Genomic DNA, 57,671 nt, shown 5'->3' with positions numbered 1-57,671 from the left:
CGACCCTCGGCCCAGGCCTGTTTGGCCTTCAGCTGCGACGCCAGGCCCAGCGCATCCACATCGGCGCGGGTGATGCCGCGGCGCTTGGCGATCCGCTCGGCGGCCTCGAACTGGTTGGGCAGGTCGATGTCCCAGGACGCGGCGCGGGCGCCGCCGCCGTTGGCGCCGAGCCCGACCCGGCTCATCGCCTCGATGCCACAGGCGATGCCGATGTCGATGGCGCCGGTGGCGATCAGGCCGGCGACCAGATGGTTGGCCTGCTGGGCGCTGCCGCACTGGCAGTCGACGGTGGTGGCGCCGACGTGCTCGGGCAGCCCGGCGACCAGCCAGGACTGCCGGGTGACATTGTTGCCCTGCTCGCCGAACTGCGTGACGCAGCCACCGATGAGCTGCTCGACGCTGCCGGGGTCGATTCCGGCCTTCTCGATGAGGGCCTTCTGGACGGCTCCGAGAAGCTCGGTGGCGTGCAGGCCGGACAACCAGCCGTTGCGCTTGCCGATGGGGCTGCGGGTGGCTTCGACGATGACAGGGTTACCCATGAAGTCAGGCTAGAACACGTTTCATTACTCTGACAAGCGCGGATGTATCACTGCCTTTGATCTGCGGTCAAGCCGTGTTTCAATGGTCACAATTGGTACTAGACCACGTTGTTTCAAGCATCGCTGGCTACCCGCACGGCTTGCTGCAGACACTAGGAGTTAGACACATGGGCTGCCCCAACATCCCCAAGGAATTCGACTTCCTCGATTCCGAGCTGAACCTCAAGGGCCTGCCGGTCGAGGAACTCGCCGAGCTCCGTAAGGCCGAGCCGGTCCGCTGGGTCGACGTCCCGGGCGGCACCGGTGGCTTCGGAGACAAGGGCTACTGGTTGGTCACCCGGCACGAGGACGTCAAGGACGTCTCGCTGCGCAGCGACGTGTTCTCCAGCTCGATGAACGGCGCGATCCCGGTCTGGCCGCAGGAGATGACCCGCGAAGCGGTCGACCTCCAGCGCGCCGTCCTGCTCAACATGGACGCACCGCACCACACCCGTCTGCGCAAGATCATCTCCCGTGGCTTCACCCCGCGTGCGCTCTCGCGGCTCGAGGACGAGCTGAACAACCGCGCGCAGCAGATCGCCAAGAACGCCGCCGCGTCCAACACCGGCGATTTCGTCGAGCAGGTCTCCTGCGAGTTGCCGCTGCAGGCCATCGCCGAACTGCTCGGTGTCCCGCAGGACGACCGCGACAAGCTGTTCCGCTGGTCCAACGAGATGACCGCCGGCGACGATCCCGAGTACGCCGACGTCGATCCGGCCATGTCCTCCTTCGAGCTCATCTCCTACGCCATGAAGATGGCCGAGGAGCGCGGCAAGAACCCCACCGACGACATCGTCACCAAGCTGATCGAAGCCGACATCGACGGCGAGAAGCTCAGCGACGACGAGTTCGGCTTCTTCGTCATCATGCTTGCGGTCGCGGGCAACGAGACCAGCCGTAACTCCATCACGCACGGCATGATCGCGTTCTCGCAGAATCCCGATCAGTGGGAGCTTTTCAAGCGGGAGCGGCCGAAGACCGCCGTCGACGAGATCATCCGTTGGGCCACGCCGGTTTCGGCCTTCCAGCGCACCGCCAGCGAGGACACCGAGATCGCCGGTGTCAAGATCAAGGCCGGTGAGCGCGTGGTGATGTCCTACCGTTCGGCGAACTTCGACGACGCGGTGTTCGAGGACCCGTTCACGTTCAACATCCTTCGCGATCCCAACCCGCACGTCGGCTTCGGCGGCACCGGGGCGCACTACTGCATCGGCGCCAACCTGGCCCGCCTGACGATCAACCTGATCTTCAACGCCGTCGCCGATCACATGCCCGACCTCCAGCCGACCGGCGATCCCGAGCGGCTAAAGTCCGGATGGCTCAACGGCATCAAGCACTGGCCGGTCGATTACACCGGGCAGTGCCCGGTCGCGCACTGAGCTACTGACCGCCTAACGGATCAAGGAGGATTCGGGTGGATTTCACACCGAACCCAGAGCAGCAGGCTGTTGCCGATGTGGTGACCTCTGTTCTGGAACGCGACAACACCTGGGATGCACTGGTTTCCGGTGGTGTCGCGGCGCTGGGAGTACCGGAACGACTCGGCGGTGACGGTCTGGGTCTGCCCGAGCTGTCGACCGCGTTGACCGAGATCGGTCGGCACGGCACCATCGGCCCGGCGCTGGCCACCGTGGGCCTCGGTCTGGTGTCGTTGCTCGACCTCGCCTCCGACGCGCAGCAGGACCGGTACCTCGTCGATGTCGCGACGGGTGCGGTGCTCTCGGCGGCGCTCAACGAGCCCGGACAGTCGTTGCCGGAGCGTCCCGCGACAAACTTCGCCGAAGGCAAGCTCAACGGCACCAAAGTCGGTGTGCCCTATGCCGAGACGGCCAAGTGGCTGGTGGTGACCGCCGATAACGCGGTGGTGGTGGTCTCGCCTTCGGCCGAGGGTGTGACAGTCGCCAAGAGCCCGACCTCCAACGGTTCCGACGAATACGCGGTCACGTTCGCCGACGTCGCGGTCGACGCGGCTGACGTGCTCGACGGCGCGAGTGCGCACCGGGTCAACCAGTTGGCGCTCGCCGCCACCGGGGCGTTCGCCGCCGGACTGGTCGCCGGCGCGCTGCGGTTGACCGCCGACTACGTGGCGACCCGTGAGCAGTTCGGCCGTCCGCTCTCGACCTTCCAGACGGTGGCCGCACAGCTGTCCGAGGTCTACATCGCCTCGCGGACCATCTCGCTGTTGTCCACGTCGGCGCTGTGGCGGCTGTCCGAGGACATTGACGCTGACGAGGATCTGAACATCCTGGGCTACTGGCTCACCTCGCAGGCCGCTCCGGCCATGCGGCTCTGTCATCACCTGCACGGCGGTATGGGTATGGACATCACCTACCCGATGGACCGCTACTACTCCTCGATCAAGGACCTGACCCGCCTGTTGGGTGGTCCGTCGCATCGCCTCGATTTGGTGGGAGCGTAATGTTCATCGACCTGACGCCCGAGCAGCGCGCGCTGCAAGCCGAGCTGCGAGAATACTTCTCGACTCTCATCACGCCCGAAGAGGCCGCGGCGATGGAGTCCGACCGGCACAACGAGGCCTACCGTGCGGTGATCAAGCGCATGGGCAGCGACGGCAAGCTCGGCGTCGGTTGGCCCAAGGAGTACGGCGGCCTGGGCTTCGGCCCGGTCGAGCAGCAGATCTTCATCAACGAGGCCAACCGGGCCGACATCCCGCTGCCGATGGTCACGTTGCAGACGGTGGGCCCCACCCTGCAGGCGCTCGGCACCGAGGAGCAGAAGAAGAAGTTCCTGCCCGGAATTCTCGCCGGTGAAGTGCATTTCGCCATCGGGTACTCCGAGCCCGACGCCGGAACCGACCTGGCGTCCCTGCGTACCACCGCGGTCCGTCACGGTGACGAATACATCGTCAACGGACAGAAGATGTGGACCACCGGCGCGCACGACGCCGACTACATCTGGCTGGCCTGCCGTACGGACCCCACCGCGGCCAAGCACAAGGGCATCTCGATCCTGATCGTCGACACCAAGGATCCCGGCTATTCCTGGACCCCGATCATCCTTTCGGACGGGGCGCACCACACCAACGCCACGTACTACAACGATGTGCACGTGCCCGCCGACATGCTCGTCGGTGAGGAGAACGGCGGCTGGAAGCTCATCACCACCCAGCTCAACCACGAGCGGGTCGGCCTCGGGCCCGCCGGCCGTATCGCCGGCATCTACGACCAGGTGCACACCTGGGCATCGAAGCCCGGTTCGGACGGTGTCCCACCGATCGAGCAGAACGAGGTGAAACACCTTCTGGGGCAGATCAAGTCGATCTGGCGGATCAACGAACTGCTCAACTGGCAGGTCGCGGCCTCCGGCGAGACCATCGCCGTGGCCGATGCCGCCGCGACCAAGGTGTTCTCCACCGAACGGCTGCAAGAGGTTGGCCGGTTGGCCGAAGAGATTGTCGGCGGTTACGGCAACCCGGCGGACTCGGAGACCGCCGAACTATTGGTCTGGCTGGACAAGATGACCAAGCGCAACCTGGTCATCACCTTCGGCGGTGGCGTCAACGAGGTCATGCGCGAGATGATCGCGGCGTCGGGCCTGCGGGTGCCGAGGGTGACCCGGTAACAGCGAGGGATTGAGATGAGCGTGAATCTGCAGGCCGGTATCGACCAGATCATCGCGTCCGGGACGAGCAAACCGACGGTGGCTCGGGACCCGGTGAATCAGCCCATGATTCACCACTGGGTCGACGCGATCGGTGACAAGAACCCGATCTACGTCGACGCGGAAGCCGCTAGAGCTGCGGGTCATCCCGGCATCGTGGCGCCGCCGGCGATGATCCAGGTCTGGACCATGATGGGGCTGGGACGCTCCCGGTCCGACGATGATCCGCTGGGTAGGGCGATGAAGTTGTTCGACGATGCCGGGTATGTCGGTGTCGTCGCCACCAACTGCGACCAGACCTACCACCGCTACATCCAGCCTGGCGAACAGGTGGTGATGAGCGCCGAGATCGTCGGCATCGTCGGTCCCAAGCAGACCGCACTGGGCGAGGGCTACTTCATCAATCAGAAGATCCGCTGGCATGTCGGTGACGAGGAAGTCGCCGACATGGACTGGCGCATCATGAAGTTCCTCCCCGCCGGTAAGCAGGCAGCCGCGGAAGACTCTGAAACCAACGAGATCCCAGAAGATCTCGACCCGGACAAGCTGATGCGGCCGTCCTCGTCGCGGGATACCAAGTTCTTCTGGGACGGTATCAATGCCCACGAGCTGCGGATCCAACGCCGCCCCGATGGCACCTTGCAGCACCCGCCGGTGCCCGCGGTGTGGGCCGACAAAGATGCCCCCGTCGATTACGTGGTGGCCTCCGGCAAGGGCACGGTGTTCAGCTACGTCGTGCACCATGCGCCCAAGGTGCCCGGACGCAGTCTGCCGTTCGTGATCGCCCTCGTTGAACTTGAGGAGGGGGTCCGGATGCTCGGCGAGCTGCGCGGGATCGCTGCCGACCAGGTGAAGATCGGAATGCCGGTCACCGCAACCTATATCGACTTCCCGGACAGTGAGATCAGCCCGGCCTGGACGTTGTACGCATGGGAGCCACAAGCATGAGCCTGACTGTCTCCGACGTTCGGGTCGGCACCAAGTTGCCCGAACTCAAGATCTACGGCGACCCGACGTTCATCGTCTCCACCGCCATCGCGACGCGCGACTACCAGGATGTGCACCACGACCGGGACTTGGCGCAGGCCAAGGGGTCCAAGGACATCTTCGTCAACATCCTCACCGACACCGGGCTGGTCGGTCGGTACGTGACCGACTGGGCCGGTCCGAACGCGTTCGTCAAGTCGATCAAGCTGCGCCTCGGGGTGCCCTGGTACGCCTACGACACCATCACCTTCACCGGGGAGGTCACGGAGATCGAGGGCGACCTGGTGACACTGAAAGTGGTGGGCAGCAACAGCCTTGGCAACCACGTCATCGCCACGTCCACACTTACTTTGGGGGACAACTGATGCTCTCCGGCAAGGCAGCCATCGCCGGTATCGGCGCCACCGACTTCTCCAAGAACTCCGGTCGCAGTGAACTGCGTCTGGCCGCCGAGGCGGTGCTCGACGCACTCGACGACGCCGGCCTCAAGCCGTCCGACGTAGACGGTCTGGTGACGTTCACGATGGACTCCAATCTGGAGACCGCCGTGGCCCGCTCCACCGGGATCGGAGATCTCAAGTTCTTCAGCCAGATCGGTTACGGCGGCGGTGCCGCGGCCGCGACCGTCCAGCAGGCGGCTCTGGCCGTCGCGACCGGTGTGGCGGAAGTCGTTGTGGCCTACCGGGCGTTCAACGAGCGCTCCGAGTTCCGGTTCGGCCAGGTGATGACCGGCCTGACCGTCAACGCCGATTCGCGCGGCGTGGAGTACAGCTGGTCCTACCCGCACGGGCTGAGCACCCCGGCCGCCTCGGTGGCGATGATCGCGCAGCGTTACATGCATGAATACGGCGCCACGAGTGCGGATTTCGGCGCGGTGTCGGTGGCAGACCGCAAGCATGCCGCGACCAACCCGAAGGCGTTCTTCTACGGCAAGCCGATCACCATCGAGGATCACCAGAACTCGCGGTGGATCGCCGAACCGCTGCGGCTGCTGGACTGCTGCCAGGAGAGCGACGGCGGCGTGGCCATCGTCGTCACCACCCCCGAGCGGGCCAAGGACCTCAAGCACCGGCCGGCGATCATCGAGGCCGCTGCCCAAGGTGCCGGCACCGACCAGTTCACCATGTACTCGTACTACCGCGACGAGCTCGGGCTTCCCGAGATGGGTCTGGTCGGCCGTCAGCTCTGGCAGCAGAGTGGCCTGTCGCCCGACGACATCCAGACCGCGATCCTCTACGACCACTTCACCCCGTACACGTTGATCCAGCTCGAGGAGCTCGGTTTCTGCGGTAAGGGTGAGGCCAAGGACTTCATTGCCGGGGGCGCCATCGAGCTCGGCGGACGGCTGCCGATCAACACCCACGGCGGTCAGCTCGGCGAGGCCTACATCCACGGCATGAACGGCATTGCCGAGGGCGTGCGCCAGTTGCGGGGGACCTCGGTCAACCAGGTCGAGGGCGTCGAGCATGTACTGGTCACCGCCGGAACCGGTGTGCCGACATCCGGATTGATCCTCGGATAAAAGGTGCATCGCCACCCCTGATTGGCACGGTAATGTTTGCTCCGGATGTGCATCATCACGGGTAGATAGGGGGGCCGCGGCATGGCGATAGAGCGCGACAGTAGCCCGTACGGGTCGCAGACCTTGCTCGGGCCGGGTTGGCCGAGTGTCGACGAGGAACAGCTGACCGCGGCGGCGGCGTCGTATCAGAAGATCGCCGCCAAGATCAGTGGCACAGTCGTCCCGCAACAGACCAGCCAGCTCTCGAAGCTGCAGGGTTCGTGGGAAGGCGGCGCGGCGTTGGCCGCCTCGGGTGAGGCGACCACGATGATCGGCGGACACGAGGCCAATGGTCTACAGGCGCAGGCCATCTCCACCGCGTTGATGAAAATGGCAGCGACCGTGGCGGAGACCAAGACGATCGTGAATGCGGCCGCGGAAGAGGTCCAGCAGGAGGTCATGGGCATTTTGGCCCTGGGGCCGCTTGCCGGCCCCAATGCGCAGGCGCTGATCGAGAGCCGGGTCAAGGCAGGTTTGGCGCAGAACACCGCGACCGTCTCGGCCGCCTCCGCGGAAATGGCGGACAGCCTCAGCACGGTGGCCAACCTCCCGCAGGTCGGCACCCCGCCGACGGCGCAAGCTCAGCAGGCGGCCCAGAAGGGCGCCGATTCGATGATGCAGCTGATCAGCCAGCTGCCGCAGATTCTGGGCCAGCTGCCGCAGATGGCCGGCCAGATTCCGCAGCAGCTCTCCCAACCGCTGCAGCAGTTGTCGCAGCCCCTGCAGCAGCTGACGTCGATGTTGGGTTCGGGTGGCAAGGGCACCGGCGGTGGGCCCAGCCCCTTCTCGGCGTTCTCTAACCATCCGGCGGCCGGCGGCTCCGGTCCCAGCAGTGGTGCGGGCATGGTCAAGGCCGCGGGTCTGCCCGGGGGCTCCGGTGGCGGCAGCCCGCAGACGCCCTTGCTGGCGAAGATGGTGGGCGGTGGCAGCACCGCACCGGTCTCGGTCGACCCCGGTGCCAGCGCCGCTGTGGTCGGCGGTGTCGCCCCGGTGGCAGCGGCCAATGCGACGGGCGGCGGCATGGGCGGCGGCATGGGCATGATGGGCGGCGGCCAGCGTGCCGGTGGCGGTGGGGGCACCGCGACCGGACTGGCGGTCCCGGCTCCTTTGGAACACGACACGGGGGATGGTGGCGATGACTATGACGATTGGTGATCGGTCTCGACGGGAAGGGGACAACCGTGAGTAGCCCGGGAAGCCCGATGTCAATGAAAGGTCCGCTCAGCTGGGACGCCGCGTCGTTGAACCTGCCTGACATGCCGCCGATTCAGCCCGGTGAGGATGCGATGAGCATGACCATCGCCGGCATCGTGCCGACCCTGGCGGCCTCGCTGACCACGAATGTGACGGCGTTGTCGGCCAAGGAAAACATGTTCAACGCCAAGCTGTCGGATGCCCAGGGGGCCTACGAGAAGGCCGACGACTCCGGCGGTCAGGGCGTGGGTCAGCTCAGCCAGATGATGGGGCAGCTGGGACAGATGGGCCAGATGGCCAGTGCGCCGTCGCAAGCTATGGGCCAGATGGGCGGGCAGTTCGGCTCATTGATGGAGCCGCTGATGAAGGCCATGGAAGGCGCCAAGGGCGGCGGCTCGGAGAACGGCGGCGCACCGGGTGCCGGCCAGCCCGGCGGCCCGGGTGGTCAAGGTGGCCCGAATCCGCAACAGCAGCAGGAAGAGCGCGAAGCCAAGCTCAACGATCGGGACAAGCAGCAGGACGATCGCGAGACGGCGCAGAACGACCGCGACGTTGCGCAGGACCGACGCGAAGCCGGCCTGGATGCGCGGGAGACGCAGATGAACGCCCCGTCCGGTGGGGCGGCGTCGGCGGCTCCGCACTCGGCGCCCCCGGTCACGCATTCGGCTCCACCCGCTGCGTCGGCACCGCCTGCCGCCGCGCCCAGCCCGAGCCAGCCGGCTCCCGGCCCGGTTCCGGTGGCACCCGAGGCCCCCCGTCATTCCGGCGGGGACGATCTCTGGAAGCGGATGTAGGCGGCTCCCCGCACCGCGCCTTGATGTGTCAGCAAATTTTGGTTTGTTGACTCGGCATATTCAAGATCATTGCCAGTTTTGCATCTCGCGGAGATTCTTCAACAGTCGTGATGTGCTGAACGGTGTCCTGTGAAGCGCGTTCGCAGCGTATTCCCAGACTGGCGGCGTTCGTGGCTGGGTCGGAAAACCTACTTTGGGTACGAAAATACGGGTTCAATTCGACTGAACGTTTGCTGAACTCGCGCTAGCAGGGTCGATGCCTTCAGGGGTTTCCCATGACCTGCTATGCCTACCCAATGTGCTCTTTTGATCGCAAAATTTGCCGGCGATCGGCGCCTGGGACGGTTGACCCTAGATTGGCAAAGTGAATAGCATCGGCCAAACTCTGGGAAACGGTGCTGGATGTGACCGTCTCGGGGAGGGAGGACCGTGGACTATGCGATCGATTGAGCGTGTGACGGGAGCTGCCGCGGCACCCCTTGGGGTGGTCGGCACTTCCTTCCCGGGCGGTTGAACGGATCACCGTCATGGATGAGATTTCAGTTCGTCAATCAATTTCGTCATCTCAGAGCGCGGTGGCGTTGACGGATGATGGAGAGCCGATGGTGACGGTCGTCGCCGACCGGGGCAACTCCGTCTACGGCCCCGGGAAGGGCAACGGCAACGGTCACCACCCGGGAAGAACGCCGATATCTCCGATGCAGCTCGACGAATTGCGTGAGTGGGAACGTTCGTTTGCCGTTGGCGGACGACTCGACCCATATAGCGCGATGGTCGATGGACGCGGTTTGCTCCGGGACGCGGAAGTTCTCATCGTCGATGACTGCACGTTGTACCGCGACTATCTCGTCGCAGTCCTGCTGTCGCATGGCGCGGTGTCGCCCGGGGTTGCCTGGGATGTTCCCTCCCTGATCGCAGCGTTCGAGGCGAGGCTGCCTCGAGTTCTAGTGCTGAACATGGGGACTCGCGACAGCGCGATTCTGCTACGGCACGCGTTGAGCTTGGGGCCGCAGGTCCGAGTGGTGGTTCTGGGCGTCTCCGAGGACGACGAATCCGAGATTGTTGCGTGTGCTGAGGCCGGAGTGGCCGGATACCATCTGCGCACCGAAACGCTTCAGGATCTGATCACATTGCTGCACAGGGTCGCTGCGGGGGAATCGCTGTGTTCGCCGCGGGTTTCGGCGATCCTGTTGAGACGACTATCGGCGCTCGCGTCCCAGCGCCCTTCGGCCGCAAGGGAATTGGTCCTCACGGCCCGGGAGGCGCAGGTCCTCAGGATGCTGGAACTGGGGCTTGCGAACAGGGATATCGCCGACGAGCTGTGCATCGCGGTCCATACCGTCAAGAATCACGTGCACAGCCTGCTGACCAAGCTCGGTGTCGGCACTCGCGCACAGGCAGCAGCGGTGGCCCGGACCATCTTGGCCGCTGAAGATAGGCCAGGGGCCTAGTCCGGGATTCTGGGCCATCGTTGGTCGCGAATCGGGCTATTGCTCCGACCGAGGTCGGATGTTGAGAATCTCGGAGGTGTCCGCTCCCGCGACCACGGCGCGAGCCAGGTCGGCCAGTCGCTGATTGGTCTTCCTGGCGTACGTGCGCAGGAGGTTGAATGACTCGTCCATCTCCATCCCCCCGCGCTCTGCAAGCACACCTTTGGCCTGCTCGATGATCGTCCTGGTGTTGAGGGCGCCCTGTAGCTGCTGATTGATGATCTCGGCACGGGTAATGATGCGCTGGTGAAGTATCCCCACGGCAGCTACATCGGACAGCCCTTGTCCCACTGCGATATCGCTCTCCGACATATGACCGGGTTCAGTTCGCAGTAGATTCACTGCGCCGACCCGTTCGTCCCGCAGCCGAAGTGGCAGCGCGAACGCCGAAGTGAACCCGTACTCGGTGGCGCGTTGGGCGAACGCGGGCCAGCGCTCCTGCTCCCGCCGGATATCGGGTACCCGCACGGTCTCCCGGTTGAGGTAGGCATCACGACACGGCCCGGAGTTGGCTTCGATCTGGAGCAGTTCGAGTAGCTGGGTGTGCTCGCTGCTGGATGCGAATACGTGCAGGCGTCCGTGCGCGTCTCCGAGCATGATTCCGGCAGCGGAGACCGGCAGCAATGTCGTCAGGTCGCCAACGAGGCGTTGTGCGAACTCAACGACGTCGTAGTCGGCGACGAGCGTGTCCGCCAGCCCGACGAATGCATTCGCGAGTTGTTCATAGCGGTTCATCACGTCCCCCCTTGCATAATGAAGTCTTCCCTCGATGTTTGCGTTGGTCAACGTCCGCTCACGACGTCACCGAGGAGTCCGGGCTCGCGCCCTCGCCGGGATCTGCGTTGGGTTCCGGTGCGATGCCGATGCCCTCCACGTTCACGGAGATACCTGCGCGTGTCACCGGGAGAACCGATACGCATGCCTTGCACGAGCGTGCTGCGTCATCCGGGGCAGCGGGGGTCTTGCGGACTACCTCGAGAAACCTGGTCCGCGCACTCAACGGATCAGACTCATACACCGGACGCTCCACTCTGTGCACCGAGTCGGGGTTGTGCACAATCACTGTTAAGCGTTGCCCAGGCAGATGTTGTTCGCGGTCTCGTCGATCGGTGGATTGTGCCAGTGGACAGGAGAATGCCGCGAGCATGGCGCGACCGCGGTCGCGCGCGCGTGATTGACGCGTGCGAAATATACTTCCTGAGCAAGGATTATGTTTGCCAAGACTGCTGCCAGATACGAATATTTCAGCGTGGTCAATAGGTGTCACGGCATGCGCCAGGGTGTCTGACGGCAAACATGTCACGGCGCGTGAGGCGTGCAATCGGCGGGGTGTCCCCTGATCGGATATCGCGGCTCTCGCCTGCTTACTGCGGAAACTGTGGCTGCAATGGATGTATCGCCCCTGGGCCGCTAGCTATTTGCGGAGGGGAGGGGTTTGCTCAATCTTAGTGTGACCTTTGCTTCGGGGGTGGTCGCTCCGTGGATGTTCCTGAATTTTACGCGCGCGATGGCAAAGTCCAATAAGTGTGCTAGTTTCGCGTCCACGGCCCTTCGTGACCTATGGCAGCTGAGAAGGGGATGTTCGTCGCCAGGACCCCGCGACAGGTGAAGTGCGGCGGTTTGAGCGAGCGGAGTCGGGGGCATGGTCGTGGTAGCTGATTTGCTCAGGTGGACGTGTTGACCGCCGACCCGGCCGTTTCCTCCGACGGCGTGATTGAGCCGGATCTGTCAGTCGATGCGGATGCCGATCTGGCTGCCGTGGATCGCCGCCATACGGTCGGGTCCGGACGTCGCTTGTCGAACTCCCGGTCATTTTCGGCGCTACCGGGCGGACTGGCTGACTGGCGCACGCCGTCGACGAGCGCCGGTGATTCGGGACTGCTCCGGGATACGCGGATCCTGATTGTCGATGACAGCACGCTCTGTCGCGAGTTCCTGGCGGGGGTGGTCGCCGCCCACGGCGTGCTGGCACCGGGCCTCGCCTGGGATGTGCCTTCGCTGACCGCGGCCCTCGAGAGCACGTTGCCGCGTGTTGTCCTGCTGAATATGGCGACTCGCAACAAGGCGGTGTTACTGCGTCATGCGCTGGAATTCAGTCCGTCGGCGCGGGTAGTCGTTCTGGGCGTATCCGAGACCGACGAATCCGAGATTGTCGCGTGCGCGGAGGCCGGTGTGGCCGGCTACCACCTGCGTAACGAATCGCTCGATGACCTACTCATGTTGATACACAACGTTGCTGCGGGGGAGTCGCTTTGTTCGCCGAGAATTTCCGCAATCCTGCTGCGCCGATTGTCGGCGCTGGCTTCCCAGCGGCAACCGGCGGTAAGGGAACTAGTCCTTACGTCCCGTGAGGCCCAGATCCTCAGGATGCTGGAATCAGGCCTTTCGAACCGGGACATTGCAGCAGAACTGTGTATCGCTGTTCACACCGTCAAGAACCACGTGCACAGTCTGTTGAACAAACTCGGTGTCAGCTCGCGTGCGCAGGCTGCCGCACTCGCCCGCACCATCCTGCACGTCGATAGCGCTCCCGGGGACCAGTCGGGGATCTAGTCCGCGATCCAGACCGCGGTCTAATCCAAAAATCGATCTATCGGTCCATGTACCAACGGCTTTCGGCCATCGATAGTGATTGCATGTTTACGGGGGTTAGCTCAAGGCCAGGCGAAGGCATCGCTGGCGATCGAGTTTGCGGGTCCGGTTCGACGGTAATCGCTGTCGCTGCTTCGGGAATGGTCTGATGTGCGGCATCATCGCCTGTCGGACAGATCGCCCCGCAGTCGACTACCTGCGAGTGGGACTACGCCGGCTCGAGTACCGCGGGTACGACTCGGTCGGGGTCGCCCTGCAGACCACAACCGGCCCCGTCGTCCGCCTGCGGACGACGGGGCGTGTGGCGGCCCTCGAAGGGCTGCTGGACCAGTGGCCCGGCCCGCAGTTCAACGGGGTGGGAATCGGCCACACACGCTGGGCGACCCGCGGTTCGGTGACCGAGGGCAACGCCCACCCGCACATCGACTGTCGAGGGCAGATCAGCCTGGTGCACAACGGAACGATCGAGAATGAGGCCGGGCTGCGGACGGAGCTGGCCAGTACCGGGCACGAGTTCGCGACGACGGTCGACAGCGAGGTGTTGTGCCACCTGATCGAGGATGAGCGGTATCGCTGCGGGGATCTGGTTCTGGCTGTGCGGAATGCCCTCGCCAGGGTGGAGGGATGCTGGGCTCTTGCCGCGCTGGAGCAGGGCACGGGCCGAATCGTCGTCGCTGCCAAGGGGTCCCCACTGCTCGTTGCACACACCGCACACGGCGATTTTGCGGCAAGTGACATCGCGGCGATCGCCGACTGGGTCGACGAGTTCCGGATACTCGACGACGGCGACGTCGTCGAGCTGACGAATGCCGGCCGGTGGCGCGGCCGCGAGGTGGAACTGAATGGCTACACCGACGACATGGCCAAGGAGATCGACGAACAGCCGCAAGCGGCCGCTCGGATCTTCGATGACCTGGTGGACGGAATCGCGACCGGGAGGGTCTGGAACCAACTCGGGCTGCCTCCGTTCGAACGTCTGAAGGTGATCGGCTGCGGAACATCGCTGAACGCAGGCAAGGCGATCGGCAACCTGGCGCGAGAACTCGGCGGAATACCGACAACTGCCATCGCCGGGAGCGAAGCTGCTGCCGAGGTCCCTGATGAGTGCCAGCTGTGCATCGCCGTCAGCCGGTCAGGTGAGACCACCGATGTGCTGCGCGCGGTCGAGGGTCCCGCCATGGGTGACTCGCCATTGCTCGCACTCACCAGCAACTCGCATTCCACACTGGCCCGGCTGGCAGATGCCGTCATCGGCTTTTCGGCCGGGTCTGAGACCGGTGCCGCAGCCACCAAGACATTCGTGTGTGAGGTGGTTGCCGGTGTGGCTCTGATGATCTCGGCGCTTGTAGCTATGAAGCGCCTGCCCACCGCTGCGGCAACTGGACTCGTCGACGATCTTCGCCGACTGCCGGATCAGTTGGCCGCGGCCGGTGTGGTCGCCAAGTGCGTCATACCGCCGATCGCAGACGAATTCGTATCCAGGGGCGGGTTCATCTTCATCGCACGCGGATCGGGGCTACCGTACGCCGCCGAAGGTGCCCGCGTGGTAACGGAACTCACCCATCTGTGGGCCGGGCATTACCCGGCCGGCGAGTTGAAGCATGGACCACTCGCGTTGGTGCGCGACGGAACCCCGGTCGTGGTCGTCGGCCATGGAGACCATGAGCTCGTCAGGGATGTCGGGGACGTGCGGGCCCGCGGCGGTCGGGTCATCTCGATCGGGCCGGCGGGTAGCGATGTGCCGGTAATCGGCAACCTGAATGCGCCGTGGGGCCCGATCGAGGCAATTGCCCCGATGCAGATTCTGGCCCGCACCCTGGCCCAGGAGCTGGCACGCGATGTCGACAAGCCAGAACATGACCTGAAGGCGGTGATGGTCGAGTAAACCCGGGGGACTCGTCGCCCACGCAAAACAGATCAAGGACCCAACCGGTCCTGCTCACCACATAGGAAATTATGGCTCAGACTGCTTTTCCCAACGCCGATATCTGGCCGCGTGAGGCCGATATCGACCCCGGCGGTGACGTGGTTGCGGACTTCGCCGCGGTCGTCCGAGCTTGGCCACACCGCGCAGCCATCATGCACAACGGGACCGTCATCACCTATCGTGACCTCGCCGACCGGGTCCGTCGTACTGCATTGCACTACAGGGCAACTCGATTCGGTGACGATGAAGACTCCCGTCTGATCGGTGCGGTGGTTGCACACGTACCCGCTGTGGTTGATCTTCTGCTCGGAAGTCTGCAGGCTCGGGCGGCCTATTGCCCGATCGACGCTGCGCTTCCGGCGGCCCGCAAGCAGGCGCTCGCTGCGGCACTCGGCGTGAATCGACTGTTTGCGGTGGCCCGGGACCCGGACGACTCGACGGACCTTCGGATCGAGACGCTCGACGAGGACCCGGTTCTCGTGGACACGGATCTGCAGGAGCCGAGATGTCGCCCCAGTGATCCGGCGTATGTGCTGTGCACCTCGGGTTCCACGGGGAAGCCGAAGCCGGTGGTGGTTTCGCGACGTGCCCTCGCAGCCACGGTGAGGGCACTACGTCACCTTTTCGGGATCACGCCCGACGACCGAGTGCTTCAATTTGCGTCGCTCGGCTGGGATACCTGTTTGGAGGAGATCCTCCCTGCGCTAACAGCCGGCGCGACATTGGTTTTCGACGATGCCGCCCATTCTGTTGCGTTGCCCCGCTTTGTCCGCATGTTGGCAGAACGAGAAATCACCGTACTCGACCTGCCGACAGCGTTCTGGCACGAGCTGGTGCTGTTTCTCCACGAGGAGCAGGCGTCATTGCCGGCCTGTGTCCGGCTGGTGGTGATCGGCGGCGAACGGGTTGATCCAACCCGACTACGGCAGTGGCGCGATGTCGATGCTGGGCACGTCAGGTTGCTCAATACCTACGGATGCACCGAGACGACGATGGTGACTCACGCGGTGGACCTGTGCGGACCTGACACCGAACCGGAAGTGGCGAGGTGCGACGGCGAGATTCCGATCGGGCGTGCATTGCCCCATGTGCGCGATCACGTCACCGACGAAGGGGAACTGTTGGTGTCGGGACCGGGCCTCGCCACTTGCTACCTCGGGTTGCCGGAGCTCACCGAGTCCGGATTCCCCGTCGCCGACCACGGCTCCGGTCCGACCCGGTGGTTCCACACCGGAGATCTGGTTGCCCGCGGTGAACGGGGGCTCCTGTACTCGCGCGGCCGCACAGACGAACAGGTGAAAGTCCTTGGAGTGCGGGTGCATCCGGCGGAGGTGGAGGCTCAGCTGAACACCCACCCCGCAGTCGGGGGTGCCGTCGTGACAGGTGAACGGCTACTCGGCCGCACCGCACTGACGGCGTACGTAGTCCCGGTCGGGACGATTACCCAGGTTGAGCTGAAGCGTTACCTGGGCCAGCGCTTACCCGCCCAATTCGTACCCAGTCGAGTGAGATTCGTTGACTCACTGAGCTATACGTCCAGCGGAAAAATTGATCGGGCGGCAACACGTCGCGCCGCAAGAGACCACGACGGCAAAGGAGCGGGTCAATGAGTGCCGGCCACATCGTCCAGATCTTTCGTAGGGTCCTCAACACTCCTGAGGTGAAGACGGACTCCGACTTCTTCGAACTCGGCGGCGATTCGCTGTTGGCGACCAGGGTGCTCAGTGCGATCGCCCGGGACTTCGGGACGGAGTTGTCGTGGGAGGACTTCATCGAAAGACCTTCGGCAGAGGGCCTGTTCGCAAAAGTCTGTGCTGTCGTGCCATGAGCAGGGAAAACATGCGTGTCGTCGTCGTCGGGGCCGGCCTGGCCGGGCTGACGGCTGCTCTCGACCTGAAGGCCGCGGGTGCGGACGTCACCGTGCTCGAGGCGCGTGATCGGGTAGGTGGACGGATGCACGGCGTCCCGATATCCGGGTCCGTGGTCGCCGACGGGGGCGCTGCCTATCTGGGCGTGCGGCACACCGAGCTACTTGCATTGCTACGGGAGCACGGACTCGATGTGGCCTCCACGGGGATGGCCGGCGACAGCACGTTCATGCTCTCGAACCGCCGGACGACAACTTCGAGTCGGGTCCCTCCGTTGGATGTGGTGGCACTTGGCGACTTGTTCGACCGGCTGGAGGAACTCGTCGCGCGGATACGGCCGGATGCGCCATGGCTGAGCCCGCAAGCCGGCGACCTCGACCGACTGACTGCCGCGCGCTGGCTTGCCGATGAGATCAAGCATCCGGACGCGCAGACATTCTTCCCGCTCTTCATCGGCGAGATGATGGCGGCCGATCCCGAAGCGGTGTCGGTACTGCACATGGCTTTCTACCTGCGTTCTGGCGGCGGCATCCGCTATCTCAACGCCTTCGAGGGTGGAGCCCAGCAATGGCGGATCGATGGCGGCGCCCATCTGCTGTCCGAGGCGCTCGCTGTACAACTTGGGACGCGGGTGCGGTTGGGTCATCCGGTATGCGCGATCGATCAGAGCGCCGACGAAGTGGTGGTGCAATGCATTCCGCACAGCGATGGCATGCTGTCCGAGTATCGAGCCGATCGGGTGGTTGTCGCGATACCGCCAATACTCGCGCAGCGGATCGAGTTTCGGCCGGCGCTGAGCGCGCCGCGCGCGACTGCGGCCACCGGCCGGGGTTGCGCGGTCAAGGTACACCTGGGATATCCGACTCCGGTGTGGCGCGAGTACGGCCTGTCCGGCTGGTCGGTGAGTTCCAACGGGCCGTTGCTGTCGACGGTCGACGATTCTCCGCCGGATGAATCAGCAGGTGTGCTCACCGGATTCGTCACAGGCGCCGAGGCAGCGACGTTCTCGGCGATGTCGGCGGCTGAGCAGTACGAGGCGGCGCTGAACCATGTCGGACAGCTCTTTCCTCAGCTGCCCCCGCCGACTCAGTACACCGTCACCGACTGGTTGACCGAGAAGTACAGCAAGGGATGCTATTCCGCGCTGTTCGGCCCCGGCGACTGGTTGCGGCTCGGACCGACACTGACCGAGCCTCATGGCCGCGTTCATTGGGCGGGCACCGAAACCAGCTTGGAATTCTTCGGGTTGATGGAGGGGGCGATCAGGTCCGGCCGACGGGTCGCGGACGAATTGATCCACGCCGATGAACCGGCAACCGCCTCGCGAAAGGTGCTGTCACGATGACAACGCTCAGTGAACGCAGCCAGGCCAGATCCACTGTGGTCGATGACCAGCCGTATACCTACGTGCGCACAGAGTTGACCGAGCCGGATTGGCGGCGCTACCCAGGATGGGCGACGGTCACGGCATCCGATTGGCGAGATCCGCAATGGCAGCGCGCGCACTCCGTCAAGAACATCGCGCAACTGCGTGCTGTGGTGGGCGACCTTCTCGACGAACGATTCTATGCCGACCTGCTCGCCGACCAGCAGCGGGAGGCGACCATGTCGATGTTGATGCCGCCGCAGATGCTGAACACCATTGCCCCCCACTGCACATCGGGCCGCCGCAGCCTCACGGAGGCGTTCTATGCCGATCCGATTCGGCGTTACATGCTGCCGGTGTTCACCGATCGTGACCGCAGATGGCGCTCACACCCTTACGCCGAGCGAGATTCGCTGCACGAAAGCGACATGTGGGTGGTCGAGGGGTTGACTCATCGGTACCCGACCAAGGTCCTTGCCGAAATGCTCTCGACCTGCCCGCAGTACTGCGGGCACTGCACCCGGATGGATCTGATCGGCAATTCGACGCCCGCGGTGAGCAAGGCCAAGCTGACCCTGCGGCCGGCGGACCGGCAGGAGCGCATCCTCGAGTACTTGCGCGCCACACCGACCGTAAGGGACGTCGTGGTTTCCGGCGGCGACGTGGCCAACATCCCGTGGCCACGGCTGGAGTCCTTTGTCATGAAGCTGCTCGAGATCGACACCATCCGGGATATCCGCTTGGCCACAAAGGCACTGGCGGCGTTGCCGCAGCACTGGCTGCAGCCGAAGGTGGTCGAAGGCGTCAATCGCGTGGCACAGGCCGCCTCCGCCCTCGGAGTCAACCTGGCGATGCATACCCACATCAACCACGTGCAGTCGGTGACACCGCTGGTCGCGGAGGCGGGGCGAGCCCTGCTCGCCGCCGGGCTGCGGGATGTTCGCAATCAAGGTGTGCTGATGCGCGGCGTGAATGCGACGACTGAAGACCTTCTCGATCTGTGCTTTGCGCTTCAGGGCGAAGCCAACATTCTCCCGTACTACTTCTATATGTGCGACATGATCCCCAACGCCGAACATTGGCGCACCCCACTGTGGCAAGCCCAAGAGTTGCAGTTGGCGATCATGGGGTACCTGCCCGGGTTCGCGACTCCGCGCATCGTCTGCGACGTCCCCTTTGTCGGAAAGCGTTGGGTCCATCAGGTAGTCCGGTACGACCGCGAATTGGGCATCTCCTACTGGAGCAAGAACTATCGCACCGTACTCGACAAGGCGGATCGTGACGCGTTGAACCGTGTCTACCCGTTCTACGACCCGATTGACACCCTGCCGAGGTCCGGGCAGCGATGGTGGCTCGCGACACGCGAATATCCAAGTACTGCAAAAGTTTCAGTGCAGGTGTCCCAGTACGTGGACCCGTGAGTTGGGGGTAACGCCATGCAACAAGACGAGATCCAGACCGTCACCCGTCGTTCCCATCCGAACAATGGGAGCGGGTGGCTGACCGCGGTCGGCGACACCGCCGCAGGTCCGCCGAAACCTGAGACAACCAGCGGTCGGGTTGCATTTGCCGCACAGAATCTGATGCCGAGCGAGGTGTTCGAGCGCACCACCTGGCAACGGCGTTACGCGGCGAAGATACGGCTGACGGACACCATGGTCGTCTGCTTCGCTGTGGGCCTGGCGCAGTACATCCGATTCGGAACCAACCACTCCGCAGACGCGCAATTCAAGTATTTCGTCCCGGGTTTCTCGGTCGCGTTCATCGTCGTGTGGCTCACCGCGCTGGCTGGATCGCACACTCGGTCGCCGCGAATCATCGGTTCCGGCATCGACGAGTACCGGCGGGTGATCGCGGCATCCTTCTGGACTTTCGGAGCGATCGCGATCATCACGTTGCTCCTCAAGATCGACGTGGTGCGAGGGTATCTGGCGGTCGCGCTCCCCACCGGGATCATCTGTCTGGTTCTGGGCAGGTCGTATTGGCGTGGAAAATTGGCGCATTGCCGTGCGTCGGGCAGGAACCAAACCGCCGTCCTGGCCATCGGAGAGCCCGGCGCGGTGCAAAGCCTGGGGAACGAGCTGACCCGAAATGAGTCGGACGGCTATCGCGTAGTGGGCGTCGGTGTTCCGGGCTATGGCCCTCCGCGGGGCGAGCAGATCACCATCAACGGTAGGGAAATTCCGATCATCGGCGGGGAGACACAGGTTCTGGAGGCCATCCGGACGTGTGGCGCGGACACCGTCGCCATTGCCGGTACGGAACACTTCGGCGTCCGAGGCATCCGGCGACTCCTGTGGGATCTCGAGCCGCTCGGAGTCGACCTCGTTGTCTCCACCGGGGTGATGGACGTCGCGCTTTCTCGTCTCGTGATGCGTCCCATCGCCGGACTTCCATTGCTGCACATAGAGAAACCGCAGTATCTCGGAGCCAAGCGATTTCAGAAACGGGCGTTTGACGCATGTTTCGCATCGGCAGCGCTCATCGCGACGCTGCCCATCTTGATCGCCACCGCCATTGCGATCAAAGTCGGAAGTCGGGGACCGGTCTTCTATCTGTCCGAACGGATCGGTATCGACGGCAAGCCGTTCTCGATGGTGAAGTTCCGCACCATGGTCAAGGACGCCGACAAACAGCTGGCAGGGCTGTTGAGCGCCAACGAAGGCGGCGGCTTGTTGTTCAAGATTCATGACGATCCGCGCATTACCCGTGTCGGTCAGGTGTTGCGGCGCTTCAGCATCGACGAACTTCCACAGTTCCTTAACGTGTTGCGGGGGGAGATGAGCGTCGTCGGCCCGCGGCCACCGTTGCGCCGTGAGGTGGAGGCATACGACTGCGACGTGTTGCGCCGGCTGCTGGTGAAGCCAGGCGTGACAGGCCTGTGGCAGGTGAGCGGACGATCCGATCTCTCCTGGGAGCAATCCGTTCGCCTGGATCTCTCGTACGTCGACAACTGGTCGATGATCGAAGACGTCCTGATCATCATCAAGACCTTGCGAGCGGTTTTCCGACGCACCGGGGCCTACTGAGGTTTGCCATGAGCGATCAGACAGCGGTCACGGTTCTCGGGATCAACTACTCTCCGGAACCCTTTGGCATCGCGCCATATACGGCAGGACTGTGTCGCGGACTCGTCAGCAGAGGCTACCGGGTCAACGTGGTCACCGGAATGCCCCATTATCCCGAGTGGAGGCTGCCCGAGGAATACCGCTGGAAGTGGACGTCGAGTGAAGCGATCGACGGTGTGTCCGTGAAGCGGGTACGACATTCGATTCCGGCAAGGTCGTCGAACGTTCGCCGCCTTCTCATGGAGGTGACCTTCGGTATCCGGGCCGCAGCATCGCGGTGGAACCGACCAGACGTCGTTATCTGCACAACTCCGGCACTGATCTCGACCGCGGTTCAATGCCTGCGACTTCGCGGATCGATCGGGCACACCCCGGCACTGGGTGTCTGGGTTCAGGATCTCTACTCGGTCGGCCTGAGCGAAACTCAGAACCCGGCCGCCAACGCGGCCGGACTTGCCCGCCGACTGGAAAGCTGGGTCATGCGGGAAGCTGATGGCGTCGTGGTGGCGCACAATCGATTCCGATCCCAACTTGTCCGGAGCATGCAGGTTGACCCCGCCAAGATCACGACGATCGGGAACTGGACTCACGTTCAGTCCGCCGGCGCGAGTGACCGTATTGCGAGTCGCAGATGTCTCGGTTGGTCAGACAACGAGACCGTGGTCCTGCATGCCGGAAGCATGGGTGTCAAGCAGGGGCTCGAGAACGTCGTGCGCGCTGCGCAGATCGCCGACAAACAGAATCTGAACCTGCGTTTCGTTCTCATGGGCGATGGGAATCAACGAAGTGCGCTCGAGGCGATGGCGCGTGAAACCACTCGCCTGGAGATCCGTGACCCGCTTCCGCAGCAGGATTTCGTCGCGGCGTTGAGGGCTGCCGACATCCTGCTGGTCAACGAACGGCTCGGGGTGGCTGAGATGTCGATACCGAGCAAGCTCACCTCGTACTTCCAGAGTGGCACTGCAGTGTTGGCCTCGACGAGCCCTGAAAGTACTGCAGCGCAGGAGATCAGAAAGTCAAAGGCCGGAGTTCTGGTCGCCGGAGGAGATCCGGGAGGGCTTGTCGAGGCCGCCGCGGCGCTCGGTAGGGACGCAGATCTGCGGATGAGGTTGGGAGCGAGCGGAATCAGGTACGCCGCCGCTGAACTCAGTGAAAAGGCATCGATAGACAAGTTCGACAGTTGGATCCAGCACATGTTGGCAACGCAAGGCGTTGAGGAATCGGCAAGGGGGCGGCGATGCGCAAGCTGGCACTGATTACCGGGATCACCGGGCAGGACGGCTCATATCTGGCGGAGTTGCTGTTGGCCAAGGGATATGAGGTTCACGGCCTCATCAGACGGGCCTCGACATTCAACACGGTCCGTGTCGAGCATCTCTACCAGGACCCGCACCTCCCCGACGCCAGGTTGTTCCTCCACTACGGCGACATGTCCGACGGTGCCAGGCTGTCGATGTTGTTGAGCAAGATCAATCCTGACGAGGTCTACAACCTCGCAGCGCAGTCACATGTGCGGGTGTCGTTCGATGAGCCGGAGCACACCGGCAGCGTCACGGGTGTGGGCTCTGTCCGCCTGCTCGAAGCGGTGCGGCAAGCCGGACTGTCGTGCCGGTACTACCAGGCGTCGAGCTCTGAGATGTTCGGTGCCTCCCCACCCCCGCAAAGCGAAAGCACACCGTTCTATCCACGGTCTCCTTACGGTGCTGCGAAGGTGTATTCGTACTGGGTCACAAAGAACTACCGCGAAGCCTACGGAATGTTCGCGGTCAACGGGATCTTGTTCAACCATGAGTCACCTCGACGCGGCGAGACGTTTGTGACCCGGAAGATCACGCGCGCCGTGGCCCGGATCAAGGCCGGCATACAAGACGAGCTGTTCCTGGGCAATCTTGATGCCGTGCGGGACTGGGGATACGCGCCGGAGTTCGTGGAGGGAATGTGGCGGATGCTCCAGGCACCTGAGCCGGACGACTTCGTACTGGCGACCGGCCAGGGATGTACCGTGCGTGACTTCGTCCGAATCGCGTTCGATCGAGTGGGGTTGAACTGGCGCGACCACGTGAGGTTCGACCCGAATTACGTGCGCCCCACCGAGGTTGATGCACTCATCGGAGATTCTTCAAAGGCCGCCCGACTGCTCGATTGGAAAGCGCAGGTGTGCGCCCCCGAACTCTCGGCCATCATGGTGGACGCCGACATCGCTGCGCTCCGGTGTGAAGGAAAGCCGTGGGTGGACAAGCCGGCCCTGGCCGGCTGGGAATAGCCGAGAGGCCGCAACCATGACCGTCGCAGAGCCTTCCGGAGACATCCGATCTGTGGATGCCGGCAATCGCTTCCGTCTCAGTGCTTTTTCGGGGCGCGGATACCGTCGCGGCCGTCCGGTGCCGATCCAGGTGCTGTGGCTGATGTCGCGCGGCCTGTTGATGCAATGGTGGTGTCCGAACAGGGTCCGCATCGGGGTATTGCGGCTGTTCGGAGCGAGAATCGCTGCGGGAGTGATCGTTCGACACGGGGTCAAGATCCACTGGCCCTGGAAACTGGTGATCGGAGACAACTCCTGGATCGGCGAGGAGGCCTGGATCCTGAACCTCGAACAGGTGCGGATCGGATCGAACACGTGCATCTCGCAGGGAGCGTTCCTGTGCACCGGGAGCCACGACAGGAGAAGCGCCACATTCGAATTCGACAACGCCCCGATTGTCGTCGGCGATACGGTGTGGGTTGCGGCACAGGCGACGGTACTGCGCGGTGTCTGCATCGGAGACGGCGCGACCGTCGGGGCAACGGCGATCGTGACTGACGACGTTCCCGCCGGGGCGACGGTGCTGGCGGCTCGCCCCCAGGTGCAATGGCCCCGAGAACCCCACCCAAACGGAGACTTTCATGGAGACTGATTCCCTCATCTACGTCGCCGGTCACCGCGGCATGGTCGGTTCCGCAATCACGCGTCGCCTGCATGACACCGGTTACCGGAATGTTCTGACTCGCACCCACGGTGAGCTTCCGCTCGACGACTGTGGGGCGGTGGAAGAGTTCTTCGCCTCGCAGCGTCCTGAGTACGTGGTGCTCGCCGCGGCGAAAGTCGGTGGAATCATGGCCAACTCGACCGAAGGCGCCGACTTCATCCGGGAGAATCTCAAGATCCAGACCAACGTGATCGATGCCGCATACCGCCACGGCACACGTAAGTTCCTGTTCCTGGGGTCGAGCTGCATCTATCCCAAATTCGCTGAACAGCCGATCGTGGAGGAGGCGCTTCTCTCCGGCCCGCTGGAAGAAACGAATCTGCCGTACGCAATCGCGAAGATCGCCGGAATCACGATGTGCGAAGCGTATGCACGGCAATACGGCTTCAACACATTCGCGGTGATGCCCTCGAATGTGTACGGGGTGGGTGACAACTTCCATCCGGAGCATTCTCATGTGATCGCAGGTTTGATGCGCCGATTCCACGAAGCCAAGCTGTCGAACCTGCCCGAGGTGGTGGTGTGGGGGACAGGTTCGCCGCTGCGGGAGCTGATCGACGCCGACGACCTCGCCGACGCCTGCGTCTTCCTGCTACGGCACTACGACGCCGGGGGAATCATCAATGTCGGTTCCGGACAGGAGATCTCGATCCACGACCTGGCGCTGATGATGAAATCGGTCGTGGGTTTCGAGGGTGAGGTGACGTTCGACTCGACCCGGCCGGACGGTACTCCGCGCAAGATCATGGACAACAGCAAACTGCGGGCAATGGGATGGCAGCCCACCCTCACCATCGAAGCAGGACTGAAGAAGATGTACGCCTGGTTCGTCGGGTCGCAGGCCGACGAGCATTGAGTAGGGGGACCACCATGAGGTTGATCGAGACGTTGGTGTGGCTTCTGCCCGGCAGGGCGGTGAAGAACTCCTTGCTGCGGATGTTCGGCCACCGCATCTCGCGGTCCGCGCGGATCGGTCCGGTAGTGGCATTGAATGTGGGCCGGGCCGTCATCGGAGAAGGCGTAACGATCGGGGCTCTGAACCTCTTCCGGTCTCTTCGGCTACTGGAGATGGGCGATGGCGCGACGATCGGTTCACTCAACTCGATCTCGGCGCACCCGGCCTATCAGGCGTTGCACGCGGATGTCGGAGCTCTTGTGATGGGCGAGGGTGCTGCGATCACCAGTCGACACAACGTCGACTGTTCCGGGGTGGTCCGGATCGGCGACATGTCCGCCATCGCCGGCCAGCGGACAACGATTCTGAGCCACGAGATCGACATAACGCTCAACATCCAGTCGGCGGGGAAGGTCATCATCGGTGAACGCTCGGCAGTTCTGACCAACTGCCTGGTCTTGAAGGGTGCCGTCCTCCCAGCCCACTCACTGCTCACGGCGAACTCGATGTTGATCCGGAGCAGGCAGCTCAATCCCGCCCCGGGTATCTACGGAGGTTCTCCCGCCACGTTCATCAGGTCCAATCCTCCCGAGGATGGGAGTTGGTTCGAACGGCAGAAGTGCGCCACCACCCAATTGCGGATCGATCTGCCTCGTTGCCGAAGTGCCCGAGGAGACGGTGCCTCGGACCATGTGGAGGCGATCCTCCTATGAGGGTCTTGCAGGTGCTGACACTGGTGTCGCCGGACGGTGCGTATGGCGGTCCGGCCCGGGTGGCACTGAATCAATGTGCCGCTCTGGCGAAGGCCGGTCATGAGCCGATCTTGCTGGCCGGGGCGCGCGGCTATTCGGTACCGCCGCAACTGATCGACGGCGTCCCGGTCCGACTCCTTCCGGTTCGGCGAGTACTGCCGTGGGTGGGCTACGCCTCGACGTGGTCACCTGCCATGGTCGGTTGGCTCAAGCGCCACGCATCCGCGTTCGATGTGGTGCACGTTCACCTGGCGCGTGACCTGGTGACCATTCCGGCGGCGCGGGCTGCGCTGCAAGTCGGGCTACCCGTCGTCGTGCAGACGCACGGGATGATCATCACTGGTACGCACCCACTTTCGCCGCCGGTCGATGCACTGTGGACGAAGAAGCTGCTGCGGGCGGCCGGCGCGGTCTTCTACCTGGATGATGCCGAACGTGCTGAACTCGGTGCCATCGGTGGCCCTGGCCTGCGGCTGGTTCCATTGACAAACGGTGTCCCGGTGCCTGCGGAAGCCCACGCGGACACCCGTTCCACCCCTCCGGAAGTCCTGTTTCTCGCGCGTCTACACGAGCGGAAGCGGCCGGAGGTTTTCGCCGCGGCGGCACTTGAACTGCTGCGCAAGGGTATCGACGCGCAGTTTACCCTCGTGGGTCCGTCGGAAGGGGCCGAGGCAGCGGTCGACCGGGTCATCGCGGAGGCGCGGGCGGACGGCTTCGGCAAGTCACGCCTGCGCCGTGAACCTGCGGTATCTCCCGGGCAGGTGGCCGAGCGGATGAGTGCGGCCTCCGTGTACGTGCTGCCTGCCGTGCGTGAACCGTTCGGGATGTCCATCATCGAGGCCCTCGCCGAGTCTGTGCCGGTAGTGATCAACGCCGACGGTGGTCTCGCCGGCTTCGTGGAACAGAGCGGTTGCGGTGCGGTTGTGGCGGGTGGCCCGCACGACTACGCGGGCGCCATCGCGAGCCTGCTCGCTGATCCGGTGGCCGCCCGAACTCAGGGCCAGGCAGGCCGAGTGGCGGTGCGCGAAATGTACGGCATGGCGCGAGTGTGCCGGCGACTTGAAGACGTCTACGAATCGATCATGGTGCGAGGGTGAGATGAGCAAACGAACTACCCGCGGTTCTCTTCGGCTGGGTCTACAGGTTGTCTGGGCGGTGCTGCTCGCCGTCGTGGTGACAGGCGCACTGTGGTGGGGGTTCGTTCGTGGACGCGTTTCCGTTGCCGCACAGGGGATCAGCGTCGAAGCCACCTTTGCGGGCCAGCCCAATGGGCCAGCGCCGGGCAGGTTCGACGGTGGTCAGCCGGCCCTGGTCACGGGCACCCCGGGAGACCCGGGCGCCCGTCTCCGGCTGGTCGATGGGCGACTCACCTATCAGCCCACCGAGCCGGACAGTGCGGCAGGATTCTTCAGTACGCCGGACCTGGGTGCACCCCTGCGGTCGATGGGGGCACGGTTCGTATTCCGGCCGGGTAACGGCACCAAGGGAGCCATGGCGTTCGTCGTGTCCCGCGGCGTCGACTCCAGCTTCCCGCCGATGGTCCGTCCGCTGCCGGTGCATTTCGTGTTGACCCCGGTGAACTGGAACGTCAGTGTGTCGCATTCTGCCGGAGACCCTTTGGATGTCATTGCGGCGGGCGAATTCCCGGCGCCGTTGGCTGAAGATGGGGCCACGCCCTACGAGGCGCGGCTCACACTCAATGGTTCCGATCTGACCCTGGATCTACCGGGGGACGTGCATCGGACCATCTCAGATCCCCGGATCTCGGAATGGCGAGGCAGTTTTGGAAATTTCGAACTGTTCGCCAATCACGGCTTGACGGATTCACTGCCCGCCTTGGAGAAGGTGTGGGCGTCGGCGGCTGAGGGGTAGCGGACATGGAGCGGCCGTCGGCATTCAGCAAGACGCGGGCAATGGCCGGCGGGATGGATCAGGTGTTCTCCAGCCTGAGCAACGGCCTGATCATCTATGCGATCGCCGTTGTGACGTCAGTCGCGGACTTCGGGCGGATCGGCCTGGTGATGACGCTGCTGGCGGCAGCTATCGGCGTGTTGCGCGGGGCGCTGGGCACGCCGCTCCTGCTCAGGTCAGCGAAGTCCGCCGGCGATATCCGTCAGGAAGGTGGATATGCCGTAACCACGGCGTTGCTCATCGCACCCGTCGTCGGAATCGCGATGGTTGCCGTCGGCGGTTCGGCGGTCCGTACCGAGGCAGTTCTGCTGCTGTTGGCCGTGCCCGTAGTGCTCGTGCAGGATGTGTTGCGCTACATCGCTATTGCTGAGGGCCGCTCGCAGATCGCGGCCATCTGGGACGGTGTGTGGTTTGCCGGCTCGGCACTGCTGCTGGCGGGCGCCTGGCTCAAGCTGCCTTACATCACTGCCACACTGCTGGTGTGCGCCTGGGGTCTGCTGGCGCTCGTCGCCCTGGTCGGCCTGGCCCTCAACGTCCGGGTGGGCCCGCGGCTCACGAGCTATCGCGAATGGATGTCCGACGGTTGGCAACACCGCGTCCGATACGGCACTGAGGCAGGACTGGAGCAGGCCACGGTTTTTGCGGTGTTGTTGTTCGTCACGCTGGTGCTCGGTCCGGCAGTCACGGCCGCAATTCGGGGGGCGACGGCGGTTTTGGCTCCCGTGGCCATCCTGGCCGGCGCGGTGCCGCTGATCGTGATATCCGAGGGCGCGCGCGCGACGATGCGGCCGATCCAGGTGTGGCGCAACTTGGTCCGCATCATGTCGGTGATGTCGCTGGCCGCCGCCACATTGGGTATCGCCTTGTTTTTTCTGCCGCTGAAGTGGGGGGAATTTCTTCTCGGTGCGACGTTCGGCGCGACGCAACAGATCGTGCCGATCATTGCGTTTGAGTACGCCCTCGGCGGCTGGGCGACCGCAGTTGCCATCTACCTCCGCACCTTCAACCGCAGTCGTGAAGCGCTCGGATTGAAGGTCGGCTATGTGGCAGTGGTACTCCTGACTTCACTCGGAGCGGCAGTGTGGACTCGCACGGCATCCGGGGTGTCACTCGGCATGGCCGCCGCATCGACTTTTGCGGCGGCGATGGCTCTGCTGTGGTTCCGCCCGTGGGCCGAGGACGTCGCCGTGAATCCCCGAATGCCGCAGCTGCGTTCGCCGGCTGACCCGAAACGACGGGTGTTGCGCCTTACCGTTGATCCGGTTGCTCGACGCCCGCTGCCGAACACGGTCGCCGTGCGCCTGGCGTCGCGCGTTCAGACCTCCAGCGGGCTCCTGACGTTGTGGGTCGGCGCAATACTCGTGGTCTTCGGCCCGGTGGCGATCATCCGATACACGGGAGCTCCGGACAACCGACTCTGGATGTGGTCGCTGCCGGTGATCGTCGTGGCAGGCCTCAGATTCGCATGGTTGATCGGAACCGGTGAGCGTCGACTCTTCGAAATGATGTACTGGGCCTTCGCTTACGCGTTCTTGGGGCTCGCCCCGATGGCCCAGCTTCGGCTGGACGCCTTCCCTTCCACAGTTCCCCGAATGGATCACAGCTTGGTCGGAGTGGGGGCGCTCATCGCGATCGTCGGCTGCGGCACCTTCTTGCTCGGCGCCCTCGCGGATAACGCACTTCTGTTGCGTGGCAAGGCAGAAACGGTCGGGCAGGTGGGGCGGGTTTCTCGCGTGTTCACCATCGATCACCCGCGCCTGTTGTTGTTGGTGGCATTCGCGGTCGTGTTCAACGCCTACTATCTGTCCAAGGTCGGGTGGATCCAGTTCACCCGAAGCCGTGACGAATCTTTCGCTGCGTATAACGCGATATGGCAACCCGGCACGTTGGGGTCCATGGTTCGTGGCTGCTCGTACATGGCGCTGCTCGTGGCTTTTGTTGCGCTCGTTCGGTTTCGTCGAGAGTTGAAGCAGTTTGCCGGGTTGGGATTCCCAGCCTCCGGCAGTGTGCTCAGGCTGAATCTCGCGCTCATCTTGCTGACCGGCGTGTTACTGGCCAACAGCATGAACCCCATATCGAATGCCCGGTATCTCTCTGGCACGGCCATCCTGGGCGCAGCGACGGCGTTGGGATTGGCTTCGACCAGAACCAGATTCCGAATAATGGCGGCGTCTTTCCTGGCGGGTCTCCTGGTCGTGTTTCCGCTGGCCGACGCATTTCGATACGGCCGCCAGGCCGATTTCAAGGCGGCAAATCCGATCGAGGCATTGATATCCCCCGATTATGATTCGTTCGCGCAGTTGGCAAATGGATATCTCGTGGCCGAGCGCGACGGAATAGTTCCCGGCAGGCAGATGCTCGGTGTTTTCCTGTTCGCCGTTCCCCGGAGCTTTTGGACCGACAAGCCCGTTGATTCGGGGATTCTCATCGCAAACGTACGCGGCTACCCCTTCACGAACCTGTCGGCGCCGCTCTGGATCGAGTTCTACTTGAACGGCGGTTGGGTCCTGCTGATACTCGGGATGTTCGGTCTCGGGTGGTGGTTGCACCGCGTCGATACGGGAATCGAACGACAGTTCAACACAGTGGGTATGCCGACTCTGCTCAGTTGCGTTCTGCCGTTCTACATGATGATCCTGTTGCGCGGCTCGCTCCTCCAGGCGGCTTCGTACCTGTTCTTCATCCTGGTGTTTGCGACCTTCTTACGGACATCCTCGGCAAGGAAAGAACCGATCGGTGGTATGGACCGAAGACCGGACGATACCGATGACCTTGAAGTGCCCCCTCGGCCGAGGGGGAACCATGTTCGGGTTTAGCGGGAAGTCGGCCGGCGCGGCGCGTGCGTCAGCGGGGCTGTTCTGTGTGGCCCTCCTGGCATGTATTGGAGGTGCCGGATACGTGCAATGGCTGCGAAACGATGTGTCTACCCATAGGCAGGCATCTGGTTCCACCGTGTCCTCGATCGGGTCGATGTTCGACTACAAGCCGACGCTGCTGGTTGTCGGCGATTCCTTCGCCGGTGGTACCGGCGATCCGACGTTCCGCACGTACCCGTATCTGCTCGGCGATCGGCTCGGCTGGAGTCTCACCGTGGATGCGCAGGGGGGTACCGGATTCATCAACGTGGCGGGGGGTCCGGAGACGCACCGTGTCCCCTTCATCGATCGTCTCGCCAGGGATGAACAGGAATACAACGCGGACTACGTTCTGATCGACGGCGGTCGTAACGATCTCGGACTGCAACCCGCCGACGTCGTCGTCGCTGCCGACGAATACATAAAGAAAGTGCGTGCCACGTGGCCGAATGCCAAGATCATCGTGGTCCTGCCGTCTTATGTTTCGGCACAGGAGGCGTCGAACTTTCCCGCAGTTTCCAGTGGCATGAGGCGCAGTGCCGAAGAGGTGGGTGCGTACGTCATCGATCCCGTAGCGGAAGGCTGGTATCGCGGTAAAGACCTCGCGCCCTTCCTCTGGAAGGATGGCGTTCACCTCAACGGCGAAGGTAATGCGTATTACGCCGATCGGATCATCGGCAGCCTGAGGGCGATGGGGTTGGCGAAATGAAGAGTATCGGCACCCTGCTCGCGATTGCCCGGCGTAATTTTCTGGCGATGCTGTGCTGGGCACTGCTCGGCGGCGCCGCCGCCGGCGCCATTACCTTCACTCTGCCGGTGGAATATCAGGCGACTGCCCGCGTGATGATCGTGGCGCCGTACTGGAACGATTCGACGGCCATCGCCGACCCCAATATCAGCGGTGCCGTGCTGGCTTATGGCGACGAGTTCACTCAGCAGAGGCTGGCGAGCTACGCACGCCTGGTCGAAACCCCGTTCATCACCGGGCCGGTGAGTGAACGTCTGGGTCTGGGGATCTCGGCGGGGGACCTGAGCCGCAAGGTGACCACGCACGTGATACCGGATACCGTCATCGTCGAGGTAGAAGCGATCGACGGGTCTCCGACGAGGGCAGCACTGATCGCCGACGAAACAGCCGAGCAATTGGTCGGCGCGGTCAAAGAAGTCGAGCGACCGCCCTTCACGCGGGTGTCACCGGTCCAGCCGTTGTTGGTGGAATCGGCCTCGGTTCCCGACCGGCCGGTGTCACCTCGGACAATCCTCATTATCGGATCGGGATTGCTGCTGGGGTTCCTGATCGGATTGACCTATGTCGCGATGCGGGAAGGCCGGGCAATTGCGGAGCTCGTGGGCTCTGCGGGCGACGCCGACGACGTACTCGGGATTCTGTCGGCGGATGAATCGGGTACCGACGTCGTCGACAGGGACGCGGGGCTGGTCGGTCTCCAGATCGAACGCTTGCGCGGTGACGCCTCGGCGCCTTTGGTTTTCGCTGCGCCCCGGGGTACGCCGGCCGTCACGTTGGCTGCCCGGCAGCTCGCCGCGGCCATGTCGGCCGACCGGGATCGGCACCCGATCGTCGTCGTTGCCGATCCGTCGGTGGTTGCCGGAGCAGCGGGGCGGCCGGGCCTTCTGGACGTGGCTGCGAACCGGTCGGCGCTCGATGACGCGATCATGTTCGACGACGTCGGGGGATTCGACTGGCTGCCGTTCGGAGGCTCGAGCGAGCCGGAGGTGCGTCCGCCTTGCGACGTACTGAACGGTGTGATCAATCTGCTGGCCGCCACGCGCGAGGTGATCGTCATTGCGCCGGCGGTGCTGGAATCGGTTGACGCGGTCGATCTCACGGGCTCCGGCACTGTGAACGTGCTGGTGACCGAGGCACCGGGAACGTCGAATTCCGATGTGCAAGAGGCCGAACGGCTGCTGCGATTGGGCCGGGGACGTTACCTGGGGCGCGTCATCGTGGCCGCGCCTGCATTGGCGCACAACGCCCTTGCCGACAGGTTGTAGGCGGCACTACGAAACGAAGTCCGGGGAGATCATGGAACTGTTGAAGCGCTGGTGGATCGTATTACGTCGACGTTGGCTGGTCGTTGCCATCTGCTCGGTAATGGCGTTGGTGGGGATGAGTGCCTATAACGTCACGGCCCACAGGCAGTACACGGCCTCTACTGAACTGTTCCTGCGGGCGCCCGACGTCAAGACTTCGGCCGGTGCATACCAGGGCGACCTCTTCTCGCGGCAGCGTGTACAGACGTACGCGAAGATGTTCAAGAGCGACGATCTCGCCCAACGTGTCATCGACCGGCTGAAGTTGACGTTGTCCCCTCAGGAGCTGGTCAGTCAGGTATCCGCCTCGACGGTGAAAGATACTGTCCTGATGGTGATTTCGGTGACCGATGCGAGTCCTGAACGGGCAGCCAATATCGCCAACGGTTACGGAGACGTGCTCGATTCCTACGTGGCAAAGATCGAGTACATCGACAACAACCCCGATATACCACCGTTGGTTCAGGTGGTGACTCGGGCGAATCCGGCGACGGCGGTTGCGACCGGGTTTCCGTTGTGGCTGGTAGGCGCTGCTGCGCTTACTTTCGGCTTGAGCGTGGCGCTGGCGTTGATTCAGCTGCTGGAACGCTTCGACACGAAGGTGCGGTCTCGTCGCGCTGTCGAGGACATCACCGGTAGCGAGGTGATCGGCCAATTCGCGCGCGACAAGGTACTGGCCCAGAGTGGCGATGTGGAGGCAATTTTCGACATCGACGAGGGTTTCAGGCAGGCCGCGTTGCGCCTCAGCGTCAACGTCGAATCGGTTCTGCACCGTCTTCCCGACCTGAGCAAGCCACCGGTGTTGGCGGTAGTAGCCCCGCGTAGTGGGGATGGTGCGACCTTCGTGTCGAGAACGCTCGGTCGAGCGTTCACCGAACGCGGAAGATCCGTTGCGGGGGTTCAGTTCGGGTTGGAAGATGCGGTGTTCCAGCCGCAGCATTCGGATGGCGGTTCAACGACTACGACGACGGTCAGCTCCACGTCCTTGCTCGCGGCTGAAAGCTTCGACTTCCGCATGGACGCCGCGAAGGAAGGTGCTGACATCGTCATCGTCGATTGCCCGGCATTCACGGATTCCGTTGAGGCACAGGTATTGGTCGGGGCGGCCGATGTCGTCGTCCTGGTGGTCGATGCCGGTGCGACGAAGCGTTCCTTGACCGAGACTGTGGCCGGCATAAGGGTCATCGGCACCCCCGTCGTCGGAGTGGTCGTCAACTTCGCTCAAGGATCCACGACGGTGGACGGCCGCTATATGTGAGGGCGAGGTCGACTGGAAGCCGTGCAGAGACGACGCGAGCGATGGGCGCCATGACTAAAAGCAGGATCGCGGTGCAGGTCACCCTGGTCCTCGCGTTCGTGCCGGTGCTCGTGGCCACGAGCCTCGTTTTCACGCATCCGAATCCTCAACAGTCGCAGTCGCAGTCGCAGTCGCATCCCGAACGCGCTGTCACCGCGTACCTGCCGTTCGAATTGCCCACCCGCCCGACGCCTCGCAAGGTATTCGCCCACTACGTACCGAATTTCCCTATTTCCATCGACAACAGGGACGGCGACAGTGACTACTACCAGCTCCAATATCTCTCCCCGGACGGCGAGGGGGGAATTCACGCTGACTACGGCGGACTGCTCCGAGACCGGCCTCTGCCTCGCAAACATATCGATCAACCAGATTGGCAGACAGAGGATTTCACCACAGAGATAGGTCAAGCCAAGTCGGTGGGCATCGATGGATTCGCGATAGATGTCATCAAGCCGCGGGCGGAGTCCGACATCGTGGACAAGCTGCTGGCGGCTGCTGCCCTGAATGCCGGCTTCGACATCCTCGTCACCGCCGATATGTCCGGTCCCCTGTTGGATCTTTCCGTCGACGAGCTCGTCGCAGATCTCTCGACGTATCTCGCTGCGCCTGCGGCATATCGGCTCGCGGATGGTCGTCCTGTGCTCAGCGCGTTCGCCGCCGAGCGCCGTCCGCCCCAGTGGTGGGCAGCAGTCTTGGCAGCCCTGAGCGCGAGATTGCATTCCGAGATTGCGTTCGTCCCCGTCTTCGTCGACGTCTCGAACATCGCGGCATACGATTCGATCTCCTACGGGTTGTCCGCCTGGGGCGGGAGGAACCCCCGCGGAATGGCCCCGACGGATCACGTCGATGGATCGCCTGGTGACCTGATCAAGCAAGCGCATCTTCGCGGGAAGATCTGGATGCAATCCGTCCCGTTCCAGGACAGCCGGCCACGGAACGGCATCTTCGAGGAGTCGTTGAACGGAACGACCAATCGAATGGCGTGGCAGCTTGCGATCGAGAAAGGGGCCGAATGGGTTCAGCTGATCACATGGAACGACTACGCCGAATCAACAGCAATGGCTCCATCGATTGCCCACGGATGGCGAATGCTCGATCTCAACGCGTATGACATCACCGTGTTCAAGTGGGGCGAGATTCCCAGAATCGTCCGTGACGCGATTGTTGTCTCGTACCGTACGCAGCCCGTCGCAGCTCTTCCGACATATCCCGAAACGCTCCTGATGCGTCCGGTGCCCCACACCACCGAACCGCGTGACGCCGTCGAGGTGGTCAGTTTTGCCGCCGCACCCAGCCGAGTCGAGATCGCTGCCGGCGATCAGAAGACGTCGTGTTTCGCCGGCACCGGCCGCGGGGTATGCGTGGTGCCGCTGCGCCCCGGATCGTTCACGGTGACGATGTCACGCGATGGCGTCGTGGTGGCGTCAGCGGACGCGGATGTCCCGGTGGTCGAGCAACCGTTCATTCAGGACCTGCAATACCGACTGGTTGGAGGCTTACGCTAGCGGCAGCCTAGGCCGGGACGAGCTCCACTCCGGACAGCACGACGGCGTTGTCCCGCGACGGTGCCGTGAGCACGCCGATGAACTTGCCGTCTTCCTTCCAGATGTTGGCCTGCAGCGTCTCGCCGGGGATCACCACGCCGGCGAACCGGGCACCGTAGGAAGCCACCTGGGAGACGTCGCCGTCGAGCAGGTTGTCGACGATGGCCTTGCAGCCGATGCCGTAGGTGCACAGCCCGTGCAGGATCGGCCGTTCGAAGCCCGCCGCCGCGGCGAAGGCCGGGTCGGAGTGCAGGGGGTTGCGGTCACCGCACAGCCGGTACAGCAGCGCCTGCTGCGGCAGCGTCGGCAACGAGATCTCGATATCCGGTGCGCGATCGGGCAATTCGGCGGACGTCGCGGGTCCGCGCTCACCGCCGAATCCACCCTCGCCGCGGGCGAAGATCGACCGCTTGGTGGTCCACAAAACCTTGCCGGATTCATCGGTCACCGTGGATTCGCTGACGATGACGGCGGCCTTGCCCTTGTCCCAGATCTCGGTGAAGCGCTGCACCGACTTCGCGGTTCCGCTGGTCGGGATCGGGCCGGGCACGCTGACGGCCTCGCTGGCGTGCAGCACCTTCGACAGCTCGATGTCGATGCCGGGGAACTGAACCTTGGGCGGCTCGGTCATGTGGAAGCTGACCGCGACATTGCCGAACGTCGGCAGCACCTGTGGGGTGTCGTCGACGAGATAGCGCAGCTCGCGCGCGTCCATCGGGTCGGCGCCGGCGCCGAGGCCCAGGTGGTACAGCTGGATGTCGCTGCTGGTCCAGGAGAACTCGATGGGTTCCAGCTCGGCGCCCAGCGCCTTGTCGAGATCGATCGGCATGTCAGGCCTTTCCAGCCGCGGCGATGTCGAGTGCCGCGAGGTATCCGAAGGTCATGGCGGGGCCGATGGTCCCGCCCGGGCCGGGGTAGGTGTGACCCATCACCGGTGAGCTGACGTTACCTGCGGCGTAGAGGCCCTCGATCGCGGAGTCGTCGTCGCGTAGCACCCGGCCGACGAGGTCGGTGCGGACACCGCCCTTGGTGCCCAGGTCGCCCGGCACCATCTTGGCCGCGTAGTACGGGCCGTGCTTGATCTCGCCGAGGTTGGGGTTGGGTTTGTTGGTGGGATCGCCGTAGTAGCGGTCGTAGGCGCTCTCGCCGCGGTGGAAGTCCTCGTCCACCCCGGAGCGGGCGAAGCCGTTGAACCGGTCGATGGTCGCGGCGAACCCGTCGGCGGGCAGACCGGTCTTGGCGGCCAGCTCCTCGAGCGTGTCGGCCTTGACGATGACGCCAGATTCCAGCCACTTCTTCGGAATGCGTTGTCCGGGCTGCAGACCCGCGAAGATGAAGCGGTCGCGGTACTGCTGGTCGAAGATCAGCCAGGCCGGGATGTTCTCGCCGGGGCCCGCGCCCTGGCCGTACTGGCCGCCGTACATGTGGTGGCAGGCCTCGACATAGGGCATTGATTCGTTCATGAACCGCTGGCCGGCCATGTTGACGATGATCGAGCCGGGGGAGTTGCGCTCGGACAGGGCGAACCACGGCGAGGCGGTAAGCGGGACCGTCGGGCCCCACCACGAGTCCTCCATGAATTCGAGTGCAGCGCCATGCTTTTCGGCGGCCAGGATGCCGTCGCCGGTGTTCGCCACCGCGCCCACGGTCCACTCGGTGGTGATGGGGGCGCGCTGGTACTTCACCCGCATCTGCTCGTTGTGCTCGAATCCGCCCGAGCCGAGGATCACTGCGCGGCGTGCGCGGATCAGTTGCGGCTCAGCGGAAGTGTCGCGGGGATCGACGACATAGATGCCGCGGACGACACCGTCCTCGACATAGAGATCGGTCAGCGCGGTGTTCAGCTGGACCGGGACACCGGCCTGCTGCAGGCCGATGCGCAGCGGGGCGATCAGCGCGCGGCCCATGCCGACCAGGTTCTTGCCGGTGGCATTGGCCCAGACGGAGCGGACGCCCACCTTGATGCTGCGCAGCACGCCGCGGGGATGACGCTTGAGCTGGTTCAGCCGGACGTAGTCCTGCTGCATCACCGCCATGTTCATCGGCACCTTGCCGTACGGCGGCTCCAGGCCCTTCTCGTCAACCCCGAGCTTCTTGGCGTTGAACGGCCTGGGCTCCACCGAGCGGCCGGTGGGCTTGCCGCCGGGCGTCTCGGGGTAGTAGTCGGGGTACCCGGGCACCCAGCACAGCTTCAGCGGAGAGTTCTTCAAGACGAACGACAACATCTCCGGTGACCGGTCGAGGTAGGTGTCGATCTTCTCCGCCGGCACCACGTCACCGATGATTTTGTGCAGGTAGGTGCGGGCGGCCTCGGGGGTGTCTTTGACCCCGTCACGCTTGAGAATCTCGTTGTTCGGGATCCACACCCCACCACCTGACCGCGCAGTGGAACCTCCATAGTGCGGCGCTTTCTCTACGACTACTGTCGAGAGGCCCTGATGGGCTGCGGTGAGGGCGGCGACCATGCCGGCAGCGCCGCTGCCGACCACGACAACGTCGTACTCCTGTCCAGTCATGTAGAACACGTTATAGAATTGACCGGCAATCCAACAACCGCCCCGGTCAAAGAAGTGAGGGGAATTCACCAGAATGCTTAGCGACGAGGTACGCGCCCAGTTGGCGGCCGACCTGGCCCAAGCCGAGCGCAGCCGGGTCCCGATGACTCCGTTGACCGACGGCCACCCCGACATCGATGTGGTTGATGCCTACGAGATCCAGCTGATCAACATCCGTCAGCGGGTCGCCGAGGGCGCCCGGATCGTGGGTCACAAGGTCGGACTGTCCAGCAAGGCGATGCAGGACATGATGGGTGTCGACGAGCCCGACTACGGCCACCTTCTCGATGAGATGCAGCTTTTCGAAGACAAGCCGGTCAAGTCGTCTGAGTACCTCTACCCGCGAGTTGAAGTCGAGCTCGCATTCATTCTGGCCGACGACCTGCCGGGGGCGGGCTGCACCGAGGAGGACGTGCTCGCCGCCACCGCCGCGTTCGCCCCTGCGATCGAGCTGATCGACACCCGCATCACCAACTGGCAGATCAAGTTGTGCGACACGATCGCCGACAACGCCTCGAGCGCCGGTTGGGTGCTCGGGGAAACGCGCGTCTCGCCCAAGGACATCGACGTCAGCAATATCGACGCAGTGTTGACCAACCGGGGTGAGTTCGTGGCCCAGGGGAACAGTGAGGCGGTGCTGGGCAATCCGGTCACCGCGGTGGCCTGGCTGGCCCGCAAGGTGGAGAGCTTCGGGGTGCGCTTGCAGGCCGGTGACGTCGTGTTGCCGGGAGCGTTCATGCGTGCGATAGATGCACCTCCGGGCAGCGATTTCGTCGCCGAGTTCACCGGGTTAGGTTCTGTACATCTTTCTTTCGAATGATGTTTCGAGTAATAGGGAGCCAATATGGCTGATAAGGCATCTGTCGCGATTGTCGGGTCGGGCAACATCAGCACCGACCTGCTGTACAAGCTGTTGCGTTCGGAGTGGCTGGAGCCGCGCTGGATGATCGGCATCGATCCGCAGTCTGAGGGGTTGGCCCGGGCTCGCAAGCTGGGCCTGGAAACCAGCCACGAGGGTGTGGACTGGCTGCTGGCCCAGGACGAGAAGCCGGACCTGGTGTTCGAGGCCACCAGTGCCTATGTGCACCGGGACGCGGCCCCGCGGTACGCCGAGGCCGGCATCCGGGCCATCGACCTGACCCCCGCTGCCGTCGGGCCCGGCGTGATCCCGCCGGCGAACCTGCGCGCGCACCTCGACGCCCCCAACGTCAACATGGTCACCTGTGGTGGCCAGGCCACGATCCCGATGGTGTACGCGGTGAGCCGAGTGGTGGACGTTCCTTACGCCGAGATCGTCGCCTCGGTGTCGTCGGCCTCGGCCGGTCCGGGCACCCGGGCCAACATCGACGAGTTCACCAAGACCACCAGCGCGGGTGTGCGCGACATCGGTGGGGCCCGCAACGGCAAGGCGATCATCATCCTCAACCCGGCCGAGCCGCCGATGATCATGCGCGACACCATCTTCTGCGCGATCCCCGAGGACGCCGACCACGCCGCGATCACCCAGTCGATCAAGGACGTGGTGGCCGAGGTGCAGACCTATGTGCCGGGCTACCGCCTGCTCAACGAACCGCAGTTCGACGAACCGTCGGTGGTCAACGGTGGAAATCACTTGGTCACCGTGTTCGTGGAAGTGGAGGGTGCCGGTGACTACCTGCCGCCCTACGCTGGAAACCTGGACATCATGACCGCGGCGGCGACCAAGGTCGGCGAGGAAATCGCCAAAGAGTCGCTGGCGGTCGCCGACGAGCGCTCGCGCGAGGAGCAGGCAACTGCAGGAGGTGCACGATGACCGCTGACATTTTCTTCAATTCCGCCTGGGACGTCCGGATGACCGACACGTCGTTGCGTGACGGGTCCCATCACAAGCGGCACCAGTTCACCAAGGATGAGGTCGGCGCGATCGTCGCGGCCCTGGATGCCGCCGGTGTGCCGGTCATCGAGGTGACCCACGGCGACGGCCTGGGCGGGTCGAGCTTCAACTACGGGTTCTCCAAGACCCCGGAGCAGGAGCTGATCAAGCTGGCCACCGAGACGGCCAAGGAAGCCAAGATCGCCTTCCTGATGCTGCCCGGTGTGGGCACCAAGGAAGACATCAAGGAAGCCCAGGGCAATGGTGGCTCGATCTGCCGTATCGCCACCCACTGCACCGAGGCCGACGTGTCGATCCAGCACTTCGGGTTGGCCCGCGAGCTGGGCCTGGAGACCGTCGGGTTCCTGATGATGAGCCACACCATCTCTCCGGAGAAGCTGGCCAAGCAGGCCCGCATCATGGCCGACGCCGGCTGCCAGTGCGTCTATGTCGTGGACTCCGCGGGAGCCCTGGTGCTCGAAGGTGTCGCAGACCGGGTGTCGGCGCTGGTCGCCGAACTCGGCAACGATGCGCAGGTCGGTTTTCATGGCCACGAGAACCTCGGCCTGGGCGTGGCCAACTCGGTCGAGGCCGTGCGCGCGGGTGCCAAGCAGATCGACGGCTCATGCCGCCGGTTCGGCGCGGGTGCGGGCAACGCACCGGTCGAGGCGCTGGTCGGGGTGTTCGACAAGATCGGCGTCAAGACCGGCATCGACTTCTTCGACATCGCCGATGCCGCCGAAGAGGTCGTCGCCCCGGCGATGCCGGCCGAGTGCCTGCTTGACCGCAACGCGCTCGTGATGGGTTATGCGGGGGTGTACTCCAGCTTCCTCAAGCACGCGGTCCGCCAGGGTGAACGCTACGGCGTGCCCGCCCACGAGCTGTTGCTCCGCGTCGGCCAGCGCAAGCTGATCGGCGGTCAGGAAGACCAGCTGATCGACATCGCACTCGAGATCAAGCGCGAACAGGAAGCGGAAGCCGCCAAGGCCTAGCCTTCGGGTCGTTCGAAAAGCATTGCCACGCTGGGCCTTCCGGGATCGGAGGGCCCAGCGTGCATTCTGTGTCGGTGTGGTGGCCGGCGGGCGATCCGGTATGGGGTGATCACCCTGTCGGCGCAGACCGGCACGATAGGACGTATGGCAACCCGCGAGCAGGCCCAGTCGATCCTCGAACAACTGGCGGGGTCCACCGCGGTACTGCGCGATGACCAGTGGGCTGCCATCGAGGCCCTCGTGGTCCAGCGGCGCCGCGCGCTTGTGGTGCAGCGGACCGGGTGGGGCAAGTCCGCGGTCTACTTCATCGCGGCCAAGCTGCTGCGCGCCTCCGGTCGCGGGCCCACGGTCATCGTGTCGCCGCTGCTGGCGCTGATGCGCAACCAGGTGTCCGCGGCGGAGCGGGCCGGGGTGCGGGCCGCCACCATCAACTCCGGCAATGTCACCGAGTGGGACGCGATCCATCAGCAGGTTGCCGAAGGCGAACTCGACGTACTGCTCGTCAGCCCCGAACGGCTCAACAATCCCGACTTCCGTGACAACGTCCTACCGGCACTGGCCGCCGATGCGGGGCTGGTGGTGGTCGACGAGGCGCACTGCGTTTCGGACTGGGGACACGACTTCCGGCCGGACTACCGCCGGATCCGTACCCTGGTCGCCGAATTGGGTTCTCAGGTACCGGTTCTCGCCACCACGGCGACCGCCAACGACCGGGTGGTCGGTGACGTCGCGGCCCAGTTGGGGGTGGGCGGGTCGGATACCTTGGTGCTGCGCGGCGGGCTCGACCGCGAGTCGTTACGGCTGTCCGTGGTACAGGCTGGCACCCCCGCGCAACGCGCCGCCTGGATCGCCGCGCAACTGGATGCCCTGCCCGGCTCCGGCATCATCTACACCCTGACCGTGGCCCAGGCGCACGACGTGGCGGCGCTTCTGTCCGAGCGCGGCCACAAGGTGGCCGCCTACACCGGGTCCACCGACACCACCGAACGCGAACAACTGGAATCCGACCTGCTCGACAATCGGGTCAAGGCGCTGGTGGCGACGTCAGCGTTGGGGATGGGCTTCGACAAACCCGATCTGGGGTTCGTCGTGCATCTGGGGGCGCCGTCGTCTCCGATCGCCTACTACCAGCAGGTGGGGCGCGCTGGGCGCGCGACCGACAGCGCCGAGGTGATCCTGCTTCCCGGCACCGAGGATCAGGACGTCTGGAGGTACTTCGCGTCGGTGGCGTTCCCGTCGGAATCAATGGTGCGCCACGTCATCGGTGCACTGGAGACCGACCGTGCACAGTCCACCCAGGCGCTGGAACCGCTGGTCGACCTCAACCGGTCGCGCCTCGAGATGGTGCTCAAGGTGCTCGACGTGGACGGTGCGGTCCGCCGGGTGAAGGGCGGCTGGATCGGTACCGGAGAGCCCTGGAGTTATGACGAGCCCCGCTACCGCGCGCTCGACGAGGCACGCCGCCGGGAGCAGCAGGCGATGCTCGACTATCAGGCTACGGACGGCTGCCGGATGGTGTTCCTGCGTGGCCAGCTCGACGATCCCGAGCTGGTGCCTGACACACGCTGTGGCCGATGTGACAACTGCACCGGCCGGCGCTACGAGGCCGCGGTGGCGCAGGACATTCTCACCGATACCGCGCAACGGTTGTCCCGGCCGGGCGTCCTGGTTGCCCCGCGCAAGCAGTGGCCCTCCGGACTGGCTGCGCTGGGTGTGCCGTTGTCCGGCCGGATCGCCGACGGTGCCGCGCCGGGCCGGGCGATCGGCCGACTCACCGATCTGGGCTGGGGAGCGCGGCTACGGCGCCTGCTGGCCGAACCCGACGGCGAGGTACCCGACGACGTGATCGGGGCGGCCATCGAGGTGCTCAAGGCATGGGATTGGGATCAGCGGCCGGCTGCGGTCATGGGGCTGGACTCTCAGGCACATCCGGCGTTGATCTCTTCGACGGTGGCGCGGCTGGCGCAGATCGGACGGCTGACAAACCTGGGCGTCCTGTCCTACACCCCGCACCATCGGCCCGTCACCGCCGCGAATTCGGCCTATCGGGTGGCAGCGTTGGATGGCGCGTGGGCACAGCCACGACTCGATTCGAAGGGTCCGGTGTTGTTGGTCGACGACATGACCGACACCGGATGGACCTTGACGATGGCCACCCGCGTGCTGCGCGACGCAGGTGCGAGCGAGGTCTTGCCGTTCGTGCTGGCAAGCGTCAGTTGAGGGTTGCAGACCGATTCTGGAAACCTCAATCAAGATCTGAATAATTGCGCGACGAATTCCGTACATGGCCATTTATTTCACTTGTCAACAATTAATGATCGACGCACGGCGAATGTTTGATATTGATTGTGATCTTCCTGGCAGCGGTCTGTTAGCCAGGATGGCCCGTGCTTGCAATCGCAAATTTTGCGACTGGTGATCTTGGCTCACATTATTCGAGACAATGCAGCGCCATCATGGCTAACTCAATCTCCGCCGCCAGTGGCTGCAGAACCCGCGGACTAGCGGTATTGCAGCCCATGGCCATGGTTTGCTGATCGCTTGCGCGGCTATGCAGCTGCGGCTCGCTACTGGGCTTCGGCAGGTTTCATCTGGCCAGGGGACAACGCGCCCCGTTTCGCTGGATTGAACTACACGGATGTCGTGCGGGGCGGGTTGGGTCAGACGTGACTCGTGATCCATTCGGCCGTGAAGCGCTGCACGACGGAGATGTTCTGCACCAACATGCGGCCCATCAGGCCCTCGATCTTCCCGCCGACCAGCGGGACCTTGAACTCCGCGGTCGCTGCACACTTCAGCTGCGACCCGTCCGACCTGGGTGTTATGAGTGCCGTGCCGACCCAGGACCCGGGCGCTCCGTGCGGCACGACACTGACCTCGCCGCGTACCCGCCCGCCGCCGATCGCACGCCACTTCTCGTTCTGGACTATCTGCCACTCGCTGGGGAAGAACTTCGTGAAAGGTGCTGGTAGGCCATCTGGGCGCAGGTTGTGCACGACGACGGCGGTGATGGAGCCATCGGTATCCACGCTCAACGTGTCGAGCCGGCCGAGGCTGCCGAACTTCGTCAGCCGTGCAAGCCAGTAGTCCCGTTCGCCGAATGCAAAATGGATTTGCTCAACTGTGGCTGATGAGTCGACCGTGAAGTCGAATGACCGCGACACAGCAACAGGATATGCCCGGATCTTCGATTTCTACACCCCCGTGAAGAGAAGCCGATATGCTGGCGCCCTGCAACTAGGTACGGCATAGCTGGAGTGGGCCAAAGAAACAAAAACAACGCGGGCGTAGGTGTGGGGTAATGCAGTCCTGCCTCCGGAACGTTGCGACGCTTTTCCTGGTCCACTAGACGGTGGGGAGGACCAGATGAGCATCAACCCTTTTGACGATGACAACGGTCGTTTTCTCGTCCTGATCAACGACGAGGAGCAACACAGCCTGTGGCCGACCTTCGCCGACGTTCCAGCCGGCTGGAAGGTGGCCTTCGGCGAAGCGGATCGCGCCGCGTGTCTGGACTACATCGAACAGAACTGGCCGGACATCCGGCCGAAGACGCTGCGCGACAGGCTGGCGCAAGGTCAGGCCTCTGATACGTAGACGGGCCCGGGGGGCGGACTCGCATGACATCTCGCGGTGGGAGATTCCGATGCAGCAGGATCAACAATCGCTGCCGGTAACGCGCGCACAGCTCGACATCTGGCTGGCGCAAGACATGGCTCGCTCCGGTACGGAGTGGCAACTCGGACTGTTCGTGAGAATCGCAGGCACGGTAGAGCGCGACGTCCTTGAGTGGGCGATCTGTCGGGTGATCCGTGAGGCCGAACCCGTACGGGCCACGTTCTTCGAAGTCGACGGTCAGGTTTTCCAGAGAGCGGTCGACCATTCGAATGTCGCGCTGGACTTCTATGACGTCCGGAACGCGGACGACCCCGTTCAGGAAGCCCGCGACCTGGCGGCGGCAATCCAACGCACACCAATGTCGTTGACCGGGCCGCTGTTCAGGTTCGCACTCTTCCAGACCCGTATCGATGAACACTTCCTGATCGCGTGCTTCCACCACATCGTGGTGGACGGCACCGGGCTCGCGCTGATCGGCCATCGCGTTGCGTCCGTCTACTCCGCAACTGTCACCGGCGCTCCCATCTCATCCGACTTGTTCGGCTCGTTGTCCGATCTGGTCGACTCTGAATCGGACTACGAGGCCTCAGGGGACTACCTCGACGATGAGGCCTACTGGGCCGGAAACCTTCCCCCTGACGACGAACAGCAGTATCCACTGCCTGTGGCCACGGACGAGCACGACCCGTACTGGTCTTCTGCGCCGGTGCAATTGGATCCCTCGGTCCTGCGCCGTGTTGAGCAGTCCGCCCAACTGAAGAGTCTCCCGCGATCGTCGGTCCTCACCGCGGCCTTGGCACTGTTGGTCCGCGGTTGGCGTGCGCAAGGCTCGACCGTGGTTCTGGATTTTCCGGTCAGCCGGCGAGTGAGCCCTGAAGCGCGAACCATTCCCGGGATGGTGGCGGGGGTTGTGCCACTGGTACTGGATGCGTCGCCGCAAACGTCGATCACCGATTTCTGCGAACAAGCTGACAGCCGGATTCGGGAAGCGTTGCAGCATCAGCGTTTCCCGGTGCACGGGCTTGAGCGCAAGGTCAACTCGCGCGGGTCGGGCCAGTTGGCGAACCGGGTCAGCGTCAACTTCCTTCCGTCGACGTTCACCCTGGACTTCGGCGGTGCGGAGGCATCCGCGACCTTGACCAACGCCGGTGTTGTGGGTGGCTTCGGGTTGATCTTCTCGGGCGCCGGCGACCAGCTCTTCCTCAGCGCCATGGGTACTGGGCAGCCGTTCTCGAACTTCGAGATCGCTGAACTGGCCGTCCGGTTGGAGCGGGTGCTGGTGGCGATGACGGCCGATCCGTCGCGCGCGTTGTCAACGGTGGATGTGTTGGATCGCGATGAGTGTTCGCGCCTCGGAACGGTCGGCCATTGGGCGGTCTTGCGGCAGCAAGTGGACGAAGAGTCGATTCCGGGATTGTTCGCGGCGCGGGTGGCGCAGGCCCCAGACGCGGTGGCGATCAGCTTCGACGGTCGTTCAATGTCCTATCGGGAGCTGGATGAGGCCTCGAATCGGTTGGCGCACCTGTTGGTCGCCCAGGGTGCGGGCCCGGGTACCTGCGTGGGTTTGCTTGCCGAGCGCTCGGCTGATGCGGTCGTTGCCATCTTGGGTGTATTGAAGTCGGGAGCGGCGTATCTGCCGATTGATCCGGCGGTGCCGGACGCCCGGATCGAGTTCATGGTGGCAGATGCCGCACCGGTGGCGGTGCTGACCACGGCGGCGTTGGTCGAGCGGCTGGACGGTCGTGCCGTGGCGGTCATCGATATGGCTGATCCGCGGATCGCCGCGCGGCCGGCGACCGCGCTGGCGGTCCCGTCTGCTGACGACCTGGCACACATCATCTACACATCGGGGACGACGGGAACACCGAAAGGCGTTGCAGTCACGCATCAGAACGTGACCCGGCTCTTCGATGGTATGGACATCGGTGTCGAGATGGGTCCGGGCCAGGTGTGGGCTGCGTGTTCGTCGTTGGCGTTCGATTATTCGGTGTGGGAGATCTGGGGGGCGTTGCTGCACGGCGGGCGACTGGTTGTGGTGCCCGAGCAGACCGCCCGGTCGCCCGAGATGCTGCAAGCGCTCCTGGTCGGGGAGCGGGTGACGGTTCTGAGCCAGACTCCCTCTGCTGTAGGTGTTTTGGATCCCGCGCAGTTGGATTCAGTGGCGGCGCTGATGGTGGCTGCCGAGGCGTGTCCGGTGGATGTGGTGGATCGGTGGGCGCCGGGCCGGGTGATGATCAACGGCTACGGGCCGACCGAGACCACGGTATTTGCCACGATCAGCGCTCCGCTGGTGCCCGGTTCGGATTCCGTCCCGATTGGTGTGCCGGTGCCGGGCACTGCGCTGTTTGTTCTCGATCAGTGGTTGCGCCCGGTGACTCCGGGTGTGGTGGGTGAGTTGTATGTGGCGGGCCGGGGTGTGGGTGTGGGTTATGTGCGCCGTCCGGGGTTGACTGCCTCACGGTTCGTCCCGTGCCCGTTCGGTGGTGACGGATCGCGGATGTATCGGACCGGGGATCTGGTGTCGTGGGGTCCTGATGGGCAGTTGCGGTATGCCGGGCGGGCTGATGAGCAGGTCAAGATTCGTGGGTATCGGATCGAGTTGGGCGAGATTCAAACGGTTTTGGCTGGTGTGGATGGGGTCGATCAGGCGGTGGTGATCGCCCGTGAGGACCGTCCGGGTGAGAAGCGTCTGGTGGCTTATCTGACCGGTGTTGCGGATCCGGTGCAGGTGCGGGCTGTGTTGGCGCAGCGGTTGCCGAGTTATATGGTGCCTGCGGCGGTCGTGGCGCTGGAGCAGTTGCCGTTGACGGTCAACGGCAAGTTGGACAAGCGGGCCCTGCCGGCACCCGAATACGTCGGTGACGGGTATCGCGCCCCGACCAACGCGGTCGAGGAGATCCTGGCCGGCATCTTCGCTCAGGTGTTGGGGTTGGATCGGGTGGGGGTGGATGACTCGTTCTTCGACCTCGGCGGCGATTCCCTGTCGGCGATGCGCCTCGTCGCGGCGGTCAACACCAGTCTGGATGCCGGGCTTGCCGTGCGCACCTTGTTCGATGCACCGACGGTGGCCCAGTTGGCACCTCGCATCGGCGAAAGCGTCGACCGGCGCGCACCATTGGTCGCCGGAAAACGCCCCGAAGCCATTCCACTGTCCTACGCGCAGAAGCGCATGTGGTTCCTCGATCAGTTGCAGGGGCCGTCGCCCATCTACAACATGGCCGTGGGTCTGCGGTTGACGGGGAGTCTGGATGCGGATGCGTTGGGCGCGTCTCTGGCTGATGTCATCGCCCGGCAGGAGAGCCTGCGGACGCTGATCGTCGCGGCCGATGGTGTGCCGCGGCAGGTGGTGGTACCGGCAGAGCAGGCCGATTTCGGTTGGCGGGTCGTCGCCGCCGGAGATTGGCCGGCAGGCCGGCTGGAGGAAGCCGTCAGCGCGGTGGTATGCCACAGCTTCGATCTGTCCACCGAGATTCCGTTGCGGGCAACGCTGTTCCGTGTTTCCGAGGATGAACATGTGCTGGTGACGGTGGTTCACCATATCGCTGCCGACGGCTGGTCGGTGACACCGTTTGTGGCGGACCTGGGCATGGCCTATACCAGTCGCGTCGCCGGGCAGGCCCCTGATTGGATGCCGTTGCCGGTGCAGTACGCCGACTACACGTTGTGGCAACAGGATTGGCTGGGTGTGGAGTCCGATCCCGGCAGTGTGATCGCCGGTCAGCTCGCGTATTGGGAGCAGGAGTTGGCCGGGCTTCCTGAGCGCTTGGAGTTGCCGACGGATCGGCCGTACCCGCCGACCGCGGACTACCGCGGTTCCAGCGTGGCGGTGGACTGGCCGGCGCAGTTGCAGCAGCAGGTCGCCCGGGTGGCTCGCGAACACAACGTCACCAGCTTCATGGTGGTGCAGGCCGCGTTGGCGGTGCTGTTGTCGAAGCACAGCTCCAGTTCTGATGTGGCCGTGGGATTCCCGATTGCCGGCCGTGGTGAGTCGGCGCTCGACGAGTTGGTCGGATTCTTCGTCAACACGCTGGTCCTGCGGGTGGACATCGCCGGAGATCCCACCGTGGCCGACCTGCTGGCGCAGGTGCGCCAGCGGGCCCTGGGTGCCTACGAGCATCAGGACGTGCCCTTCGAGGCGCTGGTGGACCGGCTCAACCCGACCCGCAGCCTGACGCACCACCCCTTGATCCAGGTCATGCTGGCTTGGCAGAACTTTGGTGGGGATCCCGCGGCTGACCTGGCGTTGGGTGATGTGCGAATCACGCCGCTGTCGTCTGAAACAAACACTGCGCGAATGGACCTGGCGTTCTCGCTGGCTGAGCAGTGGACCCCCGAGGGCGAGCCGGCCGGCATCTCCGGGGTGGTGGAGTTCCGCACCGATGTCTTCGACGCCACCAGCGTCGAAACCCTGGTCGAACGCCTGCAACGGGTACTGGTGGCGTTCACCGCTGATCCGTCGCGGGTGGTGTCGTCGGTCGACGTGCTCGATCACGATGAACATTCCCAACTGGATCAGGTCGGCAATCAGGCCGTACTGAACCAGACGGATGCGGCAATGTCGATCCCGGCGATGCTCGCCGCCCAGGTGGTTCGGGCCCCCGATGCGGTCGCAGTGAGTTTCGAAGGCTGTGCGCTGACCTACCGGGAGCTCGACGTCGAATCAAATCGATTGGCGCACGCGCTGATTGCTGCCGGGGTGAAGTCCGGCGACGCGGTGGCGTTGCTACTCGATCGTTCAGCACGAGCGGTCGTGGCGATGCTGGCGGCACTCAAGGCCGGAGCGGCGTATCTGGCGATCGACCCGGTGGTGCCCGACGAGCGGATGCAGTTCATGCTGGCCGATGCGGCTCCGGTCCTCGTGCTCACCACGGGCGGGTTGGCGCAGCGGCTGGGCGGGTCTGATGTGGCGACCCTCGATATCGATGATCCCCGGCTGTCAGCCGGCCCGGACACGGCGAGGTCGTCGCCGGGGTTGCCCACTCCTGACGACCTCGCCTACCTCATCTACACCTCGGGGACCACCGGCACCCCGAAGGGTGTGGCGGTCACGCACCGCAACCTGGCTCACGTCGCCGACTCGATGCCCGCCTCCCTACCGGTGGAACAGGTGTGGACGCAGTGCCACTCGTACGCGTTCGACTTCTCGGTGTGGGAGATCTGGGCCGCGTTGCTGACCGGTGGCCGGTTGGTGGTGGTGCCCGAAGCGGTGACCGCATCGCCGAACGATTTCCAGGCCCTCCTGGTGTCCGAACGGGTCAATGTGTTGACTCAGACCCCGTCGGCGGTGGCCGCGCTCTCGCCCGAGGGCTTGGATTCGGTGGCGTTGCTGCTGGGTGGTGAGGACTGCCCCGCCGATGTGGTGGACCAGTGGGCACCGGGGCGCGTCGTGATCAACGCCTACGGCCCCACCGAGGCGACGATCTATGCGTCGATGAGTGCGCCTTTGGAGAAGATCCGGGGAGATGGGCCCAACGTCGTCCCGATCGGTGCGCCGGTATCGACGGCGGCGTTGTTCGTGCTGGATCAGCGGCTGTGCCCGGTGCCTCCCGGGGTGATCGGCGAGCTGTATGTGGCCGGCCGGGGTGTGGGTGTGGGCTACCTGCGCCGCCCGGGGTTGACCGGGTCCCGATTCCTCGCGTGTCCGTTCGGCGGGGCCGGAACCCGCATGTATCGCACGGGCGATCTGGTCTCCTGGGGCCCCGATGGGCAGTTGCGGTACCTGGGCCGCGCCGATGAACAGGTGAAGATCCGCGGATACCGCATCGAACTCGGTGAAGTGCGCGCTGCCCTGTCTGAAGTGGCCGGGGTGCAGCAGGCGGTGGTCCTCGCTCGTGAGGACCGTCCCGGTGACAAGCGACTCGTCGCCTACATCACGGGTACGGCGGATCCGGTCCAGGCACGGGCCGCGTTGACGCAGCGGTTGCCGAGCTACATGGTGCCGGCCGCAGTGGTGTTGCTCGACGCACTGCCGTTGACCGTCAGCGGCAAGTTGGATGCGCGGGCCCTGCCGATACCCGAGTACCAGGGCGCTGCCCTGTACCGTGGCCCGTCCGGCCCTACCGAAGAGATCCTGGTCGGCATCTATGCCCAGGTGCTGGGGTTGGAGCGGGTCGGGGTGGACGACTCGTTCTTCGATCTCGGCGGTGACTCACTGCTGGCGATGCGGGTGATCGCGGCGATCAACACCGGTCTGGATTCCGGGCTGGCGGTGCGGACGTTGTTCGATGCCCCCACGGTGGCGGAGTTGGCCCCCCGGATCGGTGAGGGCTCCAACACGCGAAAGGCTTTGGTGGCCGGCGAACGTCCCGCGGTCGTCCCGTTGTCGTTTGCGCAGAGCCGGTTGTGGTTCCTCAACCGGTTCGAGGACGGGGCCGCGACATACAACATGCCGACGGCGTTCCGGATCAACGGTGCGCTCGACGTCGAGGCGCTGGGTGCAGCCCTGGACGATGTGATCGCCCGGCATGAGTCGCTGCGTACCGTCTTCCCCGACATCGACGGGGTCGCCTTCCAGAAGGTGTTGCCCGCCGAGGCGGGGTTGTGGCGCCGTGGTGGTCCTGCGGTGGTGTCGGTGTCGGAGACCGATGCCGCCTCCGAGCTGGTGGCGTTGGCGGGGTACCGCTTCGACCTGTCGGCCGAGATCCCGATCCGGGCCCAGATCTATCAGATGGGTCACGAGCAGTACCTGCTGGCGATCGTCTTGCATCACATCGTATTTGATGGCTGGTCGATGGCCCCGATGGTGCGGGATGTCGGAGTGGCTTACGCGAGCCGGTGTGCCGGACAGGCTCCCGAGTGGGCGCCGTTGCCGGTGCAGTACGCGGATTACACACTGTGGCAGCAGGAGTGGCTGGGTTCGGAGTCCGATCCCGACAGCGTGATCGCCGCGCAGTTGGGGTACTGGCGCCGGGAGTTGGCGGACCTGCCCGAGGTGGTGTCGTTGCCGGCCGACCGGCCGCGTCCGCCGGTACCCAGCTACCACGGCGACCGGGTACCGATACACATCGACCAGGAACTGTGGGCCGGGGTCAAGGCGGTTGCCGCGGCGCACAACGCGACGGTGTCGATGGTGTTGCAGGCCGCGATGGCGGTGGTGCTGCAGCGGGCCGGCGTCGGCGAGGACGTGGCGCTGGGCACCCCGATCGCCGGGCGGACCGACGCCGCGCTCGATGAGTTGGTCGGGTTCTTCGTCAACACCTGGGTGCTGCGCGTGAGGGTCGGTTCGGGGCTGCGCTTCAGCGATGTGGTGGAGCAGGTGCGCCAGAAGGCTCTGGACGCCTACAGCAACCAGGACGTGCCCTTCGAGCGGCTCGTGGAGCGGCTCAACCCGACGCGCTCCACCTCGCACCACCCGCTCTTCCAGGTCGCGATGGTGTTCCAGAACAACGTGCGCCCGGACGTTGCCCTGGCCGGTGCCGAGGTCGAGGCACTGGTGGCCGAAACCCACACCGCCAAATGGGATCTGGACATCGATCTGCGGGATGTGCCCGGCGAAGGTGCTGCCGGGATGGTCACCTATGCCACGGATTTGTATGACCGGTCCAGTATCGAGCGGTTGGTGCGTTGGTTCGGTCGGGTGCTTGAGGTTGTGGTGGCGGACTCGTCAGTCGTGGTGGGTGAGGTGGGTCTGCTGGATCCTGCCGAGCGGGATCTGGTGTTGCAGAACTGGTCTGGTTCGGGTGTGGGTGCTCCGGTCGGGTTGGGTTCGGAGTTGTTGGCGGCGGCGGTGGCGGCGGATCCGGATGGTGTGGCGGTTGTCGATGGGCAGCGGGTGTTGTCGTATCGGGAGCTGGATGAGGTGTCGAACCGGTTGGCTCGGGTGTTGATCGGTGCAGGGGTTGGTCCGGAGCGTGCGGTGGGCGTGGCGATGGGCCGCTGTGCTGAGTTGGTAGTGGCGTGGTGGGCGGTGCTCAAGGCGGGTGGGGTGTATGTGCCGGTGGATCGGTCGCATCCGGCTGAGCGGATCGCCGCGGTGTTCGACACCGTCGACGCCGTGTGTGTGCTGACTCGCGACACCGACACGCTGTCCGGCGCCGGGACTCGACCCGTGCTGCGGACCGATGATATCGATCTGTCGGGCTGGTCGTCCGAGCCGATCACCGACGTGGATCGGTTGGCGCCGTTGGATATCGACGATGCCGCCTACGTGATCTTCACGTCCGGTTCCACCGGGACGCCCAAGGGCGTGGCAATCAGCCATGCGGGTCTGCAGGGTGAAGCCGCGGCACATCGCGAATTGTGGGGGGTGGCCCCGGGCGCGCGGGTGCTGATGGTGGCCGCACCGACGTTCGATGCCTCGGTGTTCGAGTGGCTGTGGGCGGTGTCCTCCGGCGCCGCGCTGGTGGTGGCAGCGCCGGATTCCTATGCCGGAGAAGCATTGACCGCCGTGATCGAGGATCAGCGCGTTGATGCCGCGTTGATCACCCCGACGGTGGTGGCAACGCTGGACCGGACCCGACTGGGCGGGTTGACCACCCTGGTCACGGGTGGCGAGGCGTGCCCTGCGGAGCTGGTGGCGGCGTGGGCACCCGGACGGGCGATGTTCAACGCCTACGGACCGACCGAGGTCACCATCTGGTCGATCTGGAGTGCGCTCAGATCCGGAGAACCCGTGCGGATCGGCGCCCCGATCGCGGGTGTGTGCGCACAGGTGCTAGATGCGCGGATGCACCCCGCACCGGTAGGGGTGGTCGGTGAGCTGTATCTGGCCGGCCCGGGGGTGGCTCGCGGTTATGTCGGCCGGCCCGACCTGACGGCGGACCGGTTCGTGGCCAACCCCTTTGGAGCTCCCGGAACCCGCATGTATCGCACCGGAGACCTGGTGCGCTGGACCCCGGCGGGAAGCCTCGAGTACCTGGGCCGGGCCGACGCGCAGATCAAACTGCGCGGCCAGCGGCTGGAACTAGGGGAGATCGAGAACACCCTGCTGGCCTGCCCCCAGGTTGCCCGGGCCGCCGCCACCGTCTTCCACAGCGAGGCCGCTGATCATCTCGTTGCCTACGTCAGCCTGGATCACACGAGCACCGCCGATCACGAGGCGGAAGTCGTCGATCAGTGGCAGCAGATCTATGACGAGCTGTATGACGCTGATCTCGAGGTGGTCGAGTTCGGCAGTGACTTCCGAGGTTGGAACAGCAGCTACACCGGGCAGCCGATCCCCTTGCCGGAGATGGCCGAATGGCGTGCGACTGCCGTGGATCGCATCCTCGGCCTGAAACCGCGGCGGGTGCTGGAGATCGGTGTCGGCTCGGGCCTCATGCTGGCGAAGGTGGCCCCCCAATCCGTGGAGTATTGGGGCACAGACTTTTCCGCACCGACCATCGCGAAGCTGCAGGTGGCCGTCGCCGGCCAGCCGTGGGGCGATCGGGTGCGGTTGCAGGCGCAGCCGGCGGACGTGATCGATGGATTGCCGCTGGGCCACTTCGACACGATCATCATCAACTCGGTCGTCCAGTACTTCCCCAACGCCGGATATCTGACCGAGGTGATGGACAAGGCCGTGGAACTGTTGGCGCCCGGGGGTGCCCTGTTCATCGGCGACGTGCGCAACCACAGCCTGCAGGGCGCATTCCAGACTGGAATCGCGCTCGCCCGCAGCGATGCGGATGCCGACACCGACGAGATCCGCCAGAAGGTGCAGCGCGCGGTGCTCGGTGAGCCCGAGTTGCTCTTGGCTCCTGAGTTCTTCACCAACTGGGCGGCCGGGAACGGCGCAACGGCCGGGGTGGGCATCGAAGTCAAGCGCGGTATGGCCGACAACGAGTTGAGCCGGTACCGCTACGACGTCGTCGTCCACAAGACGCCGACGGCGATGTGCTCGCTCGCCGGTGCGCCGGTGTGGATGTGGGAGCACTGTGCGGGCCTGATCGGGTTGCACACCGAATTGACGACGCAACGTCCGGCGGCCGTGCGGGTCGCCGCGATTCCGCGCGGCGGGGTGATCGCCGATGTCGCCATCGAACAGGCCCTGGCCGCAGGCAGGTCGGCGGGTGAAGCCCTCCCCACCCCCGATGACGCGGTGACCCCGGAACAGTTGTACCGGCTCGGCGAGGACGACGGCTATCAGGTCGCGGTGACGTGGGGTGCGGAACCCGGCACCGTCGACGCGGTCTTCATCGACACCACCCGACGGGGGCACCGTCGAGTGCTGACCGACCTGTACCTGCCTGCGGCCGAGTCCCGGCAGCGCAGCACCTACGCCAACGATCCCGACACCAACAGCAAAGTCAGCGCGGTACGGCAGTGGTTGGGTGCACGGTTGCCCGAGTACATGGTGCCGAGCCAGATCGTGGTGCTCGAGGAGTTCCCGCTGACCACGTCCGGCAAGATCGACCGTAAAGGCTTGCCGGAGCCGGTGTTTGCCGCCACGGTATTCCGGGCTCCACAGACTCCGACCGAGAAGACCGTCGCCGAGGTCTTCACCGAGGTGCTCGGCCTGGACCGGGTGGGCCTCGATGACGACTTCTTCGCCCTCGGCGGTGACTCGTTGATCGCCACCCGGGTGTGCGCACGGTTGCAGTCGGCACTGGGCAGGGACGTTCCGGTGCGGTACCTCTTCGACGCTCCCGCCGTCGGCCGCCTGGCCGACTACCTCGACCGTAACCAGGGGCGGGCGGCCCGGCCACCGATTCAGGTGCTGACCCGCCCGCAACGCATCCCGTTGTCCTACGCCCAACAGCGCCTGTGGTTCCTCGAACAGCTGCAGGGGCCGTCGCCGATCTACAACATGGCCGTGGGGCTTCGACTGAACGGCCACCTGGATGCCGATGCCCTCGGAGCGGCGCTGGCCGATGTGGTGGGTCGACAGGAGAGCCTGCGCACGATGTTCCAGTCGGTCGACGGGGTTTCCCGGCAGGTCGTGGTACCCGCCGAGCAGGCCGATTTCGGTTGGCAGATCGTCGATGCCGGTGGATGGTCGGCGGACCAGCTCGATGACGCCATCGGCGCGGCTGCCCGTCGCAGTTTCGACCTGGGGCACGAAATTCCGTTGCGGGCCACGCTGTTCCGCACCTGTGCCGACGAGCATGTGCTGGTGGCGGTGGTGCACCACATCGCCGCCGACGGCTGGTCGGTGGCACCGTTGGTGGCGAATCTCGGGGCCGCCTACGCCGGCCGAACCTCGGGACGGGCTCCCGATTGGGAGCCGCTGCCCGTGCAGTACGTGGACTACACGCTGTGGCAGCGTGCACAGCTCGGTGATCTGGAGGACACCGACAGCCGGATCACCGAGCAGTTGGCCTACTGGGAGCAGGAACTCGCCGGGCTCCCCGAGCGTCTGGAGTTGCCGACGGACCGGCCGTACCCGCCGGTGGCGGACTACCGTGGGGCCAGCGTGCTGGTGGAATGGCCGGCACAGCTGCAGCAGCAGGTTGCCCGGGTCGCCCGTGAGCACAACGTGACCAGCTTCATGGTGGTGCAGACCGCGTTGGCCGTCCTGCTGTCCCAACTGAGCGCCAGCTCGGATGTGGCCGTCGGAATCACCATCGCCGGTCGCGGTGAGCCCGAACTCGATGAACTGGTCGGCTTCTTCGTCAACACGCTGGTACTACGGGTCGACCTGGCCGGGGATCCCACCGTGGCCGACCTGTTGACGCAGGTGCGTCGGCGCGCCCTGGGCGCCTATGAGCATCAGGATGTGCCCTTCGAAGTATTGGTCGATCGGGTCAATCCGACCCGCAGCCTGACCCACCACCCGCTGGTACAGGTCATGCTGGCCTGGCAGAACCTGCCGTGGCAGCACAGCGATCCGGCCGCGGGACTGACGTTGGGAGATGTGCAGGTCAGCCCGATTGCGGCGGAAACTCACACGGCCCGAATGGATTTGGCGCTGTCTCTGTCCGAACGTTGGACATCCGACGGTGCGCATGCGGGGATCTCCGGGATGGTGGAGTTCCGCACCGATGTGTTCGACACCGCAAGCATCCACATCCTGATCGATCGGTTGCGGCGGGTGCTGGCCGCGGTGACCGCCGACCCGGCCCGCACGGTGTCCTCGGTGGACCTGCTCGACGAAGGCGAACGCTCGCGACTCGGGGAGCTGGGTAACCGCGCGGTGTTGGCCCGGTCGGTGTCGGGTTCTGCGTCGATTCCGGCGTTGTTCGCGGTACAGGTGGAGCGGGTTCCGGATGCGGTGGCGGTGTCGTTTGCGGGTCGTTCGGTTTCGTATCGGGAGTTGGATGAGGCGTCGAATCGGTTGGCGCACTTATTGGTTGCTCAGGGTGCGGGTCCGGGTCGGTGTGTGGCGTTGTTGGTGAACCGGTCGGTTGAGGCGATCGTGTCGATTCTGGCGGTGCTCAAGTCTGGTGCGGCGTATCTGCCGATCGATCCGATGCATCCCGATGCACGGGTCGAATTCATGCTCACTGACGCCGCCCCGATCATGGCGATCACCTCGGCGGGCTTGGCCGACCGACTGCACGGGCGCGATGTGCCGGTCATCGATGTCGACGACCCCCGCATCGAGACCTACCCGGCCACACAGCTGCCGGAGCCGGCCTCCGATGACATCGCGTACCTGATCTACACCTCGGGCACCACCGGTCTGCCCAAGGGCGTGGCGATCACGCATCACAACGTGACCGAGCTGCTGGAGTCGTTGGATGCCGATGTCGAGCGTGCCGGTGTGTGGTCGCAATGCCACTCCTATGCCTTCGATTACTCGGTGTGGGAGCTCTGGGGCCCGCTGCTGGCCGGCGGCCGGCTGGTGGTGGTTCCCGAGGACGTCACCCGCTCGCCGCAGGAACTGCACGCGCTGTTGGCGACCGAGCAGGTCACCGTGCTCAGTCAGACCCCGTCCGCGTTCTACGCCCTTCAGGTCGCTGACACTCAGCAGCCCGACCTGGGCCGGCAGCTCAAGCTCGAGACCGTGGTGTTCGGTGGTGAGGCACTCGAACCTCAGCGGCTCGAGCCGTGGCTGTCCAGCCATCCCGCCGGGACACCACGGATGATCAACATGTACGGGATCACCGAGACGACCGTGCACGCCTCGTTCCGGGAGATCTTCGACGGTGACATCGGCAGGGCGGTGAGTCCGATCGGTGTTCCGCTCGCGCATCTCGGGTTCTTCGTGCTGGACAAGTGGTTGCGTCCGGTACCCCCGGGCGTGGTGGGTGAATTGTATGTGGCCGGAACAGGTCTGGGCGTCGGATATGTGCGCCGCGGTGGTTTGACTGCCGCGCGGTTCGTGGCCTGCCCGTTCGCGGGCAACGGGTCATCAGGACGACGGATGTACCGCACCGGCGATCTGGTGTCGTGGGACACCGCCGGTGAGTTGCGTTATGCCGGGCGCGCCGATGAGCAGGTCAAGATCCGTGGCTACCGGATCGAGTTGGGT

Annotated in this window: 39 protein-coding genes (2 of these 39 cut by a window edge); 34 read left to right on the top strand and 5 right to left on the bottom strand. The window is 64.6% G+C overall.

The annotated features are described in order from the left end of the window. Window positions 1–539 carry the start of a steroid 3-ketoacyl-CoA thiolase gene (locus EYZ64_RS28090; RefSeq protein ID WP_135458751.1) on the bottom strand. Its footprint begins 613 nt before the window's first position, so 539 of the gene's 1,152 nt are visible here — the first part of the coding sequence; it begins with the start codon at window positions 537–539; its stop codon lies off the left edge, out of view. 167 nt (window positions 540–706) lie between these two features. On the opposite strand from EYZ64_RS28090, the gene EYZ64_RS28085 reads away from it, so the two are divergent. The 9 genes from EYZ64_RS28085 to EYZ64_RS28045 all read left to right on the top strand — a co-directional run bounded on the left by EYZ64_RS28085 (window position 707) and on the right by EYZ64_RS28045 (window position 10,186). Then, a complete protein-coding gene (locus EYZ64_RS28085; RefSeq protein WP_135458749.1) occupies window positions 707–1,957 on the top strand; it encodes a cytochrome P450 in 1,251 nt (416 codons plus the stop codon). Between the two features lie 35 nt (window positions 1,958–1,992). Further along, on the top strand, window positions 1,993–2,997 hold the full coding sequence (locus tag EYZ64_RS28080) for an acyl-CoA dehydrogenase family protein (protein WP_135458747.1): 1,005 nt from the start codon (window positions 1,993–1,995) through the stop codon (window positions 2,995–2,997). Next, entirely contained in the window at window positions 2,997–4,160 is a 1,164-nt protein-coding gene (gene fadE29, locus EYZ64_RS28075; RefSeq protein ID WP_135458745.1) for an acyl-CoA dehydrogenase FadE29, read from the top strand. The genes EYZ64_RS28080 and fadE29 overlap by 1 nt, the downstream gene beginning before the upstream one ends. A 15-nt stretch (window positions 4,161–4,175) precedes the next feature. Further along, window positions 4,176–5,147, top strand: coding sequence for a bifunctional MaoC family dehydratase N-terminal/OB-fold nucleic acid binding domain-containing protein (locus EYZ64_RS28070; protein WP_135458742.1), 972 nt, complete (start codon window positions 4,176–4,178; stop codon window positions 5,145–5,147). After that, window positions 5,144–5,551 (top strand): MaoC family dehydratase, encoded by a 408-nt coding sequence (locus tag EYZ64_RS28065; RefSeq protein WP_167858004.1) that lies wholly within the window; start codon window positions 5,144–5,146, stop codon window positions 5,549–5,551. Before EYZ64_RS28070 ends, EYZ64_RS28065 begins: the two co-directional genes overlap by 4 nt. After that, window positions 5,551–6,708, top strand: a complete 1,158-nt coding sequence (ltp2, locus tag EYZ64_RS28060; RefSeq protein ID WP_090518404.1) for a 17-hydroxy-3-oxo-4-pregnene-20-carboxyl-CoA lyase — start codon at window positions 5,551–5,553, stop codon at window positions 6,706–6,708. Before EYZ64_RS28065 ends, ltp2 begins: the two co-directional genes overlap by 1 nt. Window positions 6,709–6,789: 81 nt before the next feature. Next, complete coding sequence (locus tag EYZ64_RS28055; RefSeq protein ID WP_135458739.1) at window positions 6,790–7,902, top strand: hypothetical protein; 1,113 nt, start codon at window positions 6,790–6,792, stop codon at window positions 7,900–7,902. 53 nt (window positions 7,903–7,955) lie between these two features. Continuing rightward, window positions 7,956–8,735, top strand: coding sequence for a hypothetical protein (locus EYZ64_RS28050; RefSeq protein WP_286175174.1), 780 nt, complete (start codon window positions 7,956–7,958; stop codon window positions 8,733–8,735). A 602-nt stretch (window positions 8,736–9,337) separates the two neighbouring features. Further along, window positions 9,338–10,186 (top strand): LuxR C-terminal-related transcriptional regulator, encoded by an 849-nt coding sequence (locus EYZ64_RS28045; RefSeq protein ID WP_135460302.1) that lies wholly within the window; start codon window positions 9,338–9,340, stop codon window positions 10,184–10,186. Window positions 10,187–10,222: 36 nt separating this feature from the next. On the opposite strand, the gene EYZ64_RS28040 is transcribed toward EYZ64_RS28045, so the two are convergent. Continuing rightward, window positions 10,223–10,960, bottom strand: coding sequence for a GAF and ANTAR domain-containing protein (locus EYZ64_RS28040; RefSeq protein ID WP_135458736.1), 738 nt, complete (start codon window positions 10,958–10,960; stop codon window positions 10,223–10,225). 942 nt (window positions 10,961–11,902) lie between these two features. On the opposite strand from EYZ64_RS28040, the gene EYZ64_RS28035 reads away from it, so the two are divergent. The 19 genes from EYZ64_RS28035 to EYZ64_RS27945 all read left to right on the top strand — a co-directional run bounded on the left by EYZ64_RS28035 (window position 11,903) and on the right by EYZ64_RS27945 (window position 35,282). After that, on the top strand, window positions 11,903–12,778 hold the full coding sequence (locus tag EYZ64_RS28035; RefSeq protein WP_286175172.1) for a LuxR C-terminal-related transcriptional regulator: 876 nt from the start codon (window positions 11,903–11,905) through the stop codon (window positions 12,776–12,778). Window positions 12,779–12,965: 187 nt separating this feature from the next. Next, window positions 12,966–14,702, top strand: coding sequence for an isomerizing glutamine--fructose-6-phosphate transaminase (locus EYZ64_RS28030; protein WP_135458734.1), 1,737 nt, complete (start codon window positions 12,966–12,968; stop codon window positions 14,700–14,702). A gap of 71 nt (window positions 14,703–14,773) precedes the next feature. After that, complete coding sequence (locus EYZ64_RS28025; protein WP_135458732.1) at window positions 14,774–16,354, top strand: AMP-binding protein; 1,581 nt, start codon at window positions 14,774–14,776, stop codon at window positions 16,352–16,354. After that, window positions 16,351–16,572: an acyl carrier protein gene (locus EYZ64_RS28020; protein WP_135458730.1), complete on the top strand. Its 222-nt coding sequence runs from the start codon at window positions 16,351–16,353 to the stop codon at window positions 16,570–16,572. The genes EYZ64_RS28025 and EYZ64_RS28020 overlap by 4 nt, the downstream gene beginning before the upstream one ends. Beyond that, entirely contained in the window at window positions 16,569–17,957 is a 1,389-nt protein-coding gene (locus EYZ64_RS28015) for a flavin monoamine oxidase family protein (protein ID WP_135458727.1), read from the top strand. The genes EYZ64_RS28020 and EYZ64_RS28015 overlap by 4 nt, the downstream gene beginning before the upstream one ends. Then, a complete protein-coding gene (locus EYZ64_RS28010; RefSeq protein WP_135458725.1) occupies window positions 17,954–19,399 on the top strand; it encodes a KamA family radical SAM protein in 1,446 nt (481 codons plus the stop codon). The genes EYZ64_RS28015 and EYZ64_RS28010 overlap by 4 nt, the downstream gene beginning before the upstream one ends. Window positions 19,400–19,561: 162 nt before the next feature. Next, entirely contained in the window at window positions 19,562–21,007 is a 1,446-nt protein-coding gene (locus EYZ64_RS28005) for a sugar transferase (RefSeq protein ID WP_167858192.1), read from the top strand. Window positions 21,008–21,015: 8 nt separating this feature from the next. Beyond that, window positions 21,016–22,302 carry a glycosyltransferase gene (locus EYZ64_RS32700; RefSeq protein WP_167858002.1) on the top strand — a complete coding sequence of 429 codons (1,287 nt, stop codon included), beginning with the start codon at window positions 21,016–21,018 and terminating at the stop codon, window positions 22,300–22,302. Further along, window positions 22,284–23,309 carry a GDP-mannose 4,6-dehydratase gene (gene gmd / locus EYZ64_RS27995; protein ID WP_135458718.1) on the top strand — a complete coding sequence of 342 codons (1,026 nt, stop codon included), beginning with the start codon at window positions 22,284–22,286 and terminating at the stop codon, window positions 23,307–23,309. Before EYZ64_RS32700 ends, gmd begins: the two co-directional genes overlap by 19 nt. A 16-nt stretch (window positions 23,310–23,325) precedes the next feature. Then, on the top strand, window positions 23,326–23,940 hold the full coding sequence (locus EYZ64_RS27990) for an LbetaH domain-containing protein (protein ID WP_135458715.1): 615 nt from the start codon (window positions 23,326–23,328) through the stop codon (window positions 23,938–23,940). Further along, complete coding sequence (locus tag EYZ64_RS27985) at window positions 23,930–24,868, top strand: GDP-L-fucose synthase family protein (RefSeq protein WP_135458713.1); 939 nt, start codon at window positions 23,930–23,932, stop codon at window positions 24,866–24,868. The genes EYZ64_RS27990 and EYZ64_RS27985 overlap by 11 nt, the downstream gene beginning before the upstream one ends. A gap of 14 nt (window positions 24,869–24,882) precedes the next feature. Continuing rightward, a complete protein-coding gene (locus tag EYZ64_RS27980) occupies window positions 24,883–25,620 on the top strand; it encodes an acyltransferase (protein WP_135458711.1) in 738 nt (245 codons plus the stop codon). After that, on the top strand, window positions 25,617–26,756 hold the full coding sequence (locus tag EYZ64_RS27975; RefSeq protein ID WP_135458709.1) for a glycosyltransferase: 1,140 nt from the start codon (window positions 25,617–25,619) through the stop codon (window positions 26,754–26,756). The genes EYZ64_RS27980 and EYZ64_RS27975 overlap by 4 nt, the downstream gene beginning before the upstream one ends. Window position 26,757: 1 nt before the next feature. Then, complete coding sequence (locus tag EYZ64_RS27970; RefSeq protein WP_135458707.1) at window positions 26,758–27,531, top strand: hypothetical protein; 774 nt, start codon at window positions 26,758–26,760, stop codon at window positions 27,529–27,531. Between the two features lie 5 nt (window positions 27,532–27,536). Then, window positions 27,537–30,386 (top strand): MATE family efflux transporter, encoded by a 2,850-nt coding sequence (locus EYZ64_RS27965; protein ID WP_135458704.1) that lies wholly within the window; start codon window positions 27,537–27,539, stop codon window positions 30,384–30,386. A 154-nt stretch (window positions 30,387–30,540) separates the two neighbouring features. Continuing rightward, complete coding sequence (locus tag EYZ64_RS27960; RefSeq protein WP_167858001.1) at window positions 30,541–31,134, top strand: SGNH/GDSL hydrolase family protein; 594 nt, start codon at window positions 30,541–30,543, stop codon at window positions 31,132–31,134. Further along, on the top strand, window positions 31,131–32,438 hold the full coding sequence (locus EYZ64_RS27955; protein ID WP_135458700.1) for a hypothetical protein: 1,308 nt from the start codon (window positions 31,131–31,133) through the stop codon (window positions 32,436–32,438). Before EYZ64_RS27960 ends, EYZ64_RS27955 begins: the two co-directional genes overlap by 4 nt. A 31-nt stretch (window positions 32,439–32,469) precedes the next feature. Then, a complete protein-coding gene (locus EYZ64_RS27950) occupies window positions 32,470–33,735 on the top strand; it encodes a Wzz/FepE/Etk N-terminal domain-containing protein (RefSeq protein ID WP_167858000.1) in 1,266 nt (421 codons plus the stop codon). A 212-nt stretch (window positions 33,736–33,947) separates the two neighbouring features. Continuing rightward, entirely contained in the window at window positions 33,948–35,282 is a 1,335-nt protein-coding gene (locus tag EYZ64_RS27945; RefSeq protein WP_167857999.1) for an endo-1,3-alpha-glucanase family glycosylhydrolase, read from the top strand. Window positions 35,283–35,289: 7 nt separating this feature from the next. Here the strand turns inward: EYZ64_RS27945 and chsH3 are convergent, their stop codons facing one another. Both chsH3 and kstD read right to left on the bottom strand, forming a co-directional pair. Next, complete coding sequence (chsH3, locus tag EYZ64_RS27940) at window positions 35,290–36,150, bottom strand: enoyl-CoA hydratase ChsH3 (protein ID WP_135458694.1); 861 nt, start codon at window positions 36,148–36,150, stop codon at window positions 35,290–35,292. A gap of 1 nt (window position 36,151) precedes the next feature. Then, window positions 36,152–37,837 (bottom strand): 3-oxosteroid 1-dehydrogenase, encoded by a 1,686-nt coding sequence (gene kstD / locus EYZ64_RS27935; RefSeq protein ID WP_135458692.1) that lies wholly within the window; start codon window positions 37,835–37,837, stop codon window positions 36,152–36,154. A 73-nt stretch (window positions 37,838–37,910) separates the two neighbouring features. Between kstD and EYZ64_RS27930 the strand changes: the two genes are divergently transcribed. From EYZ64_RS27930 to EYZ64_RS27915, 4 genes are all read left to right on the top strand, one after another. Then, window positions 37,911–38,696 (top strand): 2-keto-4-pentenoate hydratase, encoded by a 786-nt coding sequence (locus EYZ64_RS27930; protein WP_135458690.1) that lies wholly within the window; start codon window positions 37,911–37,913, stop codon window positions 38,694–38,696. 24 nt (window positions 38,697–38,720) lie between these two features. Then, window positions 38,721–39,668: an acetaldehyde dehydrogenase (acetylating) gene (locus EYZ64_RS27925; RefSeq protein WP_135458688.1), complete on the top strand. Its 948-nt coding sequence runs from the start codon at window positions 38,721–38,723 to the stop codon at window positions 39,666–39,668. Then, on the top strand, window positions 39,665–40,720 hold the full coding sequence (gene dmpG / locus EYZ64_RS27920) for a 4-hydroxy-2-oxovalerate aldolase (RefSeq protein ID WP_135458686.1): 1,056 nt from the start codon (window positions 39,665–39,667) through the stop codon (window positions 40,718–40,720). The genes EYZ64_RS27925 and dmpG overlap by 4 nt, the downstream gene beginning before the upstream one ends. Window positions 40,721–40,864: 144 nt before the next feature. Next, window positions 40,865–42,940 (top strand): RecQ family ATP-dependent DNA helicase, encoded by a 2,076-nt coding sequence (locus EYZ64_RS27915; protein WP_135458684.1) that lies wholly within the window; start codon window positions 40,865–40,867, stop codon window positions 42,938–42,940. A 440-nt stretch (window positions 42,941–43,380) separates the two neighbouring features. Here EYZ64_RS27915 and EYZ64_RS27910 read toward each other — a convergent pair whose 3' ends face one another. Then, window positions 43,381–43,884, bottom strand: coding sequence for a DUF2505 domain-containing protein (locus EYZ64_RS27910; protein ID WP_135458683.1), 504 nt, complete (start codon window positions 43,882–43,884; stop codon window positions 43,381–43,383). A 202-nt stretch (window positions 43,885–44,086) separates the two neighbouring features. Here EYZ64_RS27910 and EYZ64_RS27905 point away from each other — a divergent pair, with 202 nt between their 5' ends. Further along, window positions 44,087–44,317 (top strand): MbtH family protein, encoded by a 231-nt coding sequence (locus EYZ64_RS27905; RefSeq protein ID WP_135458681.1) that lies wholly within the window; start codon window positions 44,087–44,089, stop codon window positions 44,315–44,317. Between the two features lie 115 nt (window positions 44,318–44,432). Continuing rightward, window positions 44,433–57,671: the 5' portion of an amino acid adenylation domain-containing protein gene (locus EYZ64_RS27900; RefSeq protein ID WP_502703029.1), read on the top strand. The gene runs 1,869 nt beyond the window's last position; 13,239 of the gene's 15,108 nt are visible here — the first part of the coding sequence; it begins with the start codon at window positions 44,433–44,435; the stop codon falls past the right edge of the window.

This window comes from Mycobacterium sp. DL99 (genome assembly GCF_004762045.1).
Classification (GTDB): domain Bacteria; phylum Actinomycetota; class Actinomycetes; order Mycobacteriales; family Mycobacteriaceae; genus Mycobacterium.
Note: the sequence above shows the minus strand (reverse complement) of the source record. Positions and strands in the feature narration are given on the sequence as shown.

Coding starts and splice junctions, on each gene's coding strand:
- EYZ64_RS27990 (WP_135458715.1), top strand. CDS start 23,326: ATGACCGTCGCAGAGCCTTCCGGAGACATCCGATCTGTGGATGCCGGC.
- EYZ64_RS27980 (WP_135458711.1), top strand. CDS start 24,883: ATGAGGTTGATCGAGACGTTGGTGTGGCTTCTGCCCGGCAGGGCGGTG.
- ltp2 (WP_090518404.1), top strand. CDS start 5,551: ATGCTCTCCGGCAAGGCAGCCATCGCCGGTATCGGCGCCACCGACTTC.
- dmpG (WP_135458686.1), top strand. CDS start 39,665: ATGACCGCTGACATTTTCTTCAATTCCGCCTGGGACGTCCGGATGACC.
- EYZ64_RS27985 (WP_135458713.1), top strand. CDS start 23,930: ATGGAGACTGATTCCCTCATCTACGTCGCCGGTCACCGCGGCATGGTC.
- fadE29 (WP_135458745.1), top strand. CDS start 2,997: ATGTTCATCGACCTGACGCCCGAGCAGCGCGCGCTGCAAGCCGAGCTG.
- gmd (WP_135458718.1), top strand. CDS start 22,284: ATGCGCAAGCTGGCACTGATTACCGGGATCACCGGGCAGGACGGCTCA.
- EYZ64_RS28025 (WP_135458732.1), top strand. CDS start 14,774: ATGGCTCAGACTGCTTTTCCCAACGCCGATATCTGGCCGCGTGAGGCC.
- EYZ64_RS28040 (WP_135458736.1), bottom strand. CDS start 10,960: ATGAACCGCTATGAACAACTCGCGAATGCATTCGTCGGGCTGGCGGAC.
- EYZ64_RS27970 (WP_135458707.1), top strand. CDS start 26,758: ATGAGCAAACGAACTACCCGCGGTTCTCTTCGGCTGGGTCTACAGGTT.
- EYZ64_RS28085 (WP_135458749.1), top strand. CDS start 707: ATGGGCTGCCCCAACATCCCCAAGGAATTCGACTTCCTCGATTCCGAG.
- EYZ64_RS28020 (WP_135458730.1), top strand. CDS start 16,351: ATGAGTGCCGGCCACATCGTCCAGATCTTTCGTAGGGTCCTCAACACT.
- EYZ64_RS28045 (WP_135460302.1), top strand. CDS start 9,338: ATGGTGACGGTCGTCGCCGACCGGGGCAACTCCGTCTACGGCCCCGGG.
- kstD (WP_135458692.1), bottom strand. CDS start 37,837: ATGACTGGACAGGAGTACGACGTTGTCGTGGTCGGCAGCGGCGCTGCC.
- EYZ64_RS27965 (WP_135458704.1), top strand. CDS start 27,537: ATGGAGCGGCCGTCGGCATTCAGCAAGACGCGGGCAATGGCCGGCGGG.
- EYZ64_RS28065 (WP_167858004.1), top strand. CDS start 5,144: ATGAGCCTGACTGTCTCCGACGTTCGGGTCGGCACCAAGTTGCCCGAA.
- EYZ64_RS27925 (WP_135458688.1), top strand. CDS start 38,721: ATGGCTGATAAGGCATCTGTCGCGATTGTCGGGTCGGGCAACATCAGC.
- EYZ64_RS27930 (WP_135458690.1), top strand. CDS start 37,911: ATGCTTAGCGACGAGGTACGCGCCCAGTTGGCGGCCGACCTGGCCCAA.
- EYZ64_RS32700 (WP_167858002.1), top strand. CDS start 21,016: ATGAGCGATCAGACAGCGGTCACGGTTCTCGGGATCAACTACTCTCCG.
- EYZ64_RS27950 (WP_167858000.1), top strand. CDS start 32,470: ATGGAACTGTTGAAGCGCTGGTGGATCGTATTACGTCGACGTTGGCTG.
- EYZ64_RS27955 (WP_135458700.1), top strand. CDS start 31,131: ATGAAGAGTATCGGCACCCTGCTCGCGATTGCCCGGCGTAATTTTCTG.
- EYZ64_RS28055 (WP_135458739.1), top strand. CDS start 6,790: ATGGCGATAGAGCGCGACAGTAGCCCGTACGGGTCGCAGACCTTGCTC.
- EYZ64_RS28070 (WP_135458742.1), top strand. CDS start 4,176: ATGAGCGTGAATCTGCAGGCCGGTATCGACCAGATCATCGCGTCCGGG.
- EYZ64_RS28005 (WP_167858192.1), top strand. CDS start 19,562: ATGCCGAGCGAGGTGTTCGAGCGCACCACCTGGCAACGGCGTTACGCG.
- EYZ64_RS28010 (WP_135458725.1), top strand. CDS start 17,954: ATGACAACGCTCAGTGAACGCAGCCAGGCCAGATCCACTGTGGTCGAT.
- EYZ64_RS27915 (WP_135458684.1), top strand. CDS start 40,865: ATGGCAACCCGCGAGCAGGCCCAGTCGATCCTCGAACAACTGGCGGGG.
- EYZ64_RS27905 (WP_135458681.1), top strand. CDS start 44,087: ATGAGCATCAACCCTTTTGACGATGACAACGGTCGTTTTCTCGTCCTG.
- EYZ64_RS28015 (WP_135458727.1), top strand. CDS start 16,569: ATGAGCAGGGAAAACATGCGTGTCGTCGTCGTCGGGGCCGGCCTGGCC.
- chsH3 (WP_135458694.1), bottom strand. CDS start 36,150: ATGCCGATCGATCTCGACAAGGCGCTGGGCGCCGAGCTGGAACCCATC.
- EYZ64_RS27975 (WP_135458709.1), top strand. CDS start 25,617: ATGAGGGTCTTGCAGGTGCTGACACTGGTGTCGCCGGACGGTGCGTAT.
- EYZ64_RS28050 (WP_286175174.1), top strand. CDS start 7,956: ATGAAAGGTCCGCTCAGCTGGGACGCCGCGTCGTTGAACCTGCCTGAC.
- EYZ64_RS27960 (WP_167858001.1), top strand. CDS start 30,541: ATGTTCGACTACAAGCCGACGCTGCTGGTTGTCGGCGATTCCTTCGCC.
- EYZ64_RS28030 (WP_135458734.1), top strand. CDS start 12,966: ATGTGCGGCATCATCGCCTGTCGGACAGATCGCCCCGCAGTCGACTAC.